Consider the following 57,671-nt stretch of genomic DNA (forward strand, 5'->3'; position numbering starts at 1 on the left):
TTGACGATTATCGCATCTGCTCTCATTGAGACAGAAAGTAAAATGGACGAAATTATCTTTGAGGAATTTAAAGGTACAGGAAACATGGAGGCTACACTTGATCGAGAAATCTCTGAGCGCCGCATCTTCCCTGCTTTGCATGTGCTGAAATCGGGTACGCGTCGTGATGATCTGCTTTATCATCCGGATGAATTCAGGCGCGTTACTGCAATCCGGAAGCAACTTGCCTCAGTGCCAGCAGTCGAAGCTATTGAAATGCTCATTCGTAATATTGGACGCACAGGTAACAATGCGGAACTTCTTCTAACAGGCCTGAAATGAGCGAGGCATCTCTTGAGCAAACTGTTATCAAGCGTGACTTTGAGTTTATCTCGACAGCAGATCATCTGGATCGCTGGATTGAAGAAACTCAGCTTCATCTGGAGGCTATTGGTGAAAAGCGTGTATGCCTTGATACTGAGGCCGATTCACTTCATCACTATCATGAAAAGCTGTGTTTGCTACAAGTGGCTTGTGGAGGGCGATTTGCTCTCATTGATCCTTTGGCGATTGCGGATGTGACTCCGATATTCAGGCTGTTAGATCGCTATGAACTTTGGTTTCATGGAGCAGACTATGATCTTACAATGCTTCGTCGATCATATAATTGGGAACCCCGCTTGATCCGTGATACACAGATCGCTGCACGTTTGGCGGGATCTCGTCAATTTGGTCTCGCTGCTCTATTGCAAAGCGTGCTTGGAATCACGATCTGCAAAGCTCCCCAGAAAGCAGACTGGAGTCGTCGGCCACTTCCAGAACATATGCTTTCTTATGCAGTGGATGATGTTCGTTATCTTCTTCAGGTGGCTGATCATTTTTTGGCTATCTTGCGAGCCAAAAACCGTATGTCCTGGTTTGAGCAGAGTTGTCGTTCTCTGCAGGTGGATGTCGCAGAGCGCACAATTGCGCCACGTGACGATCCTTGGCGTGTCCAAGGGAGCGGGCGCTTAAATTCCAAAGGTCTGGCTATTTTGAAGGCGATGTGGGAGTGGCGGGAAGGCATCGCCCAAGAGAGAGATATTCCGTGTTATCGTATCATGTCGAACAAGCAGATGGTCGCCTATGCTGAGCATTTCGAATTAGGAGGTGTCATGCAGCCACCTGGCGGGTGGCGACCACGTTGGAAAAAGGAATTTCACGAGCTTGTTGCCGCGGTTTTCCGGCTGGGGTTGGAGAATTGGCCTCAACGACTGAAGAAAGCCAAGAACCGTATGTCTGAGGCGCAGCGGGAGGCTGTTGACAGGCTATGTTCCAGGCGAGATGAAATCGCTCAGGAGTTGGACGTGGAAGGCAGTTTGCTAGGGTCACGTAGTGAATTGGAGTTGCTTATTATTGCCCCTGACTCAGCTAGCCCTTTGATGAATTGGCAGGATGAGATCATCCGGCCTATCTTGGCTGAAGCCAGTTTATCTGCCGCAATTTAAGCAGAAACGAACTCTGGGTTCTTGACCCACTTCGCGGATTCGCCACCACTATGCTGTGTCTTCGGAGTTTCCGTTTATTGACCGAGTGCAGTTGCGTGACATTCAATGGAGCAAACTGCGCTCTATCATCTTCCTTCTGGCCACGAAGGAAGGCTTATATTCGTGCAAGTTTCGCGAGTATGACATTCGCGTTACATCGTTAAGTCAGATGGATGATCTGGTTCGTGAAATGCCTTTCACGACAAAAGCCGAGTTATTAGCAGATCAATTGAGTTACCCTCCTTTCGGCTCAAATTTAACGTTCCCATTAGAACAGTACACGCGTTTCTGTCAGACGAGCGGCACGAGCAGCGGACACCCAATGGCGTGGTTGGACACTCATGATAGCTGGGAAGTGATGTTGGTTTGCTGGAGACGTGTGTTTGATGGGGCCGAACTGGTGAAGGGGCAGGAGCGTGTCTTTTTCGCTTTCTCCTTTGGGCCATTTTTGGGATTTTGGACTGCTTTTGAAGCAGCTGCTCGTGATTATTTAGTAATACCTGGGGGAGGGCTATCTAGCCAGGCACGTCTGGAGATGATGGCTCGTTTTGGTGCCACGGTGCTATGTTGTACTCCAACCTACGCATTGCGTCTGGGCGAACTGATCGGTGAGAGCAGCGGCATCGAACGCTCAGCTTTGCGGGTAAATAAAATTCTCGTCGCTGGTGAACCTGGAGGGTGCATCCCTGAAGTGAGGGCTCGAATCGAGCGTCTGTGGGGTGCCAGAGTCTATGATCACCATGGGATGACGGAGGTTGGCCCAGTGAGTTATGAGATCACTCCTTATCCGAGTCGCCTGATCGTGATGGAAGAGTCTTATTGGGCGGAGGTCATTGACCCACAATCGGGACTGGAAGTTCCTGAAGGTGCATTCGGAGAACTTGTGTTAACCACGCTGGATCGTCTGGCCTGTCCTTTGCTACGATATCGTACTGGTGACTGGGTGAGAAAGGGGATACTTGGGGGGCGATTGGTTTTGGATGGGGGCGTTCTCGGTCGAGTGGATGAAATGGTGGTTGTGCGTGGCGTGAATGTGTATCCTAGCGCGATTGAGGCGGTCGTACGCCAGTTTCCTGAGGTGATCGAATTTATGGTGGAGCAAAAGAAGCTGGATGCGATGGACGAGATCGAACTGCTGATCGAAGCTCCAAGCGATGTGTCGAAGGGTTTGCTGAAGAATCTTGAGTCTCGGCTGCGTGATACTTTCTCGCTGCGCATCCCAGTGCATCTTGTGCCCGACGGCAGTCTGCCCCGACACGAGTTTAAAGCGAAGCGCTGGCGTAGAGTGTGATGCTGCGCTTAGTCTGCCAGTGAATTCATCTCCATCCGGTTCCATGTCTTTGATCACCCTTCGCCAGATTTCCAAATCCTACCGCGAGCCTGGTAGCAGCAATATTGTGCCAGTACTGCATAACATTTCTCTGTGCATTGAGGCGGGGGAGTCTGTGGCGATCGTGGGGCCTTCGGGCTGTGGAAAGAGCACTCTGCTCAACATTTTGGGAACACTAGACGCGCCTGACTCGGGGCAGTATAGCTTTGACGGTGAATCTATCGCCGACTGTAGCCCATCACGTGTGGCAGCCCTGCGGAGTGAAAAGATCGGCTTCATCTTCCAGCTCCATCATTTGATGCCGCAGTGCAGCGTGCTGGAAAATGTGCTGTTGCCGACGCTTGCCTTGCAGAGGCGCGGATCATCGAGTGTTGTGAAGGAGAGAGCGGAGGCACTGCTGAAAGATGTGGGACTTCAGGACCGGCTCTCTTGGAAGCCTGCCCAGCTTTCGGGGGGGGAACGTCAGCGGGTGGCTGTAGTGCGTGCGCTTATCAATGAGCCGAAGCTCATTCTTGCTGATGAGCCTACGGGGGCTCTGGATGAAAAGAATGCCGAGTCGCTGACGTCACTCCTGGTGGATCTGCAAAGGTCCACAGGGGTAAGTCTCGTGCTGGTGACGCACCATCCTGTCCAGGCCGTTCGCATGGGGCGGGTGCTGAAAATCCATGAGGGGCATCTTGTGTGAGGCGGGGCGATGCCTGCTTAATAGGCGTTGTCGCGCTTGAAGAAGGTGAGAAACATAATCTGGAGATCCAGCATAAGGCTCCAGTTTTCGAGATACCAGAGGTCGCATTTGATTCGCTCGCTCAGATCGGTGTCGCCACGCAGACCTTTGATCTGCGCCCAGCCGGTCATGCCAGGCTTGGCTGCATGACGGGCATTGTAGTGGGGGATCTCGTGCTTGAAGCTGGCGATCAGTTCGGGCCTTTCTGGTCGAGGCCCGACCAGACTCATCTCCCCCTTGAGCACGTTCCAGAACTGCGGAACTTCATCAATGTTCCACCGCCTCATGAAGGCACCGATACGGAGGCGGCGCTGATCATCCCGGGTGCTCCATTGAACTCCATCAGCTTCTGCATCGAGTTTCATGGAGCGAATTTTAATAATGTCGAAGGGCGCTCCGTTCATGCCCCAGCGGCGCTGGTGGTAGAAGATTGAGCCTGGCGACTCCAGGTAAACGATGGTTCCAAAGATGGCGATCAAGGGGGCGCTAACCATGAGTCCAAGCGTGGCTCCAATGATGTCCACCGCACGCTTCAGCATCACATTGAGCGTGCTGTCCAGCGGAAGGCGATTGATACCGAGCACAGGGGTTCCTGCGATGGTTTCCAGCGAGAGGCCGGAGACGAAAATGCGAAAGACGGATGGCGCGAGTTTAAACTGAATCATCTCACGTTCGCAAAAGTTGGCCAGTTCCACGAGTTGTTCCCGAGGCAGGTCAGCGACGATGACCATGTCCACCTCATGACGGGCGATAACGCGTTGGATATCCTCCACATAGCCGACGAAGGGAATGCATGCAGTCATTGAATCGTTATGCCGGGTGCCCGAAGCGTCGACCCAGCCGACGAGATTAAAGGCGTGGGCACGGTCCTCGCTCAGGGTGCGCCAGAGACGCTGAGCGTCCTCATTCCAACCGACAAAAAGGGTTCGTTGCTGGAGGGTTTCGATACGGCCTGGAGAATGAAGAAAGCTGTCAAAAAGCCATCGCCATCCGAGAAGCAGGAGCAGTGAGCATGCCCCATTGAGCGCTACATAAACACGGGAAATCGAGGGCTCCAATTTCAGAGCAAGGGAGAAAGAAAGGAATCCCAATGTCCAGATCAACACAGCCCTTGCGATGCGGGATGCGATCCATCGATTTCTCAGCAACACACTGCGATGGTAGAGCCCCTGCCAGCCAAGAGCGAGAAGCAGGCTGAGTGAGCCTAGCGCCATGTGACCGGAATATTGACGGAGCTCGATAGTCGAGGCGACGCCGAACTCGCGGATGATTGAGTGAAAGCGCAGCCAATATGCAGCATGCTCAGCACAGAAAATCATGATCAGATCACCCAAGATGGAGACGAGAACCCAAAGGTGCATACAGGGCAGGGCGCGCTGCTTGAGGACGCGCTGCTCCTTCAGCTTGTCCAGCATATTGCCAGTGATAGGGCCGGGGCTGGTGATCAAAACGTGATCTGGTTTGAGGCTGGGTTTTGGCTGCATGGTCCTGAATTTACTATAAATTATGGTAAATTAAGAATATGACATGGTTATTTTCTGAAAAATGGTCGGGAGGCATTCTTTTTTGAGACGCAATTTCGGAGCCTGGCGTGCATTCGGCGTTCCTTTGGTTAAAAGTGCCTTTGGAGGAATGGCGCCCTATCCTGAAAACCTTGGGCGGGCTCCAAATAAACTCATTTGGCAGATGACTCGGCTGTGGGAGTGTACTGCATGAAGACTGCAAACCTCGGACTCTGGCTTATCGGTGCTGTTTTGGCTTGGGGCGGCTGGATCGTTGTGGATATGTCGCGCTCAAGCCAAAGTTCAGGGAGTTCTTCGATCTCTTTGGTGAAGAGTTCGACGGTGCCTGTTCTTGTAGAGTTCTACGCTGACTGGTGCGGTCCCTGCAAAATGGTTGGGCCAGTGGTCGAACAACTCGCCCAAGAAGTGACAGGAAAGGCCCGCGTGATCAGGATCAACGTCGATGAGCAACGCGCGGCTTCGAGCGAGCATGGCATTCGAGGTATCCCGACTTTCATTGTCTTTAAGAATGGCAAAGAAGTACGGAGGGAGGTCGGAGCCATCCCGAAACAGGTGATGGTTGATATGCTCGGACTGTGAAAGCCGACGCCACGGGATCATGGAAAAGGGGCGGCAGATACCGCCCCTTATACAGTCACAACAGGACTTGGCATCAGGTCGGAACACCAATCAAGCCGCCTGGCAGACCACCTATCTCGTCATCGTCCTGAGTGACTGGCCGTGATTCAGTGGCCTTGGGCACGGGCGGTGGCTGGGGGGGCGGTGGTTTGGTGTCCGGGGGATTGATCAGACGACCATGCTCCATGATTTCTTTGATATGGCTGCCGTCGAGCGTTTCGTATTCGAGGAGGGCGTGGGCGATGGCATCGAGCTTGTCCTTGTGCTTGAGCAGGATGGCTTTGGCGTGGGCATAGGATTCGTCGATGAGGCGCTTGACCTCCTCGTCGATTTTTTGGGCTGTGTCTGGGCTATAATTGCTGCTGCCACGCCCCATGAAGGTGGCGCTTTCGTTCTCACCATATTCGATCATGCCGAGTTTGTCGCTCATGCCCCAGGAGCAGACCATGCTGCGGGCGATGCGGGAAGCCATGCGGATGTCTCCGCTGGCACCATTGGTGACATCGCCAAACTGGATTTCTTCCGCCACACGCCCTCCCATTGCGACGACGAGATCGTCGAGGAGTTCGCTCTTACGGTTGTTGTGTTTGTCCTCCTCAGGCAGCCACATGGTGGAGCCTAGAGATGGGCCGCGTGGGATAATGGTAACTTTATGCAGCGGGGAAGTGTGCTCCAAAAGTTCGATGAGAATGGCGTGGCCAGCCTCATGATAGGCTGTGTTTTCCTTTTCCTTCTCGCTGAGCGCCATGCTGCGGCGTTCTCGGCCCCAGCGCACTTTGTCCCGGGCTTCTTCAAGTTCCGGGCTGGTGATGGCTTTCAAATTTTTGCGTGCGGCCAGCAGGGCAGCCTCGTTGAGAAGATTGGCCAACTCGGCACCAGAAAAACCGGGTGTGCCGCGGGCGATCTTTGACAGGTCAGCGCTTTCGGCCAGCTTCACTTTGCGTGCATGGACGCGCAGGATTTCCTCGCGACCTTTGACGTCGGGAAGGTTCACGGTGACTTGGCGGTCAAAGCGGCCTGGGCGGAGCAGGGCGGGGTCGAGGACATCGGCTCGGTTCGTGGCGGCGATGATGATGATGCCTTCCTGGGTGTCGAAGCCATCCATTTCGACAAGCAATGCATTCAGCGTCTGCTCGCGTTCATCATGTCCACCGCCCATGCCGTGTCCGCGATGACGTCCCACGGCGTCGATTTCATCAATGAAGATGAGGCAGGGGGCGTTCTTTTTGCCCTGCTCGAACATGTCGCGCACGCGGCTGGCGCCGACACCAACGAACATCTCGACGAAATCGGAGCCGCTGATGCTGAAGAACGGAACGTCGGCCTCCCCTGCGATGGCTTTGGCCAGCAAGGTCTTGCCTGTGCCCGGGGGGCCGGTCATGAGAACGCCTTTGGGAATCTTGCCACCCAGCCGCTGGAACTTCTTCGGGTCTTTGAGGAATTCGACGATCTCCTGAACTTCGTCTTTCGCCTCTTCGACACCGGCTACGTCCTTGAAGGTGACTTTGTTTTTGTCCTGGGACATCATCTTCGCTCGGCTCTTGCCGAAGTTCATGGCTCCTCGTCCGGCGGTCTTGATCTGCTGGCGCACGAGGAAGAAGATCAGCACAAGCACCAGCAGGATGGGCAGCATGGAGACGAGCACAGCGCTCATTTGATCGTTATCGTATTTTGGCACGAGGACGAGATTGTGTTTCGTCAGCAAAGCCTGCAGCTCCTCCTTTTGATATTGGATGGAAACCGGCACGTTGAACTTTACGTTGTTCTTTTTGGCGAGCGCGGGGGGGGGCGCTGTGGGCTTCGTTTCAGGTTCGGAGGTCGTTTCCTCGGGTTTTAGACCGACCTGTTCAGTGAGTTTGCTGCGCAGCGCGTAACCTTCGATGATCTCGGCATTCGTTGTGTCCTTCTGAATCAAAACCAGGTCCATGTCACGGTCGATAAGGTTATCCTCAACGAGCTTTTTGAAGTCCTTGTAGGTGATGTTTTGCGCACGAGTAGCCTCTTTGCCCACGACGAGGGCGGAGCCGACGAGCAACACCACGACAGAAAGGAGAAGAAAGCCCTTCCAATTAAACTGCGGCTCTTGGTTGCGCCGGTTTGGGCCATCGTTGCGAGGGGTTGGGTCGTCTGACATGTTGGGAAAGTGGGGCTGGGTAGGGGATTACGTCGGGCGACCCTACACTCCGCGATTTGTTTTTGCAAAAGAGGTTTCCACGCCTGTTTGCGGTGATGGCTTGAAGTTCAAGAGTGACTCAGGTCCATCAGCCGGAGTATGCACTGGGATTGAGGGGGCTTGAATCCTGGGCATTCGTCAGCTGTCGTGGCTTGCATTTGAGCCTGACCTCATGGTAAACCCGCCATTTGCCATGCGAAAATCCCCCCGCTGCCTGATCCTGCTCGCGCTCGGCTTTGCCTGCTCGTTTTCCTACGCTGCTACCCGCTCGTGGACGGACTCCAACGGGCGGAAGGTGGAGGCGGAGTTTTCCGGGATGAAGGGGGACAGTGTGCTGCTGAAGCTGGCCACCGGCCAGACCGTCCCCTTTCCCCTGGCTCGGCTGAGTGGTGAGGATCAGGCCTTTGTGAAAACTCTGGGTGGTGGTGGCGGCGGCGCTCCTGCGGCCTCCGCTCCGGCTCCAGGTGCTTCGGTGGATGCGAAGCGCGTGCCTTTGGAAAAGCGCACCTGGCCCGAGGCCGTGGTGGTGCCAGCGCGCTCCATCGAGATCGCCGCCACCACGGAAAATGTGGCGGAGCGGAAGTTTGTGTATCAGTCCGAGGCCTTCGAGTTCACCTCGCAGGCCAAGCTGGCGGGTAGTGTGATGAAGGAAGTGGCGCGCACCTTTGAGGCCACTCGCGTTCTTATCGACTCCCTCCCCTGGGGCATCGTCTGCCGTCCGCCGGAGGGCAGGCCACGCTTTCTCGCAGCTCTTTATGAGACGCGGGCTGACTACATCGCTGCTGGCGGGCCGGAGATGTCGGGTGGGGTTTACAGCAGTGGAGACAAGATTTTCAAGATCCCTTTCCCGAGCCTCGGCATGGAGAAGCGTGGGCAGACTTATTTCAAAGATGACAACTACAGCAATGGCACCCTTGTCCACGAGATCACCCACCAGTTGATGGACGACTACCTCGGTTTCCTGCCGAAGTGGGTCATCGAAGGCACGGCGGAATACACGGAAATGCTCCCCTACAAATCCGGCACCTTCCGCGCTGAGGCCCACAAGAGTGGCATGAAAGAAGACACCGACCTCTGGGAAAAACGCGAAGGTTTCAGCCTCGCGATCCCGAATCTGGAGCAGATGATGACGATGAACCGCGACCAGTGGGACGCCGAATGCTCCACCTCCCAGAAGATGCGGGACATGTATCACCGGTCGCAGCTCCTGGTGTATTACTTCTGTCACCTTGATGGCGAGGGCAAAGGCACCCGCTTCATCCAGTTCATGGACGCCGTTTATGGTCAGGTGGCCGAGTTGCGCGCCTTTTTTGCCGATCCACGCGTGAAGCGCATGGACGGCGGCCGCTTTTCCTATCCGCAGGATTTCCCCCCGCCGGACATGAAGGCTGAGACAGCTCCCTTCAAGCATCTCCAGCTCCTCATTGGCGAACGCCCGTATCCGAAACTAGCCCAGGAGATCATGGACGGTTACAAGTCCATCGGGGTGAAGGTCGTGGTGAGGTGAGGGCGGAGCACACCGTCTCAGGTTTCAAGTTTCAAGTTCAGGCGATTGCCCCCTGAAACCTGGAACGAGGAACTCGAAACGCGCCCTCAGGGAGTCCCGCCTTGCCAAAACTCCCATCCCGTCCACTGTCACGCCCCCTTTTGCGGCAACTTTCGCCCCCATTTCCCTCTCATGTTTGACTGGATCATCAAAAAAATCATCGGCACCAAGAACCAGCGCACCGTCAAGCGCCTTCAGCCAGTCGTGGCCGAGATCAACCGCTTCGAAGCACAGCTTCAAAATGAATCCGATGACGCACTGCGTGAGCGCGTGGCACGGTGGAAGGCTGAGTTCCGCGCCTTTCACACACCGAAATTCCTCGGCGGCGTGTCCCTGCGCATTGCTGATGAGCAGGCAGTGGACGAGTGCCTGAAGCATGTGGCCGGTTTTTTTAGTGCGCTTAAGCCGCACTTTCCCGGCCTAGACGACAGCTACCTCGCCGAGAGCGCCTGGAATGGCGTCAGCCTGGACGACAAAAAGGCCCGTATCGACAAAGCGCGCGATGCCTGGAACGAGATGCAGCCGAAGTTCGCGGCCATCGAATCGAAGATGCTCAACGACATCCTGCCTGAAGTTTATGCAGTGGTGAAGAACACGGCGCGTCGTCTCTGCGGCCAGGAGCACATCGTCTGTGACACTCCGCTGAAGTGGAACATGATTCACTTCGACGTGCAGCTCGTCGGCGGCGTGGCTCTGCATCGCGGGATGATCGCTGAAATGGCCACGGGGGAAGGGAAGACGCTCGTCGGAACCCTGCCAGTGACTTTAAATGCACTCACCGGACGCGGCGTGCATGTCATCACGGTGAATGATTACCTCGCCCGACGTGACTCAGAGTGGATGGGCTACCTCTACAAGTTCCTCGGCCTCACTGTCGGCTGCATCCAGAACGATCAGCCGAGCAACATCCGTGCGCAGCAATACGAGTGCGACATCACCTACGGAACGAACAGCGAGTTCGGCTTCGACTACCTGCGCGACAACGGTATGGCCTCCCGCAAGGATCAGCAGGTGCAGCGCGGCCATTACTTCGCCATCGTGGATGAAGTGGACTCCGTGCTCATCGACGAAGCCCGCACGCCGCTCATCATCTCCGGCCCCGTGGCTTCGGCGGAAAGCAATCATCAGTTCGAGCGCTACAAGCCACTCGTGGACCAGCTCGTCCGCCGTCAAAACACGCTTTGCAACAGCCTCGTCTCCGAAGCCAAAGCACTCATGGAGAAAGGCGAATCCGAAGAAGCGGGTCGCAAGCTCTTCCAGGTCAAACTCGGCCAGCCAAAGAACCGTGGCCTCATGCGCTGCATGGAAGAACCCGAATTGCGCCGAGCCATCGAGAAGGCCGAGCTGCGCACCTTTGAAGACTCGCAGAAGAAGGAACTCTTCGCGCTAAAAGAAGACCTTTTCTACTTCATCGAAGAGCGCACGCATGACGCCGACCTCACCGAGAAAGGCCGCGAGTTTCTCAATCCCGATGAACCTGAAGCCTTCGTGCTGCCCGACCTCGCCACGCTTTACTCTGAGATCGATGGCGACAAGACCACGACCGACGCGCAGAAGCTCGCGAAGAAGACCGAGCTTCAGGATCGACTCTCTTTCCAGGGCCAACGCATCCATCAGATCAGCCAGCTCCTCCGCGCCTACTGCTTGTATGAAAAGGACGTAGAATACGTCGTCGAAGAAAACAAAGTCGTCATCGTGGATAGCCAGACAGGCCGCAAGATGCCAGGACGCCGCTGGAGCGATGGCTTGCATCAGGCCGTGGAAGCCAAAGAAGGCGTGCAGATCGACGCCGAGACGCAGACCTACGCCACCATCACGATTCAGAACTACTTCCGCCTCTACATGAAGCTGGGCGGCATGACTGGCACCGCTGAAACCGACGCGGCCGAGTTCCATGACATCTATGGCCTCGACGTGCTGACCATCCCGACCAACCAGCCCGTCAAGCGCGTCGATCAGAACGACAGCATCTACAAAACACGCCGCGAGAAGTACAACGCCGTCATTGCTCTGATCCACGAGCGTCACGCCAAAGGCCAGCCCATGCTCGTCGGCACTGCCAGTGTGGATGCATCTGAGACCGTCAGCCGAATGCTCAAGCTGCAAAAGATCCCGCACGCGGTCCTCAACGCCAAGTATCACCGCCAGGAGGCCGAGATCGTGGCCCGTGCCGGTCAAAAAGGTGCCGTCACCATCTCCACGAACATGGCCGGCCGAGGCACCGACATCAAACTTGGCGAAGGCGTCGCCGAACTCGGCGGCCTCATGGTCATCGCCAGTGAACGTCATGAGTCACGTCGCGTGGATCGCCAGCTCCGTGGACGCTGCGCCCGTCAGGGGGACCCCGGCGAGAGCAAATTTTTCCTCAGCTTCGAAGACGACCTCATGCGCAACTTCGGTGCCGCCGAGCGCATGACGAAGATCATGGAGCGCTTCGGCATGGCCGAGGGCGAAGAGCTTCAGCATCCCTGGCTGAATCGCAGCGTCGAGACCGCACAGAAGCGGGTCGAGCAGCGCAACTACGTCGGCCGCAAACGCGTGCTCGAATACGACGACGTGATGAATCAGCAGCGCGAAGTCATTTACGAACGCCGTAACGACGCCTTGGAAAGCAACGACCCGCGTCTGCTCGTCAACGACGCCGTCGAACAAGGCATCCGCGACCGCCTCGCTGATTTCCTGCCCAGCGAGAAAGGTAGCGACTTGGAGCCCGACTACGAAAACCTTCTCCAGTGGCTCAACACCACCTTCCCCATCGGCCTCCGCGAGATCTCCGATGAATTTAAGGCGCTCGACTTTGAAGGTCAGGCCGCCTGGGTGAAGGAAAAAGTGCTCCAGGCCTACGACATGAAGCTGGATGGCTTCCACCCCGAGATGGTGCAGGAAGCGGACCGCCGCATCATGCTCAATGCCATCGACCGTCTCTGGCAGGAGCACCTCCTCGCGCTCGATGCGCTGAAGGAAGGCGTCATGCTCCGCACCTACGGGCAGAAAGATCCGCTCATCGAGTTCAAGCAGGAGGCGTTCTCGATCTTCTCCGAGCTGATCCGCAGCATCAATGCTGAGGTCCTGCACAACCTCTTCAAGAGCGCCAACGAACTCATCGCCTACCACCAGATGCAGATGGCGCAGATGGCCCAGTTCTTCCGCGACAACGGTCTGCCCGTCCCTGGCAGCGCTCCTGCCCAGCAACAGCCGAAGGAAGAAGAGAAGCCCAAGCCTCATGACGCCGGTCGTGAAGGTCCAAAGCTCATCCTTCCGAGCGCGACTCCGCAGCCCCAGCGCAAGGCGGTGCCAAGCAACATCGGCCGCAACGACCCATGCCCATGTGGCAGTGGGAAGAAGTTCAAGCAATGCTGCGGCCGCCTCGCTTAATCAGCGGAGTGAATTTGCAACGCTTGGACTTTAGGCTTGTCGATCTCGGGCACTTCTGAGAACAAGAAACCGAGACCGATCCGCCACCCACCATGAAAACCTGCGTTCTCGCTGCTTTGCTCATCGCCATGACTGCTCCCATTCACGCCACCGTGACCTCCGAGGTTTGGGGGAAATCGCCTGCTGGCGATGAGGTGCAGCTTTTCACCCTCAAGAACTCGAAAGGCGTCGAGGCGCGCATCACGAACTGGGGCGGCATCATTGTCTCGCTGAAAGTGCCGGACAAAGCAGGCCAGTTTGCCGATGTCGTGCTCGGCTTTGATTCCCTCGCCCCTTATCTGGAAAAGCATCCCTTCTTCGGTGCCATCACCGGGCGCTATGCGAACCGCATCGGCGGGGCCTCCTTCAAGATTGATGGCGTGGAGTATCCGATCACGGCGAACTCGGGCAAAAATCACATTCATGGTGGCAAGGTCGGCTTTGATAAGCAGGTCTGGAAAACCACGGTGCTCGCTGACAAAAACGCCATCGAGATGCGCTACACCAGCGCAGATGGTGAAGAAGGCTTCCCCGGCAAGCTCGACAGCATCGTCACCTACACACTGACGGAGTCGAACGAACTGCGCATCGACTACCGCGCCACCACGGACAAGCCCACGGTCATCAACCTCACGAACCACAGCTACTTCAACCTCGCGGGTGAAGGCAGTGGCGACATTCTCGGGCACGAGATCATGATCCCAGCGGATCAGTTCACCGCTACGGATGACAATCTGATCACGACAGGTGAACTCGACAGCGTGATCGGCACCCCGCTCGACTTCACCAAGCCACACCTCATCGGTGAACGCATCAGTGCGGACTACAAGCCGCTCGTGCAGGGCATCGGCTATGATCATAACTATGTCCTCAAAGGCACCGGGCTGCAACTCGCGGCCCGATTGAAGGACCCAAAGAGCGGCCGCGTCATGGAAGTGCGCACCACCGACCCCGGCGTGCAGCTTTACAGTGGCAACCATCTCAAAGGCGTGAAGGGCAAGTCCGGCCATGTGTATGAAAAGCGCCACGGGCTCTGCCTGGAGACGCAAAAGTTTCCCGACAGCCCGAACAAGCCTCAGTTCCCAAGCCCCGTGCTGCGCCCTGGTGAGACTTACGAGCACACCACCGTCTTCCAATTCTCCGCCGAGTGACCGCCACCGCACCGACCGCCCTCCTTCCAGCCTTCACCGAGGCTCAGCCCTTTGTTCAGGAGCAGGATTTTTCAGCACGCCAGTATCGCGGTAAGCGCGAAAACCAGGAGGACTACTACGCCTTCGCCGATGCCGCCGAATCGGGTGAGCATTCGCTCCAGCGCCTGCTTCTCGTGGTTGGTGATGGTCTCGGTGCACACGCTGGCGGCAGTGTCGCCAGTTACATTGCGGTGAATGCTTTTGTGCGTGCCTTTCACGAGCATCCTGGCAGCCAGAGCTTCCGCCTGCGCACGGCGCTGGACACGGCCAATGAAACCATCGGCATGATCACCGCTCGCATGCCCTCCATCGCTCCGCCCATGGGCACGACGATGCTCTCCGTGCTCGTCTCTCGGGAGCGTCTTGAATGGATCAGCGTCGGTGACTCGCCGCTCTTCCTCTACCGCGCCGGGCAGCTTCATCGTTTGAATGCTGACCACTCGCTCACTCCCATCATTGAAGAGCGCGTGAAGCAGGGCCTGCTCACGCCTGAAGAGGCGGCGGTGCACCCCGAGCGTCACACACTGCAAAGCGCCGTGCTCGGCTACCCGATGGCTCTCATCGACTTCCCGCCTGAGCCGATGCAGCTCAAGTCTGGCGACATCGTCATCGCCGCGAGCGATGGCATCTTCACCCTGGAGCACAAGGCACTCGAAGAACTGCTCAGCTTTGGCAAACACACCACGGCGGACAAGATCGCCGACGCCATCCTCTTCGCCATTCGCCGCATCAATTTTGACCGTCAGGACAATGCCACCGTGGGTGTGGTGAAGATCAGTTGATCAGGCCAGCACGCCCATCTGCTCCGTGAGATGTCGCGCTGCTCGGAGGATTTCATCCGCTGCTGCCAGCACTTCTTCGCGAGTGTTCATGCGTGAGATGGAAAACCTCAGCGTGCTCGATGCATGAGCCGCGTCATATCCCATCGCCTCCAGGACATGCGAGGGATGCAGCGACGCCGTGTGGCAGGCTGATCCGCCGGAGCACTCGATGCCGCGCTGATCAAGCAGGATGATCATCCCTGCCGAATCCACACCGGGCAGGCAGAGGCTTGTGGTGTTCGGCAGACGCGGAGCCGATGCCCCATGCACCAGTGCTCCCGGCCAGTCAGCGAGCAGACGTGCTTCAAACTCATCCCGCAGTGCTTCCAGTTCATGCGTGTCATGGCTGGCTGCGAGTTCTGCTGCCTTTCCCATCGCCACGATGCCCGGCACATTCTCCGTGCTGCTGCGTCGTCCCGATTCCTGGCCTCCGCCGATGAGCAGGGGGCGAAAAGGCGCGCGCCGATTCACAAACAAAGCTCCGCAGCCTTTCACCCCATGCATCTTGTGGGCGCTCAGACTCAGGTAATCCACAGGCACGCTCGTCATGTTCAGCGGCAGCTTGCCAGTCATTTGCACGGCATCGGCATGAACGAGCGCTCCAGCCTCATGCGCCAGCGCCACGATCTCTGCCATCGGTGACACGACACCGGTTTCGTTGTTCGCCCAGATTATGGAAACCAACGCCGTCTTCCCCGGCTCCAGCGCAGCTTTCAGAGCATCGAGCTGAATGACGCCATCGGCATCCACGGGCACTCTTTTCACCCGACCTCCACGCTGCTCCCAGCGCGCTGCGCCTTCCACCACGGCGGCATGCTCCACCGTGCTGATGATCAGCAGCGGACGCTCCGGCCATTCCTGCTGGGCAAAGAGAAGTACACTCGCAATGCTTTCTGTGGCTCCACTGGTGAAGATGATCTCCTCTGGCTCCGCTTTGATCAGCGCCGCCACCTGCCCGCGTGCCTTTTCCAGTGCCCGCCTTGCCCGGCGTCCCGAGGCATGGCTCGATGACGCATTGCCAAAGTGCTGCGTCAGAAACGGCAGCATCGCCTCCACCACCGCCGGGTCAGGCGGAGTCGTGGCATTGGCGTCGAGGTAAGTCATGACGCAAAGTAGAACGAGTTTCTAACTCGTAAACTGGTGCCGCGAGATTCCATCTCGTGGAGTCGGCGGGTTACAAACCCGCCGCACCAGTGTACGACTTTCAAAGTCGTTCTACTTACTCCACCACCATCTCGCCTTTCATGACGAGCCAGTGGCCGGGGAAGGTGCAGATGTAGGGGTATTTGCCTTTGGCGGTCGGCGCGGTGAAGCGCAGCACCTCGCGGTCGCCTTGGTTGAGCATTTTGGTTTTGTGCAGGATCTTGGGGGAGTCGGGGATGAAGCCTTTGGCGAAGCCGTCGGGCGTTTTGGCCATTTCGTTGCCGGCCAGGCCGACTTCGTCCGCCGCGCCGGGCTGAACGATGAGGAGATTGTGCGGGGTGACGTCGGGATTTTCGAAAATGAGCTTCACGGGGGCTCCGGGGGCCACCTTGAACTCGCGCAGGCCGTAGAGCAGGCGCTCGGGGATGGTCTTGATGGTGATGGTTTGCAGGCCGGGTTGTGCGTCGAAGGGGTTCGGCGGCTCGGGCTTCTTCTTTTTCGCCATGAGGGCGGGTTTGGTCGGCTCGCTGTCTTTGAGGAATTTTTCGAGTTCGGGATGCTTCTGCATGAAGGCGGTGTTGCCCTTCCAAAGCGGCTGCAGCGTGTGGCTGTCGAGCGAGGTGCGCAGCGCATAGGTGAGGTAAGGGTCCATCGGGTGCTTCAGCAGATCGAGCGCGGCCTCCAAGGCCTCCGGCGTGCCGATGTAACTCGCCGCGATGGCCGCTTCGAGGCGGACGAGGCCGCTGGCGTCGTTGGCGGCGGCTTTGAGATGCTCGATAAAGCGTGGCACATCTTGAATGAGCCATCGAAGGTCACGAATTGCCGCTGCACGAACTCGTCCCTGCTTGGAATTCAGAAGAATCTCAATCAATGAGCCAGTCATTCCATCACCACCTGGAAATGAACGCATCATCCAGCGCCACAACCATAAGTGTTCAAGCAGCACACCCTCTTCACTTGGCTTTAGTGGCCCCTTAAATTCGCTCATGAGGGTTTTCATGAGCTGTTCTCCCAACTTGCGAAGTTCACCCTCATTCGATGACATCTCCCTCAACTCGACCTTCGCCCGATACCGCGTGCGGTAGTTCTCGCTCATCAACAGGTCGAGCAGTTCGTGGATGCTCGCTCCGGCGATTTTCGGCGCTTCTTCGAGGGGCTGGGCTTTGGCGGTGATGCGCCAGATGCGGCCGGATTTTTTGTCGCGGCGGGTGTCGCGGAGGGAGTATTGGGCGTGGCCTTTGACGGGGTTGTACCAGTCGGCGATGTACATCGCGCCGTCGGGGCCTTGCTGGATGTCCACGGGGATGAAGCTGAGGTTCGTGCTCTGGAAGACGATGCCGACTTTCTTTTCCTCGAAGTGCGTGTCGTGCTCCACCCACTCGTGCAGCTCGACCTCGTTGGTGGGCTTGTAGCGCACGCGCATGAAGTGTTTTTTATCGCGCAGGTCTTTGGGCCAGTGGCTGCTGGTGAGGAATTCCTGGCCGCAGGTGCCGCTGTAAGCTGGAAAATAGTTGCCGGCGGGGATGTGGATGTCCGGATAGGGCGCATTGAGCGCATGCACGGCGCTGGCGAAGACGGGATGGCTGCCGACGTGGAAGCCCCAGTCGTCAAAGGTGATGCCCCAGGGGTTCGTGCTCATGTAACTGCCAAAGGCGAGCAGGCGGCCGGTGGCGGGGGTGTAGCGGAAGAAGCTGCTCTCGCGGGCGCGGACGGGGCCGTAGGGCGTCTCGACCTGGCTGTGATGGAAGATGCTCTCGCGGAAGATGAGATCGCCCTCGGGGCTCCAGACGAAGTCGTGCAAGGCGTGGTGGCTGTCCTCGGTGCCGAAGCCGGTGAGGAGTTTTTCGCGGTGGTCGGCCTTGCCGTCGCTATCGGTGTCTTTGAGGAAGGTCAGATGCGGCTGGTCGGAGACGAAGACGCCGCCATTGCCGAACTCAAAGCTGAGCGGGATGGCGAGCTTGTCGGCCCACACGCTGCATTTGTCCGCGCGGTGGTCGCCGTTGGTGTCTTCGAGGATGAGGATTTTGTCCTGCGGAGCCTCGCCGGGCATGATTTGCGGGTAGGTGGTGCTCGTGCTGACCCACAGGCGGCCTTTGCCATCGAAACGAATGGCGATGGGCTTCACGAAGAGCTCCGGAAAGTCTTCCTCGGAGGCGAAGAGGCTGACTTCGAAGCGTGGGTCGATTTTGAAGGCCTTCAGTTCGTCGGCGGGAGAGACCCATTCGTTGATGGGGCGGTCTCCGGTGATGACGGGGAGGGGGTCTGTGGTTTTGTCGTCTGGGGGGACTGGATTGACCGGAGTGACTGGATTGACGGCGGTGGCCCAAATGGCCTCGTCGCGAGCTTCGGTCATTTGGAGGAGTTTTTTCAGCTCGCCGGGGAAGTTCACGACGCCGTAGGGCTCCATGCGGCCGCCTTTGATGTAGTAGTAGTTCAGCGGGCGGTAGTGCTGGAAGAACTTGTCCTCCTTTTCGACGACGGCGGCGCGGACGGCTTCGTTGAGCTTCGGCGGGGTTTCCTGCGTGAGCTGGTTGTAGAGACGCTCGGAGAAGACGGCGTAGCCTGCGCGATTCAGATGGACGCCGTTGGTGGTTTGCGGTTCGCTGTTCTCGGTTCTCAGTTCGCTGTTGAAGACATCCGCGATGGCCACGTTTTCGGCGGCGGCGACCTTTTTCATCGCGTCGGTGTAGAGCTTGATTTGAGCGTTGAGATGCTCGTGGGGCTTTTCGGCGGCGGTGGGGCTCACGAGGACGATTTTCGGCTCGGAGGTGCCGTTGTAGCGATGGCTCTTCAGCTCAATGAGGAAAGCTTTCAGCAGCGTCTCGAACTCGGCGACGCCCTTTTCGCCTTTGAAGCTCTCGTTGAAGCCGAAGGCGGCGAGGATGACGTCGGCCTTATGCTCGGTGAGGTGCTGATTCAGATCACCGAAGCCATCTGGGCGGGGGCGGAGGGACACTTCATCGGCGGACCAGCTGAGGTTGCGGAAGACGAGCTTCTCTTGGGCGAAGTGCTGGTGCATGAGCGCCTCGAATTGGCCGTCGTCGCGCATGCGATCGAAGAGCGAATTCCCGATGAGGGCGATGCGGGTGCCGGGTTTCAGTTCCAGTGGGAGCTGGGCGGAGGCGGAAAAAGCAACGAAGAGGAAGAGGACGAAGCGCTTCATGGAAAAGATTGTGGCAGAGAACGCTCGCAGAGGCATCGAACTCGCGAAGCGTCGTGGAGTGCGGCGGCTGTGACGCCGCTTTCGAAGGCCGAGGGAGTGATGAGCTTACTGGTGACGTCGAAAGCGGTGTCGCGCTTCGCTTGCCACCGCACTCCACGACGCTTCGCGACTATCGGCATGCTTCTTCGATGCCGAAACGCAGCGCCTGCACCATGCGGGTCATTTCGTCGTCGGTGACGGAGAGGGGCGGCATGAGGACGAGGGTGTCTGCGATGGGGCGTGTGAGCAGGCCGTGCTTTCTCGCGGCGAGGCAGGCTTTGACGCCGCGCAGCTCCTCGGGCGGAGACGGGCCGATTTCGATCCCGGCGATGAGTCCGCATTGGCGGATGTCGATGACTGCCGGGAGATCGCGCAGGCTTTGCAGAAGTTCGGTGAAGTGGGCGATTTTGACGTGGAGGTGGTCCATGACGCGCTCCTCGCGAAAGACCTGGACGCTGCCGAGCGCGGCGGCGCATCCGAGTTGGTTGGCGGTGTAGCTGTGGCCGTAGTAAAAGGCGCGACCGGGGCCGATGAAGCCATCGAAGACGCGCTCGGTGGTCATGGTGGCGGCGAGCGGGAGATAGCCACCAGTGATGCCTTTGGCGAGACAGAGGAAGTCGGGGACGACACCTTCTTGCTGGCAGGCGAACATGCTGCCGGTGCGGCCGAAGCCGGTCATGACTTCATCGAGGATGAGGAAGATGTCTCGCTCGCGGCACCAGGCGCTGAGCTGAGCGAGCATTCCTTTGTGCCAGAGCCTCATGCCGGCGCTACCTTGGATGAGCGGCTCGATGATGACGGCGGAGAGGTGGGAGACTTGGTCATCGGTCAAGAGGTCAAGGGCGTCAAGAGTGGGGACGCGCTGCACGCGGTAGCCGAAGTCGTTGCCACTGCCTTTGAAGATGGGAATGCCGCCGACGCTCGCAGCGCCGAGGGTATCGCCGTGATAAGCGCGGTCGAAGGCGAGAATCGTGTCGCGTTCGGGGTGCGCGTTTTGTTTCCAAAACTGGAGGGCCATGCGAATGGCGGACTCGATGGCGGTGGAGCCGTTGTCGGAAAAGAAGACGCGGCTCAGAGCGCTGCCGGGCATGAGATCGACGAGCTGTTTGCCGAGCTGGATGGCGGGCTCATGCGTGAAGCCGAGGAAGGAGGTATGCGCCACGCGATCAAGCTGCGCGTGGATGGCGGCGGTGATCGTCGGATGGTTGTGGCCGTGGATGTTGGTCCAGATGGAACTGTTGCCATCGAGATAGTCGCGTCCGTGCTGATCGGTGAGGGTGCAGCCTTTGCCGGAGACGAGCATCAGCGGCTCATGCTCTTCGGCGCACCATGCCTGCATGGGGGTGAAGGGATGCCAGAGGTGGCGTTTTTCGAGCGTGATCAGATCGGGCATGAGCAGGGCAGGGGGGCTGTGCAGGTCACAGGTACTCCACCATCCCGTCATGCCCATGCAGCACCTCGATGGGGCAGTCGATCTCGTTGAGGATCTGGCGCGTGAGGTTGAGCTTGTTGTCCAGGAAGGTGTCGTCGTGCGCGGGGTCGTGGTGGAGGACGATCCACTTCTTCACGGCGGCGAGTTTGGCCAGGACGCAGGCGTTGGCGAGGTTGGAGTGTCCCCAGCCGATCTTCTTGCTGTACTCGGGGGCGAGGTACTGCGCCTCGTGCAGCATGAGATCAACGCCGGTCAGGAACTCAACCATGGGTTCCTGTGGAATGACGAGCTCATGGTCTCTGCCGATGTCCTGGGGCGGGCCGACGTAGCCATGCAGGAATTCGTTGTCCGGCACATAGGCGATCTTTCGGCCCTGATGCTCGATTTTGAAGGCGACGGTGGCTCCGGGATGATGGGTGAATTCGCGGGTGACTTTGATGTCGCCGATGAAAATGGGCTCGTCGTCGAGGAAGCGGAAGTTGAGCTTGGCGCGCAGGTCCTCACGCTGGATGGGGAAGTAGTCGCGGTCCAACTGGCCGCTGAGCAGGGCTTCGTGGTTTTTACCGAAGCCGCGCTCGCCGTAGATGGTGATCTCGTAGCCGGGAATGTAGATGGGCGTGAAGAAGGGGAAGCCCTGGATGTGATCCCAGTGCGTGTGGGTGATGAAGAGATGCAGGTGTCGCGGGCCGCCGGAGAGGAGGGAAAAGGCGAGTTCACGGATGCCTGAGCCTGCATCAAAGACGAGATGATCATTCCCGCAGGCATACTCCATGCAGGAGGTGTTCCCGCCATAGCGCACGTAGCGCGGGCCTGACACCGGGATGGAGCCGCGTGTGCCCCAGAGGACGATGCGGGCGCGCGTGGCCTCCAAAGTGGGCGCATACATCGGCGCAGCAGCTTGAGGTGCTGGGGCTTTGTGAGAGGCGATGTCACAGAACTTGTGAAAGCAATGATCCACCTTCTCGGCGAGGGTGTCGTGATCGAAGGGCTTGATGATCACATCCGCGATGCCGAGTTCCCGGACGTGCTTCATTTCGGTGCTGAAGTCCTTGGCCGTGCAGATGATGACGGGGAGATCGGCGGTCTCCGGGTTGCTCCGCAGGCGCTTGAGCACCTCGACGCCATTCATGCGCGGCATCATCAAATCCAGGATGACGAGGTCGGGCTTGTGCGCAGCGATGAAGGCCAGGCACTCCTCCCCATTGGTGGCCACTTCCACCTGGTAGCCACGGCCTTGCAGCACATGCGTGATCCGCATCGAGATGGCACGGACGTCCTCGGCGACGAGAACTCGGGGTTGGGCGGAAGTTGTCGGCATGAAGGGAGACTTAGAGGTGTTTCAGAAACTCCTCAAGAGCCACCGTCAACCTTGTCATCTCCTTTTCCGCCACCGCGAGCAGGCTGCCTGCCTTCTTGAGTTTGCCCGCGCGAGTGCTGTCCGTGAGCAGGGAAACAGCTCGGAAAGCAGGTGTGGCGGAGTAATTCCCCACCATGCCTTTGAGGGAATGCGCGGCGTGATGGAGAGCTTCGGCATTCCGCTGGGTGAGCGCCAGACGTGCGTCGGTCATCAGCCTGGGGGCGTCTTCGAAGAAAACCGCGATCAACTCCCGCATGAGCGCGTCATCGCCGATCGATGCCCTGAATGCCTCGGCATCGAAGGACGCTGCGGCATCGGCCTGGGGTTCCTGGGGCTGAGGAGCCACGTCAGTCACAGACTCGCGCAGCGGATGCAGGTCGGCATACTTTTCGATGATGGCATACAGATGGGCGGAATGCACCGGCTTGGAGATGTAGTCGTCCATGCCAGCAGCGAGACATTGCTCGCGGTCGCCTTTCATCGCATTGGCCGTCATCGCGATGATGGGCACATGCTTCCCTGAGGAGAGTTCCCGCTGGCGGATGATCGTCGTCGCTTCGTAGCCGTTCATCTCAGGCATCTGGATGTCCATGAGGATGGCGTCGAAGCTGGTCGTCGCCAGGATGTCCACGGCTTCGCGACCATTGGTGGCGAGGGTGACCGTATGCCCCCGATCCTCCAGCAGCTTCATGGCGACGATCTGATTCACGCGGCCATCCTCCACGAGCAGCAGATGCATTCTTCCTGGGCTCAGGGAAGCAGGCGCATCTTTGGAAATGACAGACTTGTCTTCGTTCGTCGCGCTGCCGAACACGCGCGTGATGGCATCGAGCAGGTCAGATGGCTTCACTGGCTTTGTCAGGAAGCGTTCGATACCGACCTCCGCAGAGTTGGTGTTTTCTTCAACTTTGTTGCCGGAGGAGAGGATCAAGATCTTGGGCGCCTGCTCTCCGAGACGTTGATAGGCCTGACGCGCGACCTCGATACCATCCATGTCAGGCATCATGTAGTCCATGAGCAAAAGTCTGAAGGGCGTGGATGCGTTCTTTGCATCTTCGAGGATTTGCAGGGCGTCCGGCCCACTGGCAGCCAGCGTGGGTTTCATGCCCCAGCTCCTGACCTGCTGCTCCAAAATCGTGCGGTTGGTCGAGTTGTCATCGACGATGAGCACCGGCAGATCGTTCAGCGTCTCCGGCATCTGGCGGGCGGCGGCAGGCTTTGGCGAGCCGAGATTAAACAAGGCGGTGAAGTGAAACACGCTTCCCGTTCCTGGTTCGCTCTCCAGCCAGAGCCGCCCCTTCATGAGTTCGGCAAGCTGGCGCGAGATGGTCAATCCCAGGCCACTGCCACCGAAGCGGCGCGTGGTGGAGCCTTCCGCCTGAGTGAAGGATTCAAACACATCCTCCTGCTTCTCTTTCGCGATGCCGATGCCGGTGTCCCTCACCGCCACATGCAAGACCACCTGATCTTTGGTCAGTGTCTCGACTTCGATCTCCACCACGATCTCGCCCTGCGCCGTGAATTTGATCGCGTTGCCCACCAGATTGATGATGATCTGCCGCAGGCGGGTGAGGTCGCCCACGAGACAATCCGGGACATCGGCACGGACCTGGTAGGCGAGTTCGATGCCCTTTTCCGCCGAACGCACGGCGAGGGACTGCAGCGTGTCTCCGATGGAGTCGCGCAGATCAAACTCATACCTTTCCAGCTCCAACTTGCCCGCCTCGATCTTGGAAAAATCCAGGATGTCGTTCAGCACGGTCATCAAAGAATCCGCTGACTGCCTGACCAGACTCAGGTAGCCGCGCTGATCCGCCGTCATCTCGGTATTCAGCAGCAACTCGGTCACGCCGATGACACCATTCATCGGTGTGCGAATCTCATGGCTCATGTTGGCCAGGAAGGAACTCTTCGCCTTGTTCGCCGCCTCTGCCGCCTGTCTTGCCTCGGTCAACTCAGCCTCGATCTGGATGCGGGAGGTGATGTTTCTTGCGGCGGCATAGATCTCTGAGCCATCGCTGTTCGGAGCGGCGGTCCACTCGATCCAGAGGTAATGCCCGTCGTGGTGCAGGTAGCGATTGACGAAATTGACGACGTTCTTGCCGGACCCCAGATCCACCATCACCGCAGCGGTTTTGGCCTGATCCTCGGGATGCACGAACTCGGCGAAGGGCTTGAGGAGGAGTTCTTCTTCCGAATAGCCGAGGGTGGTGCAGAACGCAGGGTTGATGCGCTTGAAGTAGCCGTCCATACCTGCGATGCAGAGCATGTCCAAAGCCACCTGGAAGAAGGGGCCCAGGCCTTTGCTGGCCTCCTCCGCTTCATGTTTGGCTGCCAGCAATTCACGCTCAGCCTGCTCACGCAGAGCCATGGTGCATTCGAGTTCGGCTTTCTGGGCGGCAAGGGTGTCGTTGGCGCGTTGCAGGGCTTCCTCGGCTTCCTTGAGCCGGGTGATGTCCTTCGAAATGCCGCAGGTGCCGATGATCGCGCCCTCGGCATCGCGCAGCGGGATTTTGTCCACCAGTGCCCAGCCGGTGCGGCCATCCAGCAGCAACTTCTTCTCTTCCTTGCCGGTGACGGGTTCACCTGTCTGCATCAGGCAGTGTTCGTCATCCAGCGCGGCTTGAGCCAGAGGAGCCTCGAAGAAATCGAAATCGGTTTTGCCGATGACCTCGTCTGGATTTTGTGCCCCCAGATATTCCGCCTCCGAGCGGCTGACCAGGATGAAAGCACCTTCCTTGTTTTTGAAGTAAATCCGATCGGGAATGTAATCCAGCAGACAGCTCAGAAGCTGGTGGCGAGCCTGGAAGGTGCGGAGATCGGTGAGGGGCGTGGGTTCCATTCCGCGTCTGTCAGTGAGTTGCTAGGATGAGTATCGTGGCAGTAGGGAAAGGCGTTCTGTCCCATTAAATGGCAGAAGCCCTGGGCAAGCCACTAGATTTTCGTCTGATCACCATCTTCTCAGTTCAGCCGCATGGGCGTAGGCGGAATCAGATGCGGTGATCCATGATTTCGAATGGAGCCAGTGGCTGCGCATCCGGATCAAGAGAGGTTCAAGCAGCGGGAGTTCACCTGACCCGCACCATGGCGGGCTCGGGATACTCAAAGGTGCGGCCTTCGAAGTTGCGGATGAGGGTGCGCTGCTCATCGCGGAGGAGAACGTAGTCGGGATTGACGGGGACTTTGCCTCCGCCGCCGGGGGCATCGATGACGAACTGGGGTACTCCGTAACCCGTGGTGTGGCCGCGCAGGGATTCGATGATCTCGACGCCGGTGCTGACGCTGGCGCGCAGATGGCTGGAGCCCTGGATAAGATCACACTGATACAAATAATAAGGCCGCACACGGCACATGAGGAGCTTTTGGACGAGGCTCTTCATGACTTCGGGGTCATCATTCACACCGCGCAGTAGCACGCTTTGATTTCCCAACGGCACGCCGTGGTTGGCGAGTCGTTCGAGCCCGGCTTTGACCTCGGTGGTGAGTTCACGCGGATGGTTGGTGTGGATGCTGAGCCACAAAGGATGATACTTGGCCAGCATCTGGCATAGCTCGGGGGTGATGCGCTGGGGCAGGAAAATGGGGACGCGGCTGCCGATGCGGAGGAACTCGATGTGCGGGATGGCGCGGAGGCGCTTGAGGATGGCTTCGAGCTTCGAGTCGCTGAAGAGCAGGGGATCACCGCCGCTGAGAAGCACGTCGCGGACTTCGTCATGCCGCTCCAAGTAACGGAAGGCGGCTTCGTAGTCGGTGTGGAGTTCCTGCTCGCCGACACCGCTGACGACGCGGCTGCGGGTGCAGTAGCGGCAGTAGCTGGCGCAGCGGTCGGTGACGAGGAAGAGCACGCGGTCCGGGTAGCGATGCACGAGACCAGGCACGGGCATGTGGCTGTCTTCACCGCAAGGGTCGGCCATCTCATCGGGGTCCTCCCAGGTCTCTTCGATGCGCGGGACGACCTGCCGCCGGATGGGGCACTCGGGGTCCTCAGCGTCCATGAGATTGAAATAATGCGGCGTGATGGCCATGGCCAGCTTGTTGCCGCTGAGGAGGACGCCGGCGCGCTCTTCCTCGGAGAGCGTGAGGTGCTCCTCCAGTTGGGCGAGCGTGGTGACGCGGTTGCGGAGCTGCCAGGAGGCGCTGTTCCAGTCGGCGGGAGAGACGTTTTTATCTTTCCAATAGCCCGGGGCATAGGAGCGGAACTCTTTCTCCGGGAGCTGTGAGGGCGGCGTGCGCATGTACGAGGTTGGCGGGGCAGAGGATTACGCGCGGGCAGTTCGGGGTGTCAAAGTTTTTGCAGGCTATCGTCAGGTGTCTTGACTCTCCGCCATGGAACCGGCACACATGGAGTCTCAGCGCCCTTCCATTTTTCAAAGATGCCCACGATCCCGATCCTCATGCCCCAGCTCGGCGAATCCATCGCCGAGGCGACGCTTATCAAAATCCTCGTGGAGCCAGGGGCGCAGATCGAGGCCGGGGCGGACATCTTTGAGGTGGAGACGAACAAAGCGACCATGACGGTCGGCAGCCCTTGTGCTGGCAAAGTGGAGCAGGTGATGGCCAAGGTGCAGACCAGCTACGCGGTGGGCAGCCAGCTCGCTACTTTCCAGGTGACTGAGGAAGACGCGCAGGCGCTGGGCTTTAATCAAGCTCCGCCGCAGACCTCCAGCTCCAAGGCACCGGTCTCGATGCCGAACTCGGACTCGCTGCATTTCCAGTTCAGTGATGAAGACAATATCTCCAGCTACCAACCCAAGGTCGAACCCGTGGTCGGTGGACTGCCGGTGCCTGCCGGAGCCACAGGCGCGAGCTACATCTCTCCGCGAATGCGCGCCCGGATGCACGAACTCGGCCTGAATGCTTCCGACCTCGCAGGCGTGCCGGGCACAGGTGCCGGTGGTCGTGTGACGGTGGAGGACTTCGAAAACTTCCTCCGCAGTCTGGAACAGCACAAACTCACGCCCGCCTCACCCATGCGCATCGCCGTGGCGGACTCCATGCGCCGAAGCTGGACGCGTCCGCTGGCCACCGTTGGCAGCCCGATCATGCTGGACGCCATGCTCGCGCATCGTCGCCGCACCGATCCGAAACCCGGTCCCGCCTTGTATGCCATCCGCGCGCTGGCTTTGGCCCTGGCTGAAAACACGGCCGTGGCTGGCCGACTCATCGGCAACCGCATCGTGCATCCGCGAGCCATCGACATCGGCTTCGCCGTGGAGGTGGACGACGGCGTGTTCGTGCCCGTACTGCGTGAGGTGGACAAGACCCCGCTCGTCAAACTGGTGCCCACTTACAACAAGCTCGTCGAGCAAGCCCGCGCCCGCCGCCTGCCCAACGACATGAACCGTCCTGGCATCGCCACGGTGACAAACTTCGGCACCTTCGGCATCGTCTGGGCCACGCCAATCCCGCTGCCCGAGCAGAACCTCATCCTCGGTCTCGGCGCAGGCAGCAAAGTCCCGCGCTGGAGTGAAGAGGTGAATCAATTCATCCCCGTGACCGAAGCCGAGATCACCCTCAGCTTCGATCATCGCGTCTGCGATGGCGGTGCCGCCGGACGACTGCTGTCGATGGTGGCGAAGCTGCTGCAGGAACCGGAGAAGCTGTGAGTGCATGAGCTTCCGTCTCGAAATGCTCCAAGTCGCCCGTGTGGCTCCGAAACTGCTAGGTGGCTCAGCAGATCTAGTGGCAGAGTTCATCCGCTCGCGAATGCACCCCGAGGGCGGGTTTCTCGATCGTGCTGACAAGCCGGATCTCTACTACACGGTCTTCGGCATTGAGGGGCTGATGGCGCTGCAAAAGGAAGTGCCGAAGGACTCGCTGAGAGCCTGGTTGACTGCATTCGGCGATGGAGAAGGACTCGACTTTGTGCACCTCTCTTGTCTTGCACGCTGCTGGGGGAGCCTTAGTGGCGGGCTCACGGCGGAGCAGAAGCAAACGCTGGCGAATCGTCTCGAAGCATGGCGCACGCCGGATGGTGGGTATCATCAGGCTCCTAGTCGGAAGAATGGCAGTGCTTACGGATGTCTGATCGCTTTCGGAGCCTACCAAGATTTAGGTTTGCTGCCACCGGACCCGCTGAGCATTGCCAAGTGCATGGACAGCCTGGAGACGCCAGATGGCGCGTGGTCAAACGAGCCCGGTCTCACGCTAGGCTCCACGACGGCCACCTCGGCGATGCTTTCTCTCTACCGAAACATGCAGATGCCTGCTCCACCGGCTGCGGTGGAGTGGCTGGTGCGGCAGTGTTTGCCGGCTGGCGGTTTCCTGGCCGTGCCGGGGGCGCCGATTCCAGATCTGCTTTCCACCGCAGTGGCGCTGCATGCTCTGTCGAACAATGCAGACGCCATCGCGCGGCTGAAGGAGCCTTGCTTGGACTTCATCGACTCCCTCTGGAGTGCCGCCGGCGGCTTCCATGGCAACTGGACCGATGACACCCTCGACCCGGAGTACACCTACTACGGGCTGCTGGCGCTCGGACATCTGGCGCTCTGAACGGATCAGAGTGCGGGAACATCTAGCCAGCGGCGATCGGCCCAGCTTTGCAGACCGAGTTCAGCGAGTTGCACGCCTTTGGCACCTTCACGCAGGCTCCAGCGGAAAGGCGTGTCGAGGGCGACGTGCTTGATGAACATCTCCCACTGCACTTTGAAGGCATTGTCATACTCCGCTGTATCCGGCACTTCCTGCCAGTGGGCGTAGTGATTGATCGGGGAGTCGATGTCAGGATTCCACACCGGCTTCGGCGTGCCCGCCAGAGACTGGAACCAGCACTTCCTCAGGCCGACAATGGCCGAGCCATGAGTGCCATCGACCTGCATCGTGAAGAGGTCATCGCGGCGCACGCGCACGGTCCAGGAGCTGTTGAACTGGCAGACGATGTTCTGATTTGTCTCAAAGGTGGCGTAGCAGGAGTCGTCGGTATCGCAGGCATAGGTCGCGCCCTTTTCATCCACACGCTGCGGGATGTGCGTGGCTCCGAGGCAGCTCACGCCGGTGACTTCGCCGAAGAGATTGTCGATCACGTAACGCCAGTGGCAGAGCATATCGACGATGATGCCGCCGCCGTCGGACTTGCGGTAATTCCACGAAGGGCGCTGTGCGGGCTGTCCCTCGTGCTCACCGGTGAAGACCCAGTAGCCGAACTCCCCGCGCACACTGAGGATGCGGCCAAAGAAGCCCTGAGATTGCAGCAGAGCCAATTTACGGATGCCGGGCAGCCAGAGCTTGTCCTGGACGACGCCGTTCTTCACGCCTGCCTTTTCGCAAATGTCCGCCAGACGCAGCGCTTCGACGGTTTCCACGGCGGTGGGTTTCTCACAGTAGATCGCTTTGCCAGCTGCAGCAGCCATCTCCACGAATCGCGCGCGATGCAGCGTGCCTGAGGCATCAAAGAAGATCGGGTAAGCCGGATCGGCCAGCACGGCGGCGAGATCGGTGCTGGTCTTCAGAGGGCCGGTCTTTTCGCAGCTATGCTTCGCGGCGAGCGCCTGGAGCTTGCTGGCACTGCGCCCGGTCAAAATCGGGTCCGGCATGAGCGTCAGATCATCCGAGATGCGGATGCCGCCCTGGCGGATGATGGCGAGGATGGAGCGGACGAGGTGCTGATTCGTGCCCATGCGTCCGGTGACGCCGTTGAGGATGATGCCGATGCGTTGGAGGGTCATGGTTTGAGGGTGCGTTTGGATGAAGAAAAGCTCTGACAGCCACGGTCATAGATCATATATGATCTACATCAAGCGCTTTTTTCTTGAGGGAGAGCGTCTGCCGGGGCAGGGCAGGGTAGGGTAGGTTACTTCAGCTCACGAATCCGCACGTTGCGATACCACACCAGCTTGGCCTCGTCTTGGAAGGCAATGTGGCCTTCATTGGGGCGATCCTTCTTCTCGGTGTCGTCGAGGTTCATATCGATGACCTGCTCGCCATTGAAGACAACCTTCACCTGACGTCCCTTCACGGTGATCGTGTAGCGGTTCCATTCTCCGGCGGGTTTCACCATGTTCTTCGTCGGCCCCATGGCATGGACGATGCCGCCGCAGTCGTGATGACCAGGCTTGGCGAGGCCATGGGTGTCGAGGATCTGCACCTCGAAGCCGCTCTTCACATGATCCTTCAAATCGCCGACGCGCATGAACACGCCGGAGTTGCCCGTGGGCTCAAATTTGAATTCCAGATCGAGCACGAAGTCACCATACTTCTTCACGGTGGAAAGGTAGGCGTCATAGCGCTGCCAGCCTTTTTCTCCTGGGCGTGGCTTGAGGGCGATGTTGCCGTCTGGCTCCACGACCCAGTTTCCTGTGGTCTGCCATCCTGTCAGGTCCTTGCCGTTAAAAAGAGGAACAAAACCTGCCGCATCGGCTGCGGGATGCAGGTCTTCGGCTTGAAGGGTGAGGGCGAGGGCAAGTGAGGCAAGGAGGGTAAGAGTCTTCATCAAAAGGAAGAACGCTCATCAAGGTGCTTTCACTCAACGAGTGAGCCCAGACTCTGGCATCTCGAACTGACCAGGAACTTCTGCTGGTCGAGTCTTGGGCTGACATTCACCCTTTCCATATGTCTCTCAAACTCGTCACCGAACTCAACGACACTGACCGCAAGCTGCTGCATCGCGCCATCGATGGCTTTGTGCCGGAGAAGGTCTTCGATGTACACACGCACCTGTTTCACTCGCGTCATTTTGCAGAGGGAAAGCGGCCCGTGTTTCTCGATGAGGATCGTGGGTATGGCATGGCAGATTTCCAGGCGGCAATGCAGCTTTGGATGCCGGGCAGGGAAGTGGAGGGGCTGTTTTTCGGCTATCCGAGTGCGGGCAATGATCGCGTGGGCGAGAATGCCTGGGTGCAGTCGCAGATCAATATGACGACCAACTCACGCGCGCTGGTGCTTGCTGCGCCGACAGATGATCCGGCGGAGGTGCGGCGACTGATGAGCACGGGTGTCTTTATCGGCATCAAGCCCTATCGTCTCTACGCCGATGTGCCGGATACGAAGGAGGCGGAGATCGAATCCTTCGCCCCGGAGTGGATGTGGGAGATCTGCCATGATCACGATGGCATCATGGTGCTGCACATCATGCTGGCGGATGGCATCACCGACCCGCGCAATGTGGAGGCGATCCAGCGGCTGTGCCGTCGCTACCCGCGCTGCAAACTGATCCTGGCGCATGTGGCGCGGTCTTTTAACTACCGACATGCCCGCGAAGGGCTGCATCACCTCGTGGATCTCGACAACGTGGTCATCGATACCTCCGCAGTGACGCAAGCAGGTGCATTTCGAGCAGCCATCGAGATTCTCGGGCCTCGTCGTGTGCTGTGGGGCAGCGACTACATGGTCAGTGAATTGCGCGGCTCCTGCATCACACAGGGAGATGGCTTCACCTGGATTCATCCTGAGATCACTGGCGACAAGCTGACCATCTTCGGCCAATACACGACCGTGGGCATCGAGTCCCTGCTTTGCCTTCGCGAGGCCTGCGAGGACACCGGCATGACGCAGGGTGATCTGGAGGACATCTTCCGCGAGAATGCGCTTCGATTGCTCAAACCAGCTCCCGAGATCAAAGCGGGACCGATGCTCTGGGAAGAGGCGAAGACGAAGATCTCCTGCGGCACGGGTCTGCTCTCGAAACGCGCGCACCTCTTCGATCAGCAATCATGGCCTTCCTACTTTTCTCGTGCCAAGGGCGCGAGCATCTGGGACCTGGATGGAAAGCGCTACACGGACTTCACGGGTGGTGTCGGAGCCATCCTGCTCGGCCATGCGGACGATGAAGTGAATGCAGCGGTGAAGCGTCGCGTGAATCTCGGCAGCTATGCCACGCTGGCATCACCGGATGAGGTGAAGCTCGCCGACCTGCTGCTCGACCTGCATCCCTGGGCGGGCAAGGTGCGCTATGCTCGTGGTGGTGGCGAGGCACTCGGACTCGCGGTGCGCATCGCACGTGCCGCCACGGGCAAAAGCGGCATCGCCTTCTGTGGCTATCATGGCTGGAGCGACTGGTATCTCGCCGCGAATCTCGGTGATGATGCCGCGCTCGATGGCCACCTGCTCCCCGGCCTGCAACCTCTCGGCGTGCCGCGTGAACTGGCGGGCACGGCGGTGCCGTTTCGCTACAACGACTTCGAGTCATTTAGCGCCGCACTGCAAAAGCTCGATGGCAAACTGGCAGCCGTCGTGATGGAACCCATGCGCAGCGAACTGCCTCGCGATGGCTTCCTACAAAAGGTGATCGATGCCTGCCATGCCGCAGGTGCTGTCTTTGTGCTCGATGAAGTAACGAGCGGCTGGCGCTTCGGTTTCCCCGGAGCGGCGCTCGTGCTCGGCATTGAGCCAGACATCGCCGTGTATGCAAAGGCCATGTCGAACGGCTATCCCAGCGGAGCCATCATTGGCAAAAACGAGGTCATGGATGCCGCCAACAACAGCTTCATCTCCAGCAGCTACTGGACGGACGGCGTGGGCACGGCAGCATCGTTGGCCTGCATTGGTAAAATGCAGCGCGAGGGCGTGCAGAAGTATGTGTGGGAACTCGGCGGACGACTTCAGGCAGGCCTGCGCGAGGTGGCGGCAAAGCATCCAACCTTGCAGCTCAAGATCGGCGGCATGCCCTGCGCGCCCTCGCTCGGCTTCGCTGATCCAGCCGCTAAGGTGCTCATGATCCGCCACATGCTTCAGCGCGGTTACTTGATGTCGAGCCAGCTCTATGTGACCTGGCCACACACGGCGGAGTTGATCGCTGGTATGCTCACCGACTTGGATGAATCTCTCGGCGCAGTGGCCGAGTTGCAGGCAAGTGGACAGCTCCAATCCACTGCGGGTTCTATGCCAGCCAGCACGGGGTTTGCCCGACTTGTTTGAGGTTTGTCATCAATGGCACTCAGTTAAGGTGTTGAGAGCCATTGGAGTCTGTCTGAGTCGGGAAGTTGGGCGAAGTCATTTTGACTCCATCCGACATGCCTCCCGCCTTGCTTTCCCAACTTGCGACCGGGCTGCGACACCAGCCTCTAATCAGGGGCCATTCGTGACAGACATCAGTCACATGGCCTCGATTCATGGTGGTTCGTGTTGATGGATTGAATGGGGGCGAGCCGCTGCTGGCGATTTCGGCTCCAGGAGATCGGGCCGCATTCGGCGAGTGCGATCGATGGCCTGCTGAGCGCGCCATTCGGCGATTTTGGCGTGGTTGCCGCCGAGGAGAACTTCGGGGACGGCCATGCCTTGGAACTCGGCGGGCTTGGTGTAGTGCGGGGCTTCGAGTAGGCCGGTGGGCCCGAAGGACTCCTCCACGGCGCTCATGTCGTCACCAAGGACGCCTGGGAGGAGGCGAACGATGGCGTCCATCATGACCACGGCGGCGATGGCACCGTTCGTGAGCACGTAATCGCCGAGGCTGAGTTCTTCATCGACCCAGCGATCAATGACGCGCTGATCGACGCCTTCATAGTGGCCGGAGATGAAGATGAGGTGCTGCTCGCCGCTGAGGCGCTGGGCGGTGGCCTGGTCGAATCGGCGGCCGGCGGGTGAGGTGAGGATGATGTGGCTCTTTTCAGTGCTCACGCGCTCCAGAGCGGCGAAGAGGGGCTCGGGGCGCAGAAGCATGCCCTGGCCGCCGCCGCAGGGCGTGTCGTCCACCTGGCGGTGTTTGCCCATGCCGAACTCGCGGAGGTCGTGAACACCGAGTTCGATGGCCTTTTTCTCCTGGGCACGACGCATGATGCTGGTGCCCATGGGCACCGTAACGAGTTCGGGAAAAAGCGTGATGACATCGAGACGCACGCGGTAGTGTATGCGGGGGATGGGAGGCAGGCGCAAGGCGCAAGTCAGGCTCGTCAGAAGCTGCATCCGGCCTTGCGGAGGCGGTGTGAGCGGGTAGTTGAACACAGGCGGGGGTAAAGTGATCTCAGAGAGACTCCCGATGACAGACACCGTGACCGCCTCTCGCTCCCTTTTACTGCTCCCCACCCTATGGATGATGGTGGGAGTGCAAGTCCGTGGGCAGGAGATCAAAGCCGGCCAGCAGGACAGCATCGCGGCGAGTGCGGGGGAGTTTGTGGCGAGGCCGGTGTTTTGGACGGAGGATCAGACGCCGGCGGACTTCCTGGAGATGGCGGGACGCCATACGAAGGCACGCTGGCGCACGCTGTACCGTCCGCAGCCGCCCGTGCCGAGCACGGACCGGATGAAGGCCGGATTTACCCTCGGAAGTCTGATGGGGGAAAGCTTTCTGATCTGGGAGGCCGGGGACTCGCAGCAGTTCCGCAACAACAACCAGGACATCGTTTCCTACTGCCGCACGCTCGGCCTTGGTGAGAAGATGATGCCGCGTCTCATGGCGCAGGCAAAGATGGCGGAGATGGATGAATGGAAAGACCTGCGGCAGGAGATCATCGACGGGCATCAGGAACTGATGCGGCTGCTGCGCGAGCATCGGGATGAGGATCTGGCGGTGCTAGTGGACATCGGCGCGTGGATGCGGTCGCTGGAGATCGTGTCGAAGCTGGTGGTGGAGACGCCGGACGTGGACAAACGCAGCCTGTGCATCGGCTCACCCGCGCTGCTGGCGGAGATGCGTCATAACTTCGCGAGTCTGAGCGAGCCGACGCGCCGTTCGACCTTGTTGCAACCGCTGATCCTGGTTTTGACCGAACTCGAAAAGGCCTGGGGCAACCCGAAGTCAGGCGCGCCGACTCAAAGCATGGTGGCCCGCACGCACGAGCAGCTCCGAGAGGTGATGGAGAGTCTGATGCTCAACTAGAGCAGCTCTTCGACGAAGCGCTTCGGATCGAAGAGCTGGAAGTCCTCCACCTTTTCCCCGAGGCCGATGAAGCGGGTGGGGACGCCGAGCTCCTGCTGGATGGGCACGAGCACGCCGCCTTTGCCACTGCCGTCGAGCTTGGTGACTATGAGGCCGGTGAGCGGGATGGCTTTGTGAAACTCACGCGCTTGTTGCAGCGCATTCGAGCCCGTGGTGGCATCGACGACGAGGATGACCTCATGTGGCGAGGTCGGGTCTTTCCGACCCAAAACACGATGCACCTTCTTCATCTCTTCCATGAGGTTGTGTTTCGTGTGCAGACGCCCGGCGGTATCACAGACGAGGAACTGGGCACCGGTCTTGGTGGCGCGCTCATAGCCTTCGAAACAAACGGCGGCAGGATCACCATTCGGCGGGCCTTTGACGAGCGGCACGTCGAGGCGCTGCGACCAGACTTCGAGCTGCTCCACAGCAGCGGCGCGGAAGGTGTCGGCAGCAGCGAGCACGAGCTTGTGCCCGGCTTTCTGAAGCAGATAAGCGAGCTTCGCCGTGGAGGTGGTTTTGCCGACGCCATTGACGCCGACGATGAGGAGCACCTTGGGGCGGCCATCCTCAAAAGGCACAAGCGGGCTGGCGGTCTCCGGAAGAATCTTCCGCACATGATCGCGAGTTACCTGGACGATGTCCGCGCCGTGCAGCTTCCGCTGCTGGGCCTGGAGATCGCTGACGATCTGGAGCGCGAGTTTCGGGCCGAGGTCACCAGCGATGAGCGAGGCTTCTAGGTCATCCCAATCGATGTCGGGCTTGGTGAAACGCTGGAGGAGTGATTTGAAGAAGCCGGCCATGGGTCAGGAAGGGATATCCGTTTTCGGCTCGCTGATTTCGGCAGGGCGTGCAGAGGCTTTGGGGCGAATACTTTTGGCGATCCTGTGGAGCACACCATTCACAAAGGCACCGGACTCATTGCCACCGAGGTTCTTCGCCACTTCGATGGCTTCATTCAATATCACGGGTGCGGGCACGGCTGGCACATGCAGCAGTTCATAGACGGCCACGCGCAGGATGTTTCGGTCCACATGGGCGAGACGCTCGATGCGGAAATTTTCCACCACGGGGGAGATGACGGCATCGATCTGCTCCAGGTTGGCGAGCACGCCTTTGATGAGTTCTTCGGCATAAGCTCGCACGCTGGCCTTCGCGCTATGGATGTCCCAGAAGGCGCTCTGCTCTGCCAGCGAGTGCTCAGCATGGAGTTCATGAGCGAAGAGGAATTGAACAGCGGCTTCCCGCCCGTCGCGTCGTTTTCCCATGAAGTCAGGCGGTCTCCAGGGTTGGGGTTCCGGCGAAGCTCGCGCGCATCTTGCGGAAGAGGCTCATCATGTTCACGGCGGTCTGGGCCGCCTCGGCACCACGATTCTTGCTCACGCCCAGGCAGCGCTCCTCGGCCTGCTCTTCACTGTTCACCAGCAGCACTTCATGAATGACCGGCGTTACGTGGCGCACAGCCATCTGCTGAAGCGCATCTGTCACCGAGGCCCCGACGAGATCTGCATGCTCCGTGGAACCGCGGATGATGACGCCAAAGGCGATGAGCACATCCGGCTTCGTGTTCTTCAGCACGAGTTCCGAGCACACGGGAATCTCAAACGCACCCGGCACGCGATAGACAGTGATGGAGGCATTCGGGGCCAGTTCTTCCAGCTCTTCGCGGCTGGCATCAAGCAGACCCTGCACGAACTGGTTGTTGTAAAGACTGGCCACGATCGCGATGGACACGGTGTCCTGGATCGGCCGGGGGCGGGTGGGTGAATGCTGAGACATGGGGGGATTGTCGGAGAGCAGAGTTCAAAGCGGCTCAGAGCTTGTGCCCGAGCTTCTTCTTCTTGGTTTCGAGGTACTTCTTATTGTGAGGGTTCGGCTCGGAGATGATGGGCACCTGCTCCACGATCTCCAACTTGTGGCCGTCGAGGCCCACGAGCTTGCGCGGGTTGTTCGTGAGGAGGCGGATCTTCCTCACGCCGAGATCATGGATGATCTGCGCGCCGATGCCGTAGTCGCGGAGATCCATCGGGAAGCCGAGTTTAAGGTTCGCTTCGACGGTGTCGAGCCCCTCTTCCTGGAGCTTGTAGGCCTGGATCTTGCCGTGCAGGCCGATGCCGCGGCCCTCATGACCGCGCATGTAAATGATGACGCCTTTGCCCGCCTCAGACACGCGCTTCATCGCCGCATGGAGCTGGCTGCCACAATCACAGCGACGTGAGGCAAAGATGTCTCCCGTGAGGCATTCGCTGTGGACCCGGACGAGCGTGGGCTCGGCGGCCTTGATGTCACCCATCACGAGGGCCACATGATGCACGCCATCCAGCGTGCTGCGGTAGAGGTGGAGTTTGAAGACGCCGAAGTCCGTGGGCATGTCCACGACTTCGAGCTTCTCCACCAGCTTCTCACTGCGGCGGCGATACTCGATGAGATCGGCGATGGTGCCGATCTTGAGCCCGTGCTTTTTGCCAAACTTCTTCAACTCCGGCATCCGCGCCATGGTGCCGTCCGGATTCATGATCTCGATCAGCACGCCCGCCTCACGTACTCCAGCGAGCCGACACAGATCCACCGCCGCCTCGGTATGCCCGGCGCGGCGCAGAACGCCGCCCGGCTTGGCCACCAAAGGATTGATGTGCCCCGGCTGGACGAAATCCGCCGCCGTGCTCTTCGGGCTGGCCAGAAGACGGATGGTCCGAGCACGATCCGCCACGCTGATGCCTGTGGTGATGCCTTCCGCCGCATCCACTGTCACGGTGAAGTCCGTGCGAAAGGCCTCCCGGTTCTCCGGCACCATGCTTTCCAAATTCAACTGCTGGGCGATCTGGAGGCTCACGGGCACGCAGAGCATCCCGCCGCCCTCGCGGACCATGAAGTTCACCATCGCAGGCGTGATGCTCTCCGCCGCGCAGATCAGATCTCCCTCGTTCTCGCGGTCTTCGTCATCGGTCACGATCACCATGCGACCTGCCCGGATGTCCGAAATGACGGACTCCACGGGATCGCACACCTGAGTTTTCTTGGCTGGCATGGGGGAGAAATGGGAAAGAACCGCGCCCGGACGTCGCGCGTCAGGGCTACGGGGCGGCGATGGTAGAGTCAAAAACAGCCTTTTCCAGCGGCGATCTTGGTTTTTCAGGGGCCCGGCAGCGGAATGTCAGGGCTGAATCCCGGGCAAGTCGCCATTCTCAGTGATTACGCCACGATCTCCTTCAGCACACCGGAGCTGTCGCCATGCCGCTCGGCATTGACGCCGATGCCATGCAGCAGGGTGAGCCAAGTGTTGCAAAGCGGCGTGTCTTTCGGCGCGACGATGTTGTGGCCGAGCTTGATGCCTGCACCGCCGCCAGTGAGGAGCGTGGGGCAGTTGTCGAGGTTGTGCTCGGTGCGGATGTTGCTGCCATAGGCGAGGGCGACGTGATCAAAGAGGCGGCTGCCATCCGCTTCCTTGGTGGCTTTGAGCTTGTCGAGGAGTCCAGCGAGCAACTCGCTCTGAACGAGATCGCGCTGCTGCGAGGCGGCGAGCTTTTCGCCCATGGTCGAATGGTAGTGGCTCATGTCATGCGGGGCCACTTTGATGCCGATGCTCGTCAGCAACGTGCTCACCGGCTGGCGATAGGTCAGCACGCGAGTGCTATCCGTCTGCATCGCGGCGACGATGATGTCATACATGATCTTGATCTCTTCTTTACCCGCGAGGCCCTCTTGCGGTTGAGGGATAGGAGCCTTCGGCTGCGGCACGCCGATCCATTGCTCGTCCTTCGCGAGACGCTTTTCGATGTCGCGGATGCCCTGGAAGTATTCGTCGAGCTTCGCCTTGTCGTTTTTGCCAAGGCCACGCTGCATGGCCTTCGCGTTCTCCATCACCGTGTCGAGCACGCTGCGCTTCTGCGCGAGCATCGCCTTCTGCTGCTCAATGGGCGTCGTGTCCTTGGAAAACAGCCGATGAAACGCCTCCACCGGGCCTTTGTGACCGCCGATGGGCTTGCCGCTCACATCCCAAGCCATCGAAAGGCCTGGCCCATGTCCCGAAGCCTCTGCGTTCTCGCCACCATTGAGCTGGAGCGAGGCAAAACGCGTCTCCATGCCCAGCTTCGCCGCCGCCACCTGATCCGCCGAGATGCTGTTGTGAAACGTCTGCCCCGGCTCCGCGAACCGGTTCGCGCCCGTGAGCCACATCGTGCTGCCCCAGTGCCCTTCGTTCGAGTATTTGTTCCAAAGCCCCTGCACCACCGTGAAGTCCGCCTTGTGCCTCGCCAGCGGCTTCAAGCCCTCCGGCAGCGTGTAATCCTTCCCTGTCTGCTTGATGTCCGGAAACCAAGTCTCCGTCGTGATCCCCCAGCCAAAGCCGAGGAACACCAGCCGCTTCGGCGGTGCGGCAGGGGTCGCCGCCGAGGCAAAGCGACGAAAGCCCAATGACTCCAAAGCGGGTAAGGCAATGAGCGAGGTGCTGGACTGGAGAAAGTGACGGCGGGTTTTCATGGAGATTACTTGGTGTGAAATTCTTTGCTGCTGACCAGCGCCTGAATGAACTCGCGCATCGCGAGGTCTTTCTTGCTGGCTTGTTGAAGCATATCGGCGACCAGCGGCTCATCGCGGAAGCCGAGCGGCCTTCCCAAGGCGAACTCGATCAAGGCTTCGCTGAAGCTGCGGGCGAAGGCGTTGGACTTGCTGGCGATGATGTCGCGGAGGGCGAAGTAGTCTTTGAAGGCGGGGCCTTTGTGGAAGGCGGCGGCGGAATTGATGGTCCAGGTCTTCTTCGATTTCGGGTCGGGTTTGCCGTTGGCGTCGAGGGCAGTGTAGCTGTCCTCGGTGCGCCATTGGCCGGCGGCGTCGAAGTTCTCCAAGCCGAAGCCGATGGGATCAATCTTGCGATGGCAACTGGCGCATTGCGGGTCCTCTTGGTGGGCGAGGAGTCGCTCGTGCGTGGTGAGCACCTTGCCGGCGAGTCGCGTGATGGCGGGGACGTTCGCGGGAGCGGGCGGCGGCGGATCGTGCAGGAGCTTCCGCAGCACCCAGGCTCCGCGTTCGACGGGGCTGGTGCGCTCGCCATTGCCGCCCATGAAATGAATGGCTGCCATGCCGAGCAGGCCACCGCGTGGCGAGTCCTTCGGCAGCGACACTTTTTCATAGCCTTCGCCCTTCACGCCGGGGAGGCCGTAGTAGTGAGCGAGCACGCGATTGATGACGACGTAGTCGCTTTTCAAAAGATCACGCAGACTGGTGTTGTGCTTCAGGATGTGCGCGATGGTCTCGTGGATCTCGCCTTTGGCCGCGACCTTCGTGCCGGTGTCAAAGCGCGGATACAGGGCGCGATTCACCTCAAAGAAGTCGATGCGATCCAGTCCGAGCCATTGATGCACAAAGGCCGTCAAAAAGCCCTCCGAGCGCGGATCATTGAGCAGGCGCTCGGTTTGGGCGGCGAGCACTTCGGGCTTCGACAGATCGCTTTTTCGCAGCTCGGCATCCGGCGGGGCGCTCCAAAGGAAATACGAGAGCCGTGTGGCGAGTTCTGGCGCGGTGAGTGACCTGCGTTTGTCATCGGGCGAAGGCTCCGCGAGGTAAAGAAACATCGGCGAGGCCAGCACGACCGCGAGCGTCTCCTTGAGCGCGGCCACGGGCTTGTCACCCGCTTTGCGGCGCACGTCGTAGAGGCTCATCAAGCGATCCACATAGTCCGCAGGCGGCGGGGTGCCGCGAAAGGCCTCGGTGGCGAAGCGCTCGAAGGCTGCATGCAGTTCGGCAGCGGCGGGTGCGGGCGATTTGTCATCAAGCGGCAACTTCAGCGCGGCAAAACCTGGCGGCACGGGCTTGGCGGCATTCGGCACGCGCTCGACCTCGATCCAGTCCACCCACAGCACCAGCTCAGGGCCGATTCCGTTGCGCTTCACGGCTTCGGCACGCTTGCGATTGCCTTCTTCGTTCGTGTCCCAACTGCCTTTCTCGCGGAAGAACAGCGAGCGATTGTCGCGGCTCAGATTCGCTCGCGTGAGGGTGAGCGGGATCTCGATGATCTGCGGATGCTCCATCGTGCCGGTGATCTCATGCGTGGCCATGACCTTGCCCGTGCGGGCATGAATGCCGAAATCAAGGAAGCGACGCTCTGCAGGCGCATCCTTCACCGCTGCGGCTCGCACGCGAACGATGTAATCGCCCACCGGCCAATCAAAAGGCACGAGCGGCTCGATGTAGTTCACGTTCAGCTCCGCCGGATGCCGCGTTTGCGTGCCGAGATAGGCCCCGCGATCCACGTCCGGCATCTGCGTGTAATACTCGTGATACTTCAACCAGCCTGCGCCGAGCGAGTCGTTCGCGAGGTCCGCATCGTTCTCGCCTTTCTTATCAAAGCCAAACGTGCGCGGATTCGGCGCGCCGGGGATGCGGGCCCACTCGCGGCGAAGGCGCGATTCGTTGTTCTTCACCTCCTCACGGAGCTTTGCGACGATCTCCTTGTTCTCCGGCTTCGCCATCGCCTCATCGACGGCCTTCACCCACTGCTTCGCACGCTCACGGGCATCGATTTGATACTTCACGAAGTCCTTCACCTTCGGCGTGGTCGTTTCGCCTTCATAATGCAGCTTCTTCGTCACGCTCGCCGCCGTTTGCCATGCAAAAGCCTCCTCCAGCGCCTCGCGACCGAGCGCCTGATACTGCTCGATCTGGTTCGCCGACATGAAGAGGTTCGAGCCGACGGTATCAAACGCCTCCGAGCCCCCATCCGGCGGCAGCTCCGCCACATTGATCTCCACGCCGAGCAGTTCCCGCAGGGTGTTTTTGTATTCGCGACGATTCAGCCGCCGCATCGTGATGACACCCTTTTGATCGCCCAGACTCCGCCGCGCGGCCACCATCACATTCGCCAGATCATCGAGGAAATCGGCCTTCGCGGCACTCGCCGGCTGCTTTTCATCCTCCGGCGGCATGTCGCCCGAGTTCATCGCATTCAGCACCTTCTGCCACTTTTCGGCCGTTTCGACATTCGTGATCGCCAGCGGCAGATCATCGACCCGGAACTTCCCTTTTTGCTTCTCCGGCCCATGGCAGCTCACGCAGTGCTCCTTAAAAAGGGCACGGTGTTTTTCAGGCATCGCCTGATCGGCAGCATGAACTGCCAATGGAATGAGAAGGAAGAATGCTTGTCGTTTCATTATCTTTAGAATCGCCCGCCATCTACGATGAACTGCTGCGCGGTGCAGGCGGCTCCGTCATCGGCAGCGAGGAAGAGAACCATCTGCGCGAACTCGTCGGGCATGATGCGGCGCTTGAGAGCTTGATCGCGCATGGTGCCGGCTTCGCCTTCGGGTGACCACCATTTGGTGAGCTGTCGTTCCGTGGGCACCCAGCCGGGGAGCACGGTATTCACGCGCACGCCATGCGGTCCGAAGGTGCGCGCCATGGTGCGTGTGATGCCTTCCACGGCCGATTTGGCGATGGCGTAGCCGGGAAAAAAGTCCTCCTGCATCATGTAGCTGCTGGAACCGATGTTGATCACCGAGCCGTGCGCCGCAGCGATCATCTGCGGTGCCAGCGACTGAATGGCGAAGAAGTAGTGGCGCAGGTTGGTGTTGATGCGGTTGTCGAAATACTCAGTCGTCATGTCCTGCCAGTCGTGGCGGTCATCGTTGGCGGCGTTGTTGACCAAAACGGTGACGCTGCCGAGATCGCGAATCGCCGCCGCACAAGCGACCTTTAGCGCGGCAATGTCGATCAAATCGACTTCATAAAACAACGGCACATGCACTGCACCCGCGTCGATGCAGCGCTGAACCGTGGCTTTGGCATACTCGACGTTTTTATCCACAAAGGCCACGTGGCTGCCCTGTCTTACAAACTGCTCTACGAGGGCGCTTCCAATGCCATCTGCGCCTCCGGTGATGAAGACGGTGCGATCAACGAGTGATGGGTAACGGGCGTATTGGGGGGGCATGGAGAAGCGCTCAGTTCAGCAGCAGATGAAACACACGCAGAGCCGTGCCGGTGCCTTTCGGGTCGTGATCGGCGGCAATACGGACTTTGGCAGTGTGAGGGCCGGGTTTGAGATTGTCGTCGAGGATCAAGGCCCAGGGCAGATGCAAACCCGAACTCCAGTGCGTGAAGGTTTCGAGCTGACGATATTCGCTGCCGTCGATGCTGAACTCGATTCGACCCGCATCAGGCCCTGCGGCGATGAAAAGGCCACAGCCGGTGCCTTCGAAGCTGAACTCAAACGCAGCGCCTGGTTCGACACCGACGAGTGCAGGCACATTGACGAAGCCAGCGCGTGTGCTTTTGCCATCGGCAGGTTTCCAAGCAGTCTCCAGCGTGAAACCTTTGATGATCTTCGCGTCGGAGATGTTGACGAAGCGGCCCTTCGCATAGCTTTGCGGATCGACCATCGCGGGAAGAGCGTGCGGTTTCGCGGCATCGACCAGCGGTTTGGCAAAGGCGGCGTCGAGCATGCGGGCGATGCTGTTGGCGTAGAGTTGATGGCCGAAGGCGGAAGGATGCAGGCCTTTGAAGTCCTTGTCCCAGGTGAACTCGCCAGCGTCAATGCGGTCGGTGACTTCGAGCGCGAGATTCAGCGACGCATTGCCATACGCCACGGCCACTTTCTCATGCTGCGCGATGGACGCAGGCACTTTGCCCTTGTAGTAGTCATCCATGTGCGGCGGCATGACGAAGTGCATGTGGATGATGTCTGTGAGCGGATTCGCCTCGCGAGCATGACGCACCACTCCCTCCATGCCACGCAGCATCTGCTCGGGATGATCTGGGATGTTCGAGCTGTCATTCACCGCCGCTTCGACGAAAAGCAGATCGACCGACCCTTTCGACAACACATCCCGCTCCAGCCGGAACGCATGCGGCACGGAGCCCATCGAGCCGATGCCCGCCGCGATGAACTCGAACTTTGTCTGCGGAAACTTCGCCTGGAAATACTTCATCGCATGATCCCGCCAGCCGCCGCCTGCCGTGATCGATCCGCCGAGGAAGGCGATGCGTCCGGTCTTCTCCTGCTCGAACTTCCGTTGCGCATTCGCCAACCCATCGCGCAGCTCGAAGTAGTCGTGCCCCTTCGGCAGCTTGGATGAATCGTAGCGCGTGCCGGAGAGCTGCTGATCGAGCCACGGCGTGATTTTCTCCGCCCACTTCTGCCCATGCTCACGCAAACCCGCGCCGCTGAAGTGAACGCCGTGGCCTTTGCGCTCGCGCAGCGGTCCCTTCAGCGCATCGCTGTCCGGTCCGGGCTGCGCGAGGCCGTCTTTCCAGAGGGAGGCCTGCGCGGCTCGGATGTCATCGCTGCCTTCATCGCCCGGCACATGATAGCTGGCCTGCGCCACGAACCACGGTGCTTCAAAGCCGGTGTCGCGTCGTGAATCGCGGATGATCTTCCCCAGATACTCGCGATAGAGTTTGCCGGTGAGCGTGCGCGTCGTGTCCTTCTGATTCGCATCGCTCTCGCCCTGATGCCAAAGCACTGCGCGGAAGCCATTGTGGCCCAGCGGTCTCATGCGGGCGATGAAGGCATCATAAGCGGCTCCATTGCTCGCCCACTGGCCATCCGGCAGTTTGGTCACGCGACTTTCAATCGTCGGCGGATTCGGAAACGTCGTGCCTTTCGGCAGCCACTCACGCACACTCGTCGCGCCGATGCCGCAGGCAACAAAGCCGACCGGCACATCGAAGCGCTTCACCAGTGCATCGCCCAGCGCTGGCATGAAGCTGCCCATGCGACCACTCGCGCCCGGCTGCGGGTCATCCGCGATCTGCCACTTCGTGCCATCAAAGGCCGCCACACGCCGCGTCTGCGTCGTTTGCTTCTCCTCGCCATGATTCGCCGAGTTGGACTGTCCCGCGACGACAAACACCTCGCCGATGCCCACATGCTCCACCGCCGCCGTCGCGACCGCTTTGCCATCCAGCATCGCCCGCACCTCCACCCGATGCCAACCACCCGCCGGAGCCGTCACGCTCGCCGAAAAGTGCCCTTTCTCGATCTGCGCACTCAAAGCCTGCCACCTGCCCTTCGCGCCTATCTTTGCTTCAAACTTGGCTTTGCCCGCATCGGGGCCGCTCTGCGATCCACGGATCAAAATTGTCCCCTCCGTGCTCGAATGCCGCTGAATCACCTGATGATCGAGCGGCGAGGTGAGAGTGATCTCCGCAGCAGCGGCGAGAACTGGCAGGACGAGGAGGAGACGGAGAAGTCGCATGGGAAAGGGTCAAGAAGGTCAAGTTGTGGTCAAGAGATCAAGACGGCCCATCTTGACGACTGCTTGACCTAGCGAAGCGCTTGACGGCACCGCCTCGACCTTCGAGGCATGACCACAGCCTAGAAAGGCTATGCTACTTCGCGTGCAAAACCCCGCGCATGATGATGCCGTGGCCGGGGAAGCTGCAGACGAAGGGGTAGTCGCCGGGAGCAGCCAAGGTGAACTCGAGGGTTTCCTCTTTGTTCATGTCGAGGAGCTTGGTGTGATGAAGCACGTCGTCACCGGCAGGGATGAAGCCTTTTTCGAAACCGGCGGCGCCCATGACGATGGCGGCGTTCATCACGGCGTCGGCTTTGCCGGGCTTGGTGACGAGGAGGTTGTGCGGCATGACGTCGGTATTGGCGAAGGTGAGCTTGATCTTCTTGCCGGCCTTCACGTTGAGCTCCTTCACGTCATACATGAGGCGCTCGCGGATGGTGGCGATGCGGATGGTGGTCAATTCGGGCGTGTCGCTGAGGATGCCGGATTTTTGGGCCTTCTCCTCGGCTTCTCCGGCGATGACGCCGCCTTTGGTGCTGGCTTCGACGTTGAACCAAAGTTGCTGCACGACATTCGCGGCGTTGCGGGCGTGGAGTTCGGGGCTGGTTTGCAGTTTGGCGAGCAGGGCGGTGTCGCGGACGTTGTGCTGCTGGTGGAGCCAGAGAGCTTCGAGAAGGTGATGGGCGTCTTCTTTCTTCGTGGCGTCGAACTGCTTCATCCATTCCTTGGTGGCGGCGATGACTTCGGCGGTGGGGCGCTCGCTGAGTTCGACGCGGGTGCGATGGCGCACGCTGTCGGTGGGATGCTTGAGGTTTTCGAGCAAGGCGGGGATGGGCTGGCCGTCGATGGCGACGGGCTTTTGCAATTCGCGGCCTTTGGCGGTCATGCGGTAGATGCGGCCGTGTTTGTGGTCGCGATTTGGATCGCGCACGTTGTGCTGCATGTGGCCGATGATGACGTTGTGCCAGTCGGCGATGTAAAGGGAGCCGTCCTCGCCGAAGACGGCATCGCTGGGGCGGAAGTTCTTGTCGCCGCTCATGAGCAGGCCGCGGGATTTGTCCTCGGTGACGCTGCCATCGGCTTGCGTGACTTTGACGGTGAGTTCGGCGCCGGCAGGCTCGCCCCAGACGCTGGCTTTGTCGCCATCGCGAGCGAGATCGTAGTGCTTGATGCCGAGGAAGCCGATGACGTTGCAGATGAGGAAGTCGCCCTGCATGTCTTCGGGGAAATGGGTGCTGCTGACGACTTCGCTCGCGGTGACGGGGCGCACTTCCTTCTTGAGCAGCTCATACATTTTGAAGCCGTTGCCCTCGGGGCGCACTTGGTAAGCACGACCGCCGGTGCCGTCGGTGGCGTAATGATAGCCCCAGGTGTCGAAGGCGATGCCGTGCGGGTTCGGCGAGTTGTCGGCGTGCTTGGCGATGGTGAAGCGACGCGGATCAAAGCGATACATAGCGCTGGTGCCGGTTTGCAGCGACGGGCCCCATGGATGCTCGTGATTGTGCACCATGAAGACACCGCTCTGCCAGTAGATGCCGCCATCGGGGCCCATGACGAGGTTGTTCGCGCCGTGATGCGTGTCGGCGAAATCGACGCCTTGCAGCATGATGGTGCGCACGTCGGCCACGTCGTCGCCATCGGTGTCTTTGAGGAAGATGATGTCCGGGGCGCAGGTGACGATGACGCCGCCATTCCAGAACTCAAAGCCGAGCGGATTTTGCACGCGGGCGAACTCCGTCATGCGGTCGCACTTGCCGTCTTTGTTGTCGTCGTGGCAGATGACGAGGGCGTCCTTCATCTCTTTGAGAGGCTCCCACATCGGGTAGGTGTGCCACACGGCGGCCCAGAGGCGGCCTTTGGTATCGACCTGCATCTGCACGGGATTCACGAGCTGCGGGAACTGCGCTTCATCGGCAAACAGGCTTACTTCAAAGCGTGGGTCGAAGGCCATGTGCTTGATGGCTTCCTGGCCGCTGATGTATTCCGTGCGGCCTTCCTTCATGGCGCTCGATGACTTCGATTTGCCACCGACATTGGAAATCACCGGCACAGGCGGCGGCACGTTGCTGTCATCGACTTTGAGATCGCCGCCTTTGGATCGCGCCCACACTTTGGCATCGCGATTGCCGGTCATGACGTCGAGCATCGTCAGCTCATGCTGGAGCACGACGGCGTTGGTTTGACCATCGGTGAAGGAGAGCGTCGAGCGGCCGCCCCACACGTCATTGCCATCGCGGGCACGGTAGCGGGCGTTCCAATGCACGTCCTTCTCCATCACAGCCTCACGCAGCTCTTCGAGCGAGGCGGAGGCGGTCACTTCTTTGCCGAGCAGGGCCTTCGCGATCACTTCGGCGAGCTGGCGATTGCCCTCGGCGCTGAGATGCACGCCATTGATCGTCAGCGGCTCCTTCGCGGCTTTGAAAAGATCGAGCGACGGGTGGAAGAGATCGACAAAGCCCACGCCCGCTTCCTTCGCGGCGGCTTCGGTGGCCTTGGTGTAGGCTTCGAGCTGCGGATTGTGCTCCGCACCGCTCGGCACGTTCGGGTTCTTCGTGTCTTCATGCGCGATGGGGCTGAAGAGCACGATGCGTGGGAAGGTTTTGCCGTTCGGCTTCGTGCCACGCACATACTTCACGAAATCGACGAGCTGCTTTTTGAAGTCGTCCGGCTTGTTCTCGAAGGACTCGTTGTAGCCAAAGAAGGCGAACACGACATCCGGCTTCACATGGCGCAGGTAATCCGTCATGTGCATGTGCCCGCCGCTGCGCGGGAAGGAGTTCGGGCGGTCGCCGCTGGCGCTCATGTTGCGGAAGCGCACGTTCTGCTCTGGCAGGGCGCTTTGCAGCACTGTCTCCATCCAGCCATCATGCTGCATGCGGTCGGGAAGGCCGTTGCCGAGAATCGCCACGGTGTCGCCTTTGCTGAACGCAAACGGCAGCGTGTCTTTGTAGTCCGCAGGCACATCGACGAGCGCAGGCTCCTTCGCCGCTGCTGGTGCAGAACGACCGCCACCACTGCCTTTGACCGCCGGTTTGCCCGGTTTACCATCAAACGTGAGGTAAGCGAGCTTGCCGCCGCCTTTGACATCAATCGTCATCGCTTCCATGCCCGCGACGTTTTTGATCTCAAACACCGGTTTGCGTGCCTCATCGAGCAAACTCAGCGTGAAGCCGCCGAGACGCTCCGGGAAGCCCTGACGCGCCCACAGGCCGATCGAATCCACTTGCTGCGCCGAGCCCAGATCCAGCTCCCACCAGGGATTCGGCTTGTTCTCAATCGTATGCGTCATGCCCTTGCCGTAGTTGCGGTCCTTGTCGCCATCCATCGCCCGACTCGCATCGCCGCCGTGGCCGGTGGTCGATTGCGTGGCCTTGCCGCCCTTCGCGATATTTTTACCACCGCTCAGCACCTCAATCTCAGCGATCTGAATGCACTGACGCTCGCCAGGAATCTCGATGCGGACAAAACGGGCCGGTTTGCCCGTGGCGACGCTCGGTTTGGCATCGACGGTCGCGGCCGCAGGAGCCGCAGCGGCCTGCTTCCCATCTTTTTTAGCTTCTTTCTTCTTCTCGGGCTTCTTGACGTTGTTGTTCGCGGGGATCGGGCTTTCAAAGCCGGCATACATCTCCGGTTTGATGCCGCGGGCGTAAGCGCCACCGGCGAAGGTGTTTGGCTTGAAGGGGCCGACGAAGGCGATGTTGAGGTCGGCTTTGATCTGCTCTTCGAGGCCGAGGGCCCAGAAGATGCCGTTCACGAGCAGGCGGCGGTAGCCGTCGTTCGTGATGTCTTCGGAGGTGCCATACAGCGACGTGAAAACGCGGCCTTCTTTGCCGGAGGCGGATTTGTAGCTGCGGGTCCACTCGCTCGGCATCGGCGGCTTGGTGGTGTCGGCAGGGGAATCGGGCGTCATGCCATTGAGCGGCTGCGCCATGGTCAAAATCTCGCCGGAGGTCGGTTTGCCGACGTAGCCGCCTGCCTGCACCCAGACGTCCTTCACGCCGCGCAGGATGGGATGCGAGGCCTTGTCCGGCACGAGGGCGATGCGGGTGCTCTGCTTGTGATTCGTGCCGTAGTGGCCTACCCATGTCTGCCCGAGCACCTGATGGCCGAAGCCGAGTTCGTAGTCGCTGCCTTTGTAGTCGAAGGAATACTTCGCGTAGGGCGCGTCCTTCGGGATCTTGAAGCCGTGCGTGGCCGTGCGCAGGCCGACGACGGGGCCGCCGCGCTTCAAGTAGTCATCGAAGTGCTTCATCTGCTCCGCGGGGAAGTTTTGGAAGCGCAGAAACACCACCGCGAGATCCGCCGTGTCCAGTGCCTCGATGCCCGGCATGTTCGACGCATCGCCCGCGACGATCTCACCGGACTCCGGGTCAATGCCAAACAACACGGTGCATTTGAAGCCCTGATGCTTCGCCAAAAGCCGCGCCAATCCTGGCAGCGACTCCTCCGAGCGATACTCATGGTCATCCGCCATGAAGACGATGTGCTTGCCTTTGCCAGGCCCTTCGGTGCCTTCATAGACAAGTGGCGCAGCCGTCGCGAAGGTGGCGAGCGAGAGCAGAGTGAGGAGGATGTGTTTCATGCGGTTGAGAGGACTTCTAAGTCGTGCCTTTGCCGGGTGTTTTTGCGACAAAAGAGACGATTCGGAAACTGCATTCCGCACGAGCGGCTGAAACCGGACGAGAAAATGAGGGGCGGGAGTTTGTTTGCGGGAGATTGACCGTAATGACAGGATTGACCAAATTGACGCGTCAACTGGGTCAATCCGGTCAATCTTGTCCCCGCATTTTTCTATGCCTCAACAACTCTTCGACAAACACGGTGGCTTTCGGAGGCTGCATTCGTTCACGCTGGCGACGATCATCCAATTGGACACCCTGCGCTTCTGCCGCCGCTTTTTGACGCACGACCACCGCGAGGCCGACGACAAGTTCTACGACCCGAAAGGCCGCCAATACGACCAGATGACCCAGGCGGCACGAAGTGGCCGCCAAAACATCATCGAAGGCTCGGAGCGCTCTTCGACCTCGAAGGACACCGAGATGAAACTCACCGACGTGGCACGCGCCAGTCTCAGCGAGTTGCGTGGGGACTACGAGATGTTCATTCTGGATCGCGGAGAGCTCCCTTGGTCGGTTCATTCAGCCGAGGCGAAGGCCGTGAATGCCATCTCTTTGGACGCGGCGGCGTTTTCCGACGACATGGTGCATGAGTCCGCAAAGCATGCGCTGGAGCAGCGGCGCAAATACGCCCGCTGGCTGGATGCCGCCGACCCCGTGGTGGTGGCGAATGCGATGCTGATCATCCTCGGGCGGGCGCTGAACATGCTCAAAAGCCAGATCGCCGCGCAAGGCGAGGCCTTTGAGCAAACCGGCGGCTTCAGCGAACGCCTGACAGCCAGGAGGCTCGAAGCCCGCGAAGAACAACGCAACGCCGAGCCGTCCCCCGCGTGCCCGCAGTGCGAAAAGCCCATGCGCCGACGAAAGTCCGCGAAAGGAGACTTCTGGGGGTGCTCTGCGTTTCCGGAGTGCAAAGGCACGCGGCCGATTTGACCTCATTGACCTCATTGACCTTGTTGACGTCAACAAGGTCAATGAGGTCGTATTCCCGCGCTCACAGGCTCTTCAAATACGACACGATGTCGGCGATGCCTTGCTCGGTGAGGCCGAGCATGTAGGGTTCGAACATGAGGCTGCGGCCTTTGAGCTTTTGGAGGCTCTGGATGCGCTTTTTCGGCACGGTCTGCACGACGCCGCCCATGCATTTGATGAGCACGGGGTCGCCGCTGGTCAAAACGATGCCGGTGATGCTCAATCCATCCGTGGTGGTGATCTCGCTGCCTTCAAAACCATGCGAGATGCCCTTGCTGGGCTCGGCGATGGCCTGGATGAGCACGTCAGCGGTCTGCTGTTTCGCGAAAGTGGTAAGGTCAGGGCCGAAGTCGATGCCGTTGCTGCCAAAGCGATGGCAGGTGTAGCAGGTGGCGATGGCTGTGGCACCGCGTTTGGCATCGCCTTGGAGCTTGGCGATGGCTTTGAGGTCGAGCGGCTTCGCGTTCGCGGGTAGTGGTGGCAGCGGGCTGGCGGTGAGCTGCACCTTGTCCGGATCGTAGATGCCGAGCGCCTTCAGGCTCTGCTCGATGCCGTAGGCCTTCCAATCGTTGTTTTTGCGATTCATGAGCCACCATTTGGCCATCTCTTGCAGCGGAAAATCCTTCTTCTGAGCGAGTTCGATCATCGCACCGGCCGCCTCGGCGCTTTTCGTGAAGGCGAGCGCGGTGAGCATGAGCTGGCGCTGGTCTTTGCTGAGCTTGTCATTGAGGGCGCGGGCTTTAAATGCCTCCACAGCTTCCGGCGGATGCAGACGCCATGCGATCCATGCGAAGGCATCACTCCAGGCAGCGCTATCTTGGCTCGCGAGCGTTTCAAAGGTCTTCCAGCCTTCCGCATGGCCTGTGGTCAGGACTTTGAAGAGTTCGCTCTCCTTGCCTTCGCTGCCGAGGCCGAGGGCTTCGAGATAGGTGCGATCCTTGCCGTCGAACAAATGAGCGAGTTGCACAAGAGCGGGCGCGCACTGACTTGCGGGCATGTCGCGCACCGTCAGTGCCACTTCGCGACGCACGGCGGCATCGCTATCGCCAGCCATCTTTATCGCCATCATCAACACATCATGATTCGCACGACGCAGTGCCCGATACGCGACGAGGCGCTGAGTCGCATCTTTCGACTGCAACCACGGCTTCACCTTCGCGATGCCTTCTTCGCCGAGTTGCGCCAAAAGCCATGCGGCACGCGCGGAGATGAATGAATCGCCATCTTCGAGCAAAGCAGCCACCGCAGGCACCGCTTTGGCTCCAGCGGCTTTCAGGCGGTTGAAGCCGCTGTTGCGCACGTTCACGGCGGGGCTCTTCAAAGCGGCGATTTGGCCTTCGACGGTGTTCAGATCGAGTTTGGGCACCACGCTCTTGAATCCCTTCGGCGCGATGCGGTAGATGGCTCCGGTGAAGCCGTCGTCACGTGTGCCGTGGCCGCCGACGCGGGCATCAAACCAGTCGGCGACATACAAAGCGCCATCGGGGCCGACGCAGACATCGCTGGGGCGGAATTTCGTCTTCAACTCGTTCGTCTCCTTGCCGCCGAGGAAGTCACTGCCAGCCCATTGCTTCTCCTTGTTCGAGGTCATGAAGTCCATGCGCTCGAGTTTGAAGCCTGCGCCGTCGGTTTGCGGCTGGTAGCCGAAAATCACGTTTTTGCCTGCCTCGCATGCGAGCAGCAGACCGCGCCATTTTTCACCGAGCGCACCATTTTCATAAAAGGCCACGCCGGTGGGCGATCCGCCGCCATAGACATCGCCCGCGGGCATCGTGCCGGGGTCTTCCTGACGCCATTCCGCCGTCGGCGTGTCCTGGCCGGGCCGTTTGTCAGCGCCCCAGGCACGTTGACCGTCGGCGCTGGCGAATCCGGCATTGCCGCCTTCGAGCACATGCGTCACGCGGCAGGCGGGTGGGTCATCGTTGTCGCTTTGGAAAAGATCACCGTAGCTGGTGAGCGCCTGCTCGTAGCTGTTGCGGTAGTTGTGCCCGATGATGTTCACGTTCGTGCCATCGGGATTCATGCGCACGCTGAAGCCGCCGATCCACACGTGGCCGTCGTCGCTCTTCATGCCGGCGATGTTTTGCAGCTGATACGGGCTGCCCATGCGGAAGGTCTTGCCGCTGCGATCGGTGAACTCGGCACCGGTGTTGCCTTGATTGAAATACCACTGGCCGTCCGGCCCTGCGGTGACGCTGTGCAAGCTGTGATCGTGCTGGCGGCCATTAAAGCCGGTGAGCAGCACCTCGCGCTTCTCCGGCTTCAAATCGCCATCGGCATCGGAATATACAAGCAGGTCCGGCGGCTGTGACACGACGATCTTTCCATCCATGACCGCGACACCGAGTGGCGACGCGAGCGCGGGCTCCTGCACGAAAACGCTGCTCTTGTCCGCCTTGCCATCGTGATCGGTGTCTTCGAGCACGACAATGCGGTCGCCCTCTTTGCGGCGACCGCCTTTGCCTCGATAGTTCACGCCTTCCGCGACATACAGCCGACCCTGCGCATCGAAGTCGATGTTCGTTGGATTGTAGAGCATCGGCGAAGTGGCCCAAAGCGTCACTTCGAGTCCCTCGGGCACGGTGAACATCTCAGCGGGCACCTGCGGCGGGCCTTCGTTGAAGTTCGGCGGATTCGCTGCGGCCTTCGCCTCCGGCGTGGCAGGTAACGCGGTGTAGATTTGGAATTTCACCTTCGCATCGCTCGCCTTGCCGCCGCGCATCATGCCGCCGTCGTCGATGGCCACCTTCGCGGTGAAACGTGCCACGCCCGCCGGCAGATCATACGCGATGGCCGAGGGCGCATGCGTGCCGATGCCGTTCGAGTAGGTCTGCTTGTCCACGAGCATCGGCTTGCCGGTGTGATTCGTGCCGATGCGTGTACGGCCAAAGCCTGCGTCGTCGCCTTTCCACTTCAGCTTGGTGAGGTCCTTCACCGATCCATCGGCCATGATGAGCCTCGGTTCGATCCAGTTCGACCAATCGCAGCTCTTCGAGCCTTCATCCGAAACGACGAGATACAGCTCCTTCGCGTCCTTCAGCGGCACATCGATGGAAACAAGGCGCGGCGTGCTCGTGGAGGTCAGCGCCGGTGTTTCGAAGATCGGTTTCGCCGTGCCGGAGGGCTTCGTGACCTTCGGGCCGTGCGCTTCGGCCATCATCGCGTCGAGCTCGGCCTGCGTCGGTGTTTTCGACGCGATACCGCCCGCTGGAATCTCCAAGCCGCTCACCCACGCCACGCCGTTCAGCATCGTCGTGCGGAAGCTGTCATTCGTCATGTTTGCGAAGAAGTGGAAGCCCGTGAAGCCGAAGCCGCGACCGCCTTTCGGCCGTTCAAACGCCCAGGCAAGATGCTGCGGCTTGCCCGCTTTCACATCCGCGAGCACATCGGGATTGCCACCGTGCGCACTCGGCTTGTCGCCCTCTTTGAACTTCACCGTGTTCAGCGGCGCGATGGCGCTGAGCACCGGCGTCACGCCCTTCATCTCCGGCACGAAGCGCATGTGGTAATACCATTCATCTTTCGCGGAAAAGGCCTTCACGCCATTCGCCACCGGATGCTTGCCCGGCTGCACGCTCGCGTCCCAAGTCGGGTTCACCGAGTAAAACGTTTCGAAGAAGCCACCCATCCAGTCGAGGTAGTTTTTTCCCTGCGAGCCGATCTTCGCCTCCACGCCATAATGAATCGCCGCAAAGCCCGCCCCGCGATCACAAGCCGCTTTGATGTTCGCATCGTCCGCCGCCTTGCCGCCATGATTCAGCAGCACGATGATCGCATCGGCCTTCGTGAGGTCCTTCGGCCAGTTGTTCTCCGGATACACCACCGCAAAAGCCTGCGGATAGGTTTCATTGATCCGCCGCGCCAGATACGAAGCCCCCGCGAAGAACTCATGCTGCCCACCGCCGCCATGCGTGCCCTTCGCCGCGATGAACACGAGCCTCTTCGTGCCCGCCGGGGCGTTGTTTTGGCCGGTGTAGTCGAGAATGTCGCGTGACTGGCCGAGCGCGGCCGTGGTGAGAAATGCGAGAGCGAGGAGGGATTTCATGCGGGGCAGTAAAGTCGTGTGATAGCCGCGTGTTTTTGCGGGGAAAGGGATGATTCGGAATCCCCATCTCGCATCTGCGGCTGAAAGCGGACGCCCCCCTGATCAAAACCGAATCTGGAGCACTGGATCAGTTTCACACGCTGCGACGATCTCGTTATAGCATGTGAGAATGCTGGAGAGCGTGTCCTTGCAATCCTCCGCTTTGAACAAGTGGAGTTCATGACGGAGGTAGTCGCACTAACCGCCCGTCGGCCCCTCGTTTCATCACGGCAATGAAGTGTCACGTGCATCGACGCCTTGGTCTGGCATCCAGACGTTGCTGGTTCCGTGACCTGAAATGACCCTTGTTTTGATCCGCAGCCCCTGTGTGGATGAAGAAAGCGTGAAAAATCCGTTGCGTGAATGCTGAGCTTTGCCACTGTCGCGGCCCTTCGCAAAAAGGGCAGCGGCTCGGTAGCTCAGTTGGTAGAGCATGGGATTGAAGATCCTAGTGTCGGCGGTTCGATTCCGTCCCGAGCCACCTTCCATCAGACGATGGCAGGTGGACTCACTGAAGCACAAGGTGTGAGATTACTTGGCTGACTTCATCGTGCGGACATGGGCGAGGGCGGCGTCTTGCATGAACTTGCTGGCCTCGGGGGTGTTCTTGTGACCGGCGAGGGTGTCGATGTGGATCTGCTTGGGAATGGTCAGGGCATTGAAGGCGGCATAGACGCTGGTGGGCGGGCAGGTGGTGTCGATGAATCCAACGCTGACGGCGGCGCCTTTGGCATGGCAGCGCTGGGCGAAGTTGACGTTGTCAAAGTAGCGGGCGGTTTGCAGCTCGGCTTCGTTGGGTTTGCCGTCGGTGATGCTGACGAATTTGGGCCAGCCGTTGATGCGGTTGACGGAGATGCCGGTGTGGTCACAGCCTGCGGGAACGCCGGCACAGATGAAGGTGACGCGCTCATCCAGCGCTCCGGCGGCGAAGGCCTGGAAGCCGCCCTGGCTGCTGCCATAGACGATGACGGTCTTGCCATCCCACTCGGGCTGCGCGGTGAGGAAGTCGATGGCGCGGACGAGGCGGAGGAACATGCCTTTGAAGTAGTTCGTCTCGCGATCGCTGCGGCCGACATAGCGGTAGTCTTTGAGCGCGCCTGCACCGAGTTCCTTGTAGAAGTCGGCGGGCTTTCCATTGGGGATGCCATGGGCGTTGATGTCCATGGCGATCATGCCGCCTTCACGCTCGGCCCAGTAAGTGCCGCCAAGACTGGAACCACTGACTCCTGCCCCGTGGACGAAAAGGATGGCGGGGCAGGATTTCGGAGCGGCGTTCTTTGGGCGCCCATAATAACCGGAGACGGGAACGCCGAGGCAGTCGATCTGCGCATCGAAGGCATCGACCGTTTTGGCGGGCGTGGTGACGGGGCTGAGGGTGAATTTCACAGGCACTTTGGCCAGGGCGGTCTTTTGTTTGGCCCAGAAGCTGTCGAAGTCATCCGGCATCGGCAGGCTGGGTTTGATCTTGCTGGGATCACAAGCGGCGGCGGCCAGGGCGGAGGCGGTTGTCTTCGGCGCGGTGACTCGGACGAGGGTGAAGCCGGGCTTCGTGACTTTCAGACTGAGGGAACCTTTGCCCTGAGTGAGCACCACGGTTTGTGCGGGCTGGGCATTCCAGCCGTCCTCAGACACATTCGCGGTGACGGAGGGCAGGGTCGCATCGCTCGACTCGATCTGGAAGGTCGCACTGTCACCCGCGTGGTAGATGGCGTCTGCGCGGTCGGTGACGATTTTTAACGTCAGCGCTTGGGCCGCAGGCTGCTGAGCCAAAGCGGCGGAGGAAACCAGGGCGAGGAGAACGAGGTGTCGGCGGGAGAACATAGGCGGAAATCAACGCGGCGGTGTTTGAATGTCTCTCCGAAAACAAAAACGCCTGCGTCTTGAATGAAACGCAGGCGTTTTGAGTGAGGTTCAATCAATGCGCCAGGAACTCGTCCAGCGCTGCTTTGGTGATGCGGTATTGGCTGCCGATCTTTTTGCCCTTCAAATCACCGGCGTCGATGCTGGCGATGACATCACCCTCGGTGACGCCAAGGGTCTGGGCGACCTGGGCGGGTGTGAGAATGTCGGTGGCAGGGGTCGCAGCGGCTGCCGGTGCGGTCTGGGGGGCATTCATGTTGAAGGCACCCTGGCCCATCATTTGGTTCGCCATGCCAAAGCCCATGGCGATCTCGGCGGCGGAACCGGCGATGCCTGGGCCACCTTTGGCCATGCCCTCGGCCATCTGGAACTTCACGTAGTCGTTGAGATTGCCGATGGCGCTCATGCTGCTGCGCTTGTCGATGGCGGCCTCGACCTCTGGCGGCACGCTGGCGTTTTCGAGGAGGAAGCTGGTGATCTCGATGCCGTATTTGCTCTGAGTCTGCGGATTGATGATGGGCAGGAGAGCGTCGCCGAGCTCACTGTAGCGGGTGGCGAGGTCGAGCACAGGGACTTTGGCGGAGGCCAGGGCATCGGTGAAGACGCTGACGATGCGGCTGCGCATGGTGTCGGCGAATTCATCGAGGCGGAAGTGATGGTCGGAGCCGGAGACTTCCTTGAGGAAGAGCTTCGGATCGGAGATGCGGAAATCGAAGGTGCCGAAGGCACGGACGCGGACGATGCCGAAGTCGGCGTCACGCATCATGATGGGGTTGCTGGTGCCCCACTTGTTGCCGGTGAAGAGGCGCGTGTTGACGTAATAGACGTCGGCCTTGAAGGGGGACTCGAAGCCATACTTCCAGCCTTTCAGCGTGGAGAGGATGGGGATGTTATCCGTGACGAGGTCGTGTTTGCCGGGGGCGAAGGTGTCGCCAAACTGGCCGAGATAAACGAACTGCACCACCTGCGACTCGCGCACGATGAGCTGTGCGCCGCGTTTGATTTCCTTGTCCTCATCCGGGAAGCGCCAGACGAGCGTGTCGCGCGAGTCGTCCTGCCATTGAATGATTTCGAGGAACTGTCCTTTGAGGTAATCCATCAGGCCCATGGTCGTGTGTATGTGTTGAGGTTTGTTTTTT

At 59.8% G+C, this 57,671-nt stretch carries 36 protein-coding genes, 1 tRNA gene and 1 pseudogene; 15 read left to right on the plus strand and 23 right to left on the minus strand.

Features of this window, described 5'->3' with window-relative positions; genetic code table 11:
* From rho to AC6FTP_RS01820, 4 genes and pseudogenes are all read left to right on the plus strand, one after another.
* A pseudogene (gene rho, locus AC6FTP_RS01805) lies at positions 1-321 on the plus strand (transcription termination factor Rho); the annotation flags it as partial.
* Positions 318-1,466, plus strand: coding sequence for a ribonuclease D (locus tag AC6FTP_RS01810; protein ID WP_497205191.1), 1,149 nt, complete (start codon positions 318-320; stop codon positions 1,464-1,466). The pseudogene rho and the gene AC6FTP_RS01810, both read left to right, overlap by 4 nt.
* An 85-nt stretch (positions 1,467-1,551) precedes the next feature.
* The gene (locus AC6FTP_RS01815) at positions 1,552-2,796 is read left to right on the plus strand and encodes a phenylacetate--CoA ligase family protein (RefSeq protein WP_497205192.1); all 1,245 of its coding nucleotides are present in this window, start codon (positions 1,552-1,554) and stop codon (positions 2,794-2,796) included.
* 43 nt (positions 2,797-2,839) lie between these two features.
* Positions 2,840-3,520, plus strand: coding sequence for an ABC transporter ATP-binding protein (locus AC6FTP_RS01820; protein ID WP_497205193.1), 681 nt, complete (start codon positions 2,840-2,842; stop codon positions 3,518-3,520).
* Between the two features lie 17 nt (positions 3,521-3,537).
* Here the strand turns inward: AC6FTP_RS01820 and AC6FTP_RS01825 are convergent, their stop codons facing one another.
* The gene (locus tag AC6FTP_RS01825; protein WP_497205194.1) at positions 3,538-5,043 is read right to left on the minus strand and encodes an exopolysaccharide biosynthesis polyprenyl glycosylphosphotransferase; all 1,506 of its coding nucleotides are present in this window, start codon (positions 5,041-5,043) and stop codon (positions 3,538-3,540) included.
* Between the two features lie 228 nt (positions 5,044-5,271).
* Here AC6FTP_RS01825 and trxA point away from each other — a divergent pair, with 228 nt between their 5' ends.
* Positions 5,272-5,661: a thioredoxin gene (trxA, locus tag AC6FTP_RS01830; protein WP_497205195.1), complete on the plus strand. Its 390-nt coding sequence runs from the start codon at positions 5,272-5,274 to the stop codon at positions 5,659-5,661.
* Between the two features lie 73 nt (positions 5,662-5,734).
* Here the strand turns inward: trxA and ftsH are convergent, their stop codons facing one another.
* On the minus strand, positions 5,735-7,834 hold the full coding sequence (gene ftsH / locus AC6FTP_RS01835; protein ID WP_497205196.1) for an ATP-dependent zinc metalloprotease FtsH: 2,100 nt from the start codon (positions 7,832-7,834) through the stop codon (positions 5,735-5,737).
* A gap of 232 nt (positions 7,835-8,066) precedes the next feature.
* Between ftsH and AC6FTP_RS01840 the strand changes: the two genes are divergently transcribed.
* From AC6FTP_RS01840 to AC6FTP_RS01855, 4 genes are all read left to right on the plus strand, one after another.
* Positions 8,067-9,380, plus strand: coding sequence for an SHD1 domain-containing protein (locus tag AC6FTP_RS01840; RefSeq protein ID WP_497205197.1), 1,314 nt, complete (start codon positions 8,067-8,069; stop codon positions 9,378-9,380).
* A 171-nt stretch (positions 9,381-9,551) separates the two neighbouring features.
* Entirely contained in the window at positions 9,552-12,794 is a 3,243-nt protein-coding gene (secA, locus tag AC6FTP_RS01845) for a preprotein translocase subunit SecA (RefSeq protein ID WP_497205198.1), read from the plus strand.
* 92 nt (positions 12,795-12,886) lie between these two features.
* Positions 12,887-13,984 (plus strand): aldose epimerase family protein, encoded by a 1,098-nt coding sequence (locus AC6FTP_RS01850; protein WP_497205199.1) that lies wholly within the window; start codon positions 12,887-12,889, stop codon positions 13,982-13,984.
* A complete protein-coding gene (locus AC6FTP_RS01855) occupies positions 13,981-14,805 on the plus strand; it encodes a PP2C family protein-serine/threonine phosphatase (RefSeq protein WP_497205200.1) in 825 nt (274 codons plus the stop codon). The genes AC6FTP_RS01850 and AC6FTP_RS01855 overlap by 4 nt, the downstream gene beginning before the upstream one ends.
* Here AC6FTP_RS01855 and AC6FTP_RS01860 read toward each other — a convergent pair whose 3' ends face one another.
* From AC6FTP_RS01860 to AC6FTP_RS01885, 6 genes are all read right to left on the minus strand, one after another.
* Positions 14,806-15,948: a cysteine desulfurase family protein gene (locus AC6FTP_RS01860; RefSeq protein ID WP_497205201.1), complete on the minus strand. Its 1,143-nt coding sequence runs from the start codon at positions 15,946-15,948 to the stop codon at positions 14,806-14,808.
* Positions 15,949-16,063: 115 nt separating this feature from the next.
* On the minus strand, positions 16,064-19,150 hold the full coding sequence (locus AC6FTP_RS01865) for a PVC-type heme-binding CxxCH protein (protein ID WP_497205202.1): 3,087 nt from the start codon (positions 19,148-19,150) through the stop codon (positions 16,064-16,066).
* A 169-nt stretch (positions 19,151-19,319) separates the two neighbouring features.
* Positions 19,320-20,582 carry an adenosylmethionine--8-amino-7-oxononanoate transaminase gene (gene bioA, locus AC6FTP_RS01870; protein ID WP_497205203.1) on the minus strand — a complete coding sequence of 421 codons (1,263 nt, stop codon included), beginning with the start codon at positions 20,580-20,582 and terminating at the stop codon, positions 19,320-19,322.
* Positions 20,583-20,607: 25 nt separating this feature from the next.
* Complete coding sequence (locus AC6FTP_RS01875; RefSeq protein WP_497205204.1) at positions 20,608-21,939, minus strand: response regulator; 1,332 nt, start codon at positions 21,937-21,939, stop codon at positions 20,608-20,610.
* Between the two features lie 10 nt (positions 21,940-21,949).
* Positions 21,950-24,820: a response regulator gene (locus AC6FTP_RS01880; RefSeq protein WP_497205205.1), complete on the minus strand. Its 2,871-nt coding sequence runs from the start codon at positions 24,818-24,820 to the stop codon at positions 21,950-21,952.
* Positions 24,821-25,046: 226 nt separating this feature from the next.
* Entirely contained in the window at positions 25,047-26,213 is a 1,167-nt protein-coding gene (locus AC6FTP_RS01885) for a KamA family radical SAM protein (RefSeq protein ID WP_497205206.1), read from the minus strand.
* 138 nt (positions 26,214-26,351) lie between these two features.
* Here AC6FTP_RS01885 and AC6FTP_RS01890 point away from each other — a divergent pair, with 138 nt between their 5' ends.
* Both AC6FTP_RS01890 and AC6FTP_RS01895 read left to right on the plus strand, forming a co-directional pair.
* Positions 26,352-27,584, plus strand: a complete 1,233-nt coding sequence (locus AC6FTP_RS01890) for a 2-oxo acid dehydrogenase subunit E2 (protein ID WP_497205207.1) — start codon at positions 26,352-26,354, stop codon at positions 27,582-27,584.
* A gap of 4 nt (positions 27,585-27,588) precedes the next feature.
* Positions 27,589-28,470, plus strand: coding sequence for a prenyltransferase/squalene oxidase repeat-containing protein (locus tag AC6FTP_RS01895; RefSeq protein WP_497205208.1), 882 nt, complete (start codon positions 27,589-27,591; stop codon positions 28,468-28,470).
* Between the two features lie 5 nt (positions 28,471-28,475).
* Here AC6FTP_RS01895 and AC6FTP_RS01900 read toward each other — a convergent pair whose 3' ends face one another.
* On the minus strand, positions 28,476-29,642 hold the full coding sequence (locus AC6FTP_RS01900; RefSeq protein ID WP_497205209.1) for a Gfo/Idh/MocA family protein: 1,167 nt from the start codon (positions 29,640-29,642) through the stop codon (positions 28,476-28,478).
* A 125-nt stretch (positions 29,643-29,767) separates the two neighbouring features.
* The gene (locus tag AC6FTP_RS01905) at positions 29,768-30,406 is read right to left on the minus strand and encodes a 3-keto-disaccharide hydrolase (protein ID WP_497205210.1); all 639 of its coding nucleotides are present in this window, start codon (positions 30,404-30,406) and stop codon (positions 29,768-29,770) included.
* A 119-nt stretch (positions 30,407-30,525) separates the two neighbouring features.
* On the opposite strand from AC6FTP_RS01905, the gene AC6FTP_RS01910 reads away from it, so the two are divergent.
* The gene (locus tag AC6FTP_RS01910; protein WP_497205211.1) at positions 30,526-32,829 is read left to right on the plus strand and encodes an aminotransferase class III-fold pyridoxal phosphate-dependent enzyme; all 2,304 of its coding nucleotides are present in this window, start codon (positions 30,526-30,528) and stop codon (positions 32,827-32,829) included.
* Positions 32,830-33,021: 192 nt separating this feature from the next.
* Here AC6FTP_RS01910 and trmD read toward each other — a convergent pair whose 3' ends face one another.
* Entirely contained in the window at positions 33,022-33,747 is a 726-nt protein-coding gene (trmD, locus tag AC6FTP_RS01915; RefSeq protein ID WP_497205258.1) for a tRNA (guanosine(37)-N1)-methyltransferase TrmD, read from the minus strand.
* Between the two features lie 151 nt (positions 33,748-33,898).
* Between trmD and AC6FTP_RS01920 the strand changes: the two genes are divergently transcribed.
* Positions 33,899-34,726, plus strand: coding sequence for a hypothetical protein (locus AC6FTP_RS01920; protein ID WP_497205212.1), 828 nt, complete (start codon positions 33,899-33,901; stop codon positions 34,724-34,726).
* Here AC6FTP_RS01920 and ftsY read toward each other — a convergent pair.
* From ftsY to AC6FTP_RS01965, 9 genes are all read right to left on the minus strand, one after another.
* On the minus strand, positions 34,723-35,571 hold the full coding sequence (gene ftsY, locus AC6FTP_RS01925; protein ID WP_497205213.1) for a signal recognition particle-docking protein FtsY: 849 nt from the start codon (positions 35,569-35,571) through the stop codon (positions 34,723-34,725). The two genes, AC6FTP_RS01920 and ftsY, sit on opposite strands and share 4 nt — an antisense overlap.
* 3 nt (positions 35,572-35,574) lie before the next feature.
* Positions 35,575-36,036 carry a transcription antitermination factor NusB gene (nusB, locus tag AC6FTP_RS01930; protein WP_497205214.1) on the minus strand — a complete coding sequence of 154 codons (462 nt, stop codon included), beginning with the start codon at positions 36,034-36,036 and terminating at the stop codon, positions 35,575-35,577.
* A 4-nt stretch (positions 36,037-36,040) separates the two neighbouring features.
* Positions 36,041-36,547 (minus strand): 6,7-dimethyl-8-ribityllumazine synthase, encoded by a 507-nt coding sequence (ribH, locus tag AC6FTP_RS01935; RefSeq protein ID WP_497205215.1) that lies wholly within the window; start codon positions 36,545-36,547, stop codon positions 36,041-36,043.
* A 34-nt stretch (positions 36,548-36,581) separates the two neighbouring features.
* Positions 36,582-37,796 carry a bifunctional 3,4-dihydroxy-2-butanone-4-phosphate synthase/GTP cyclohydrolase II gene (locus tag AC6FTP_RS01940; RefSeq protein ID WP_497205216.1) on the minus strand — a complete coding sequence of 405 codons (1,215 nt, stop codon included), beginning with the start codon at positions 37,794-37,796 and terminating at the stop codon, positions 36,582-36,584.
* Between the two features lie 164 nt (positions 37,797-37,960).
* Complete coding sequence (locus AC6FTP_RS01945; RefSeq protein ID WP_497205217.1) at positions 37,961-39,247, minus strand: DUF1552 domain-containing protein; 1,287 nt, start codon at positions 39,245-39,247, stop codon at positions 37,961-37,963.
* A 5-nt stretch (positions 39,248-39,252) separates the two neighbouring features.
* Positions 39,253-41,913, minus strand: coding sequence for a DUF1592 domain-containing protein (locus AC6FTP_RS01950; RefSeq protein ID WP_497205218.1), 2,661 nt, complete (start codon positions 41,911-41,913; stop codon positions 39,253-39,255).
* Positions 41,914-41,918: 5 nt separating this feature from the next.
* Positions 41,919-42,692, minus strand: coding sequence for an SDR family NAD(P)-dependent oxidoreductase (locus AC6FTP_RS01955; RefSeq protein WP_497205219.1), 774 nt, complete (start codon positions 42,690-42,692; stop codon positions 41,919-41,921).
* Between the two features lie 10 nt (positions 42,693-42,702).
* Positions 42,703-44,958: a sialate O-acetylesterase gene (locus tag AC6FTP_RS01960; RefSeq protein WP_497205220.1), complete on the minus strand. Its 2,256-nt coding sequence runs from the start codon at positions 44,956-44,958 to the stop codon at positions 42,703-42,705.
* A 133-nt stretch (positions 44,959-45,091) separates the two neighbouring features.
* A complete protein-coding gene (locus tag AC6FTP_RS01965; protein ID WP_497205221.1) occupies positions 45,092-49,579 on the minus strand; it encodes a PVC-type heme-binding CxxCH protein in 4,488 nt (1,495 codons plus the stop codon).
* Between the two features lie 211 nt (positions 49,580-49,790).
* Here AC6FTP_RS01965 and AC6FTP_RS01970 point away from each other — a divergent pair, with 211 nt between their 5' ends.
* Positions 49,791-50,549, plus strand: a complete 759-nt coding sequence (locus AC6FTP_RS01970; RefSeq protein WP_497205222.1) for a four helix bundle suffix domain-containing protein — start codon at positions 49,791-49,793, stop codon at positions 50,547-50,549.
* Between the two features lie 61 nt (positions 50,550-50,610).
* Here AC6FTP_RS01970 and AC6FTP_RS01975 read toward each other — a convergent pair whose 3' ends face one another.
* Complete coding sequence (locus tag AC6FTP_RS01975) at positions 50,611-54,633, minus strand: PVC-type heme-binding CxxCH protein (RefSeq protein WP_497205223.1); 4,023 nt, start codon at positions 54,631-54,633, stop codon at positions 50,611-50,613.
* A gap of 447 nt (positions 54,634-55,080) precedes the next feature.
* Between AC6FTP_RS01975 and AC6FTP_RS01980 the strand changes: the two genes are divergently transcribed.
* Positions 55,081-55,153, plus strand: a tRNA-Phe gene (locus AC6FTP_RS01980).
* A 50-nt stretch (positions 55,154-55,203) separates the two neighbouring features.
* Here AC6FTP_RS01980 and AC6FTP_RS01985 read toward each other — a convergent pair.
* The gene (locus AC6FTP_RS01985; RefSeq protein WP_497205224.1) at positions 55,204-56,493 is read right to left on the minus strand and encodes an acetylxylan esterase; all 1,290 of its coding nucleotides are present in this window, start codon (positions 56,491-56,493) and stop codon (positions 55,204-55,206) included.
* A 94-nt stretch (positions 56,494-56,587) separates the two neighbouring features.
* On the minus strand, positions 56,588-57,640 hold the full coding sequence (locus AC6FTP_RS01990) for an SPFH domain-containing protein (RefSeq protein ID WP_497205225.1): 1,053 nt from the start codon (positions 57,638-57,640) through the stop codon (positions 56,588-56,590).
* Positions 57,641-57,671 lie beyond the last annotated feature (31 nt).

Source organism: Prosthecobacter sp., assembly GCF_044378005.1.
In the GTDB taxonomy this organism is placed as follows: Bacteria; Verrucomicrobiota; Verrucomicrobiia; order Verrucomicrobiales; family Verrucomicrobiaceae; genus Prosthecobacter.

What these genes read in the sequence shown, in the direction of transcription:
- AC6FTP_RS01810 (WP_497205191.1), top strand. Translation starts at nt 318, where the DNA reads ATGAGCGAGGCATCTCTTGAGCAAACTGTTATCAAGCGTGACTTTGAG.
- AC6FTP_RS01820 (WP_497205193.1), top strand. Translation starts at nt 2,840, where the DNA reads ATGTCTTTGATCACCCTTCGCCAGATTTCCAAATCCTACCGCGAGCCT.
- AC6FTP_RS01825 (WP_497205194.1), bottom strand. Translation starts at nt 5,043, where the DNA reads ATGCAGCCAAAACCCAGCCTCAAACCAGATCACGTTTTGATCACCAGC.
- trxA (WP_497205195.1), top strand. Translation starts at nt 5,272, where the DNA reads ATGAAGACTGCAAACCTCGGACTCTGGCTTATCGGTGCTGTTTTGGCT.
- ftsH (WP_497205196.1), bottom strand. Translation starts at nt 7,834, where the DNA reads ATGTCAGACGACCCAACCCCTCGCAACGATGGCCCAAACCGGCGCAAC.
- AC6FTP_RS01840 (WP_497205197.1), top strand. Translation starts at nt 8,067, where the DNA reads ATGCGAAAATCCCCCCGCTGCCTGATCCTGCTCGCGCTCGGCTTTGCC.
- secA (WP_497205198.1), top strand. Translation starts at nt 9,552, where the DNA reads ATGTTTGACTGGATCATCAAAAAAATCATCGGCACCAAGAACCAGCGC.
- AC6FTP_RS01850 (WP_497205199.1), top strand. Translation starts at nt 12,887, where the DNA reads ATGAAAACCTGCGTTCTCGCTGCTTTGCTCATCGCCATGACTGCTCCC.
- AC6FTP_RS01860 (WP_497205201.1), bottom strand. Translation starts at nt 15,948, where the DNA reads ATGACTTACCTCGACGCCAATGCCACGACTCCGCCTGACCCGGCGGTG.
- AC6FTP_RS01865 (WP_497205202.1), bottom strand. Translation starts at nt 19,150, where the DNA reads ATGAAGCGCTTCGTCCTCTTCCTCTTCGTTGCTTTTTCCGCCTCCGCC.
- bioA (WP_497205203.1), bottom strand. Translation starts at nt 20,582, where the DNA reads ATGCCCGATCTGATCACGCTCGAAAAACGCCACCTCTGGCATCCCTTC.
- AC6FTP_RS01875 (WP_497205204.1), bottom strand. Translation starts at nt 21,939, where the DNA reads ATGCCGACAACTTCCGCCCAACCCCGAGTTCTCGTCGCCGAGGACGTC.
- AC6FTP_RS01880 (WP_497205205.1), bottom strand. Translation starts at nt 24,820, where the DNA reads ATGGAACCCACGCCCCTCACCGATCTCCGCACCTTCCAGGCTCGCCAC.
- AC6FTP_RS01885 (WP_497205206.1), bottom strand. Translation starts at nt 26,213, where the DNA reads ATGCGCACGCCGCCCTCACAGCTCCCGGAGAAAGAGTTCCGCTCCTAT.
- AC6FTP_RS01890 (WP_497205207.1), top strand. Translation starts at nt 26,352, where the DNA reads ATGCCCACGATCCCGATCCTCATGCCCCAGCTCGGCGAATCCATCGCC.
- AC6FTP_RS01895 (WP_497205208.1), top strand. Translation starts at nt 27,589, where the DNA reads ATGAGCTTCCGTCTCGAAATGCTCCAAGTCGCCCGTGTGGCTCCGAAA.
- AC6FTP_RS01900 (WP_497205209.1), bottom strand. Translation starts at nt 29,642, where the DNA reads ATGACCCTCCAACGCATCGGCATCATCCTCAACGGCGTCACCGGACGC.
- AC6FTP_RS01905 (WP_497205210.1), bottom strand. Translation starts at nt 30,406, where the DNA reads ATGAAGACTCTTACCCTCCTTGCCTCACTTGCCCTCGCCCTCACCCTT.
- AC6FTP_RS01910 (WP_497205211.1), top strand. Translation starts at nt 30,526, where the DNA reads ATGTCTCTCAAACTCGTCACCGAACTCAACGACACTGACCGCAAGCTG.
- ftsY (WP_497205213.1), bottom strand. Translation starts at nt 35,571, where the DNA reads ATGGCCGGCTTCTTCAAATCACTCCTCCAGCGTTTCACCAAGCCCGAC.
- nusB (WP_497205214.1), bottom strand. Translation starts at nt 36,036, where the DNA reads ATGGGAAAACGACGCGACGGGCGGGAAGCCGCTGTTCAATTCCTCTTC.
- ribH (WP_497205215.1), bottom strand. Translation starts at nt 36,547, where the DNA reads ATGTCTCAGCATTCACCCACCCGCCCCCGGCCGATCCAGGACACCGTG.
- AC6FTP_RS01940 (WP_497205216.1), bottom strand. Translation starts at nt 37,796, where the DNA reads ATGCCAGCCAAGAAAACTCAGGTGTGCGATCCCGTGGAGTCCGTCATT.
- AC6FTP_RS01945 (WP_497205217.1), bottom strand. Translation starts at nt 39,247, where the DNA reads ATGAAAACCCGCCGTCACTTTCTCCAGTCCAGCACCTCGCTCATTGCC.
- AC6FTP_RS01950 (WP_497205218.1), bottom strand. Translation starts at nt 41,913, where the DNA reads ATGAAACGACAAGCATTCTTCCTTCTCATTCCATTGGCAGTTCATGCT.
- AC6FTP_RS01955 (WP_497205219.1), bottom strand. Translation starts at nt 42,692, where the DNA reads ATGCCCCCCCAATACGCCCGTTACCCATCACTCGTTGATCGCACCGTC.
- AC6FTP_RS01960 (WP_497205220.1), bottom strand. Translation starts at nt 44,958, where the DNA reads ATGCGACTTCTCCGTCTCCTCCTCGTCCTGCCAGTTCTCGCCGCTGCT.
- AC6FTP_RS01965 (WP_497205221.1), bottom strand. Translation starts at nt 49,579, where the DNA reads ATGAAACACATCCTCCTCACTCTGCTCTCGCTCGCCACCTTCGCGACG.
- AC6FTP_RS01970 (WP_497205222.1), top strand. Translation starts at nt 49,791, where the DNA reads ATGCCTCAACAACTCTTCGACAAACACGGTGGCTTTCGGAGGCTGCAT.
- AC6FTP_RS01975 (WP_497205223.1), bottom strand. Translation starts at nt 54,633, where the DNA reads ATGAAATCCCTCCTCGCTCTCGCATTTCTCACCACGGCCGCGCTCGGC.
- AC6FTP_RS01985 (WP_497205224.1), bottom strand. Translation starts at nt 56,493, where the DNA reads ATGTTCTCCCGCCGACACCTCGTTCTCCTCGCCCTGGTTTCCTCCGCC.
- AC6FTP_RS01990 (WP_497205225.1), bottom strand. Translation starts at nt 57,640, where the DNA reads ATGGGCCTGATGGATTACCTCAAAGGACAGTTCCTCGAAATCATTCAA.